Source organism: Burkholderia sp. RF4-BP95, assembly GCF_001521985.1.
Classification (GTDB): Bacteria; Pseudomonadota; Gammaproteobacteria; order Burkholderiales; family Burkholderiaceae; genus Burkholderia; species Burkholderia diffusa.
In genome coordinates this window covers 173,015-224,938 of record NZ_LOSX01000026.1, presented here as the reverse complement: position 1 = coordinate 224,938, position 51,924 = coordinate 173,015, and the positions used below count along the sequence as shown (strand labels likewise).

Annotated in this window: 44 protein-coding genes (1 of these 44 running past the window's edge); 13 read left to right on the top strand and 31 right to left on the bottom strand. The window is 63.4% G+C overall.

What is annotated here, in order from left to right; translation table 11 throughout:
• Positions 1-299 precede the first annotated feature (299 nt).
• The 3 genes from WS46_RS11085 to WS46_RS35265 all read right to left on the bottom strand — a co-directional run bounded on the left by WS46_RS11085 (position 300) and on the right by WS46_RS35265 (position 2,195).
• A complete protein-coding gene (locus WS46_RS11085; RefSeq protein WP_059536367.1) occupies positions 300-1,298 on the bottom strand; it encodes an ABC transporter substrate-binding protein in 999 nt (332 codons plus the stop codon).
• A 67-nt stretch (positions 1,299-1,365) separates the two neighbouring features.
• Positions 1,366-1,710, bottom strand: a complete 345-nt coding sequence (locus tag WS46_RS11080; protein ID WP_059536364.1) for a DUF3088 domain-containing protein — start codon at positions 1,708-1,710, stop codon at positions 1,366-1,368.
• 95 nt (positions 1,711-1,805) lie between these two features.
• Positions 1,806-2,195, bottom strand: a complete 390-nt coding sequence (locus WS46_RS35265) for a hypothetical protein (protein ID WP_156437207.1) — start codon at positions 2,193-2,195, stop codon at positions 1,806-1,808.
• On the opposite strand from WS46_RS35265, the gene WS46_RS11070 reads away from it, so the two are divergent.
• From WS46_RS11070 to WS46_RS11055, 4 genes are all read left to right on the top strand, one after another.
• Positions 2,194-3,378: a porin gene (locus WS46_RS11070; protein ID WP_059690548.1), complete on the top strand. Its 1,185-nt coding sequence runs from the start codon at positions 2,194-2,196 to the stop codon at positions 3,376-3,378. The two genes, WS46_RS35265 and WS46_RS11070, sit on opposite strands and share 2 nt — an antisense overlap.
• Before the next feature lie 132 nt (positions 3,379-3,510).
• Complete coding sequence (gene soxC / locus WS46_RS11065; protein WP_059690561.1) at positions 3,511-4,770, top strand: sulfite dehydrogenase; 1,260 nt, start codon at positions 3,511-3,513, stop codon at positions 4,768-4,770.
• Entirely contained in the window at positions 4,763-5,311 is a 549-nt protein-coding gene (locus WS46_RS11060) for a c-type cytochrome (RefSeq protein WP_059690547.1), read from the top strand. The genes soxC and WS46_RS11060 overlap by 8 nt, the downstream gene beginning before the upstream one ends.
• A 97-nt stretch (positions 5,312-5,408) precedes the next feature.
• Positions 5,409-6,620, top strand: a complete 1,212-nt coding sequence (locus WS46_RS11055; RefSeq protein WP_059690560.1) for an LLM class flavin-dependent oxidoreductase — start codon at positions 5,409-5,411, stop codon at positions 6,618-6,620.
• 2 nt (positions 6,621-6,622) lie between these two features.
• On the opposite strand, the gene WS46_RS11050 is transcribed toward WS46_RS11055, so the two are convergent.
• The 10 genes from WS46_RS11050 to WS46_RS11005 form a co-directional block, all read right to left on the bottom strand.
• Positions 6,623-8,011, bottom strand: coding sequence for an LLM class flavin-dependent oxidoreductase (locus tag WS46_RS11050; RefSeq protein WP_059690546.1), 1,389 nt, complete (start codon positions 8,009-8,011; stop codon positions 6,623-6,625).
• Positions 8,012-8,050: 39 nt separating this feature from the next.
• Entirely contained in the window at positions 8,051-9,268 is a 1,218-nt protein-coding gene (locus WS46_RS11045) for an acyl-CoA dehydrogenase family protein (RefSeq protein WP_059690545.1), read from the bottom strand.
• 175 nt (positions 9,269-9,443) lie between these two features.
• The gene (locus WS46_RS11040) at positions 9,444-10,331 is read right to left on the bottom strand and encodes an ABC transporter permease (protein WP_059690544.1); all 888 of its coding nucleotides are present in this window, start codon (positions 10,329-10,331) and stop codon (positions 9,444-9,446) included.
• Positions 10,328-11,317 carry an ABC transporter ATP-binding protein gene (locus tag WS46_RS11035; protein WP_059690543.1) on the bottom strand — a complete coding sequence of 330 codons (990 nt, stop codon included), beginning with the start codon at positions 11,315-11,317 and terminating at the stop codon, positions 10,328-10,330. The genes WS46_RS11040 and WS46_RS11035 overlap by 4 nt, the downstream gene beginning before the upstream one ends.
• A 67-nt stretch (positions 11,318-11,384) precedes the next feature.
• Positions 11,385-12,416 carry an ABC transporter substrate-binding protein gene (locus tag WS46_RS11030; RefSeq protein WP_059690542.1) on the bottom strand — a complete coding sequence of 344 codons (1,032 nt, stop codon included), beginning with the start codon at positions 12,414-12,416 and terminating at the stop codon, positions 11,385-11,387.
• Between the two features lie 47 nt (positions 12,417-12,463).
• Positions 12,464-13,390, bottom strand: coding sequence for a TauD/TfdA family dioxygenase (locus tag WS46_RS11025; protein WP_059690541.1), 927 nt, complete (start codon positions 13,388-13,390; stop codon positions 12,464-12,466).
• 150 nt (positions 13,391-13,540) lie between these two features.
• Positions 13,541-14,923 carry an LLM class flavin-dependent oxidoreductase gene (locus tag WS46_RS11020; RefSeq protein WP_059690540.1) on the bottom strand — a complete coding sequence of 461 codons (1,383 nt, stop codon included), beginning with the start codon at positions 14,921-14,923 and terminating at the stop codon, positions 13,541-13,543.
• 26 nt (positions 14,924-14,949) lie between these two features.
• Entirely contained in the window at positions 14,950-15,717 is a 768-nt protein-coding gene (locus WS46_RS11015; RefSeq protein WP_059690539.1) for an ABC transporter permease subunit, read from the bottom strand.
• Entirely contained in the window at positions 15,714-16,448 is a 735-nt protein-coding gene (locus tag WS46_RS11010; RefSeq protein ID WP_059690538.1) for an ABC transporter permease, read from the bottom strand. The genes WS46_RS11015 and WS46_RS11010 overlap by 4 nt, the downstream gene beginning before the upstream one ends.
• Before the next feature lie 4 nt (positions 16,449-16,452).
• A complete protein-coding gene (locus WS46_RS11005) occupies positions 16,453-17,256 on the bottom strand; it encodes a transporter substrate-binding domain-containing protein (protein ID WP_059536313.1) in 804 nt (267 codons plus the stop codon).
• A gap of 123 nt (positions 17,257-17,379) precedes the next feature.
• Here WS46_RS11005 and WS46_RS35260 point away from each other — a divergent pair, with 123 nt between their 5' ends.
• Positions 17,380-17,826, top strand: a complete 447-nt coding sequence (locus tag WS46_RS35260) for a hypothetical protein (RefSeq protein ID WP_156443122.1) — start codon at positions 17,380-17,382, stop codon at positions 17,824-17,826.
• Between the two features lie 110 nt (positions 17,827-17,936).
• On the opposite strand, the gene WS46_RS10995 is transcribed toward WS46_RS35260, so the two are convergent.
• From WS46_RS10995 to WS46_RS10980, 5 genes are all read right to left on the bottom strand, one after another.
• Positions 17,937-20,879: a sensor histidine kinase gene (locus WS46_RS10995; protein ID WP_082725305.1), complete on the bottom strand. Its 2,943-nt coding sequence runs from the start codon at positions 20,877-20,879 to the stop codon at positions 17,937-17,939.
• Positions 20,880-20,962: 83 nt separating this feature from the next.
• Positions 20,963-21,625 carry a response regulator gene (locus tag WS46_RS10990; protein ID WP_059452495.1) on the bottom strand — a complete coding sequence of 221 codons (663 nt, stop codon included), beginning with the start codon at positions 21,623-21,625 and terminating at the stop codon, positions 20,963-20,965.
• 143 nt (positions 21,626-21,768) lie between these two features.
• Positions 21,769-22,059, bottom strand: a complete 291-nt coding sequence (locus WS46_RS36870; protein WP_179949145.1) for a FimD/PapC N-terminal domain-containing protein — start codon at positions 22,057-22,059, stop codon at positions 21,769-21,771.
• Positions 22,026-22,406: a FimD/PapC N-terminal domain-containing protein gene (locus tag WS46_RS36865; RefSeq protein ID WP_373558359.1), complete on the bottom strand. Its 381-nt coding sequence runs from the start codon at positions 22,404-22,406 to the stop codon at positions 22,026-22,028. The genes WS46_RS36870 and WS46_RS36865 overlap by 34 nt, the downstream gene beginning before the upstream one ends.
• A 34-nt stretch (positions 22,407-22,440) precedes the next feature.
• On the bottom strand, positions 22,441-23,118 hold the full coding sequence (locus WS46_RS10980) for a response regulator transcription factor (protein ID WP_059536295.1): 678 nt from the start codon (positions 23,116-23,118) through the stop codon (positions 22,441-22,443).
• 546 nt (positions 23,119-23,664) lie between these two features.
• On the opposite strand from WS46_RS10980, the gene WS46_RS10975 reads away from it, so the two are divergent.
• Positions 23,665-25,035, top strand: a complete 1,371-nt coding sequence (locus WS46_RS10975) for an MFS transporter (protein ID WP_059690534.1) — start codon at positions 23,665-23,667, stop codon at positions 25,033-25,035.
• A gap of 12 nt (positions 25,036-25,047) precedes the next feature.
• Here WS46_RS10975 and WS46_RS10970 read toward each other — a convergent pair whose 3' ends face one another.
• On the bottom strand, positions 25,048-27,807 hold the full coding sequence (locus WS46_RS10970) for a UPF0182 family protein (protein WP_059690559.1): 2,760 nt from the start codon (positions 27,805-27,807) through the stop codon (positions 25,048-25,050).
• A 324-nt stretch (positions 27,808-28,131) separates the two neighbouring features.
• Between WS46_RS10970 and WS46_RS10965 the strand changes: the two genes are divergently transcribed.
• Positions 28,132-28,551 carry a DUF1810 domain-containing protein gene (locus WS46_RS10965; RefSeq protein ID WP_059690558.1) on the top strand — a complete coding sequence of 140 codons (420 nt, stop codon included), beginning with the start codon at positions 28,132-28,134 and terminating at the stop codon, positions 28,549-28,551.
• A 55-nt stretch (positions 28,552-28,606) separates the two neighbouring features.
• Entirely contained in the window at positions 28,607-28,921 is a 315-nt protein-coding gene (locus WS46_RS10960; RefSeq protein WP_059690533.1) for a hypothetical protein, read from the top strand.
• Positions 28,922-29,441: 520 nt separating this feature from the next.
• On the opposite strand, the gene WS46_RS10955 is transcribed toward WS46_RS10960, so the two are convergent.
• Together WS46_RS10955 and WS46_RS10950 are read right to left on the bottom strand one after the other, a co-directional pair.
• A complete protein-coding gene (locus WS46_RS10955; RefSeq protein WP_059690532.1) occupies positions 29,442-29,735 on the bottom strand; it encodes an H-NS histone family protein in 294 nt (97 codons plus the stop codon).
• A 394-nt stretch (positions 29,736-30,129) separates the two neighbouring features.
• On the bottom strand, positions 30,130-30,807 hold the full coding sequence (locus tag WS46_RS10950) for a response regulator transcription factor (protein WP_306453744.1): 678 nt from the start codon (positions 30,805-30,807) through the stop codon (positions 30,130-30,132).
• Between the two features lie 350 nt (positions 30,808-31,157).
• Here WS46_RS10950 and WS46_RS10945 point away from each other — a divergent pair, with 350 nt between their 5' ends.
• Positions 31,158-33,581, top strand: a complete 2,424-nt coding sequence (locus WS46_RS10945) for an ATP-binding protein (RefSeq protein ID WP_059690530.1) — start codon at positions 31,158-31,160, stop codon at positions 33,579-33,581.
• Between the two features lie 2 nt (positions 33,582-33,583).
• Here WS46_RS10945 and WS46_RS10940 read toward each other — a convergent pair whose 3' ends face one another.
• The 6 genes from WS46_RS10940 to WS46_RS35250 all read right to left on the bottom strand — a co-directional run bounded on the left by WS46_RS10940 (position 33,584) and on the right by WS46_RS35250 (position 42,315).
• A complete protein-coding gene (locus WS46_RS10940; protein ID WP_059690529.1) occupies positions 33,584-35,740 on the bottom strand; it encodes an ATP-binding protein in 2,157 nt (718 codons plus the stop codon).
• Between the two features lie 862 nt (positions 35,741-36,602).
• Entirely contained in the window at positions 36,603-37,340 is a 738-nt protein-coding gene (locus tag WS46_RS10935; RefSeq protein WP_059690528.1) for a hypothetical protein, read from the bottom strand.
• Positions 37,341-37,518: 178 nt separating this feature from the next.
• A complete protein-coding gene (locus WS46_RS10930) occupies positions 37,519-40,194 on the bottom strand; it encodes a TcfC E-set like domain-containing protein (RefSeq protein ID WP_082725299.1) in 2,676 nt (891 codons plus the stop codon).
• 52 nt (positions 40,195-40,246) lie between these two features.
• Positions 40,247-40,954, bottom strand: coding sequence for a fimbria/pilus periplasmic chaperone (locus WS46_RS10925; RefSeq protein WP_059536256.1), 708 nt, complete (start codon positions 40,952-40,954; stop codon positions 40,247-40,249).
• Positions 40,955-41,066: 112 nt separating this feature from the next.
• Positions 41,067-41,720: a common pilus major fimbrillin subunit EcpA gene (locus WS46_RS10920; protein WP_059536252.1), complete on the bottom strand. Its 654-nt coding sequence runs from the start codon at positions 41,718-41,720 to the stop codon at positions 41,067-41,069.
• A gap of 142 nt (positions 41,721-41,862) precedes the next feature.
• Entirely contained in the window at positions 41,863-42,315 is a 453-nt protein-coding gene (locus WS46_RS35250; RefSeq protein WP_156443120.1) for a hypothetical protein, read from the bottom strand.
• A gap of 503 nt (positions 42,316-42,818) precedes the next feature.
• Between WS46_RS35250 and WS46_RS10915 the strand changes: the two genes are divergently transcribed.
• Positions 42,819-44,447, top strand: a complete 1,629-nt coding sequence (locus tag WS46_RS10915; protein ID WP_156443119.1) for a hypothetical protein — start codon at positions 42,819-42,821, stop codon at positions 44,445-44,447.
• A 471-nt stretch (positions 44,448-44,918) separates the two neighbouring features.
• Entirely contained in the window at positions 44,919-45,212 is a 294-nt protein-coding gene (locus WS46_RS10910) for a hypothetical protein (RefSeq protein WP_156443118.1), read from the top strand.
• 204 nt (positions 45,213-45,416) lie between these two features.
• On the opposite strand, the gene WS46_RS10905 is transcribed toward WS46_RS10910, so the two are convergent.
• On the bottom strand, positions 45,417-45,593 hold the full coding sequence (locus WS46_RS10905; RefSeq protein ID WP_059536240.1) for a CsbD family protein: 177 nt from the start codon (positions 45,591-45,593) through the stop codon (positions 45,417-45,419).
• A gap of 230 nt (positions 45,594-45,823) precedes the next feature.
• On the opposite strand from WS46_RS10905, the gene WS46_RS33710 reads away from it, so the two are divergent.
• Positions 45,824-45,970: a DUF3096 domain-containing protein gene (locus tag WS46_RS33710; protein ID WP_081053095.1), complete on the top strand. Its 147-nt coding sequence runs from the start codon at positions 45,824-45,826 to the stop codon at positions 45,968-45,970.
• An 813-nt stretch (positions 45,971-46,783) separates the two neighbouring features.
• Positions 46,784-46,936, top strand: a complete 153-nt coding sequence (locus WS46_RS36860) for a hypothetical protein (RefSeq protein WP_373557212.1) — start codon at positions 46,784-46,786, stop codon at positions 46,934-46,936.
• 103 nt (positions 46,937-47,039) lie between these two features.
• On the opposite strand, the gene WS46_RS10895 is transcribed toward WS46_RS36860, so the two are convergent.
• The 3 genes from WS46_RS10895 to WS46_RS10885 all read right to left on the bottom strand — a co-directional run.
• Complete coding sequence (locus WS46_RS10895) at positions 47,040-48,278, bottom strand: S53 family peptidase (RefSeq protein WP_059690525.1); 1,239 nt, start codon at positions 48,276-48,278, stop codon at positions 47,040-47,042.
• Positions 48,279-48,312: 34 nt separating this feature from the next.
• Positions 48,313-50,445: a polysaccharide deacetylase family protein gene (locus WS46_RS10890; RefSeq protein ID WP_059690524.1), complete on the bottom strand. Its 2,133-nt coding sequence runs from the start codon at positions 50,443-50,445 to the stop codon at positions 48,313-48,315.
• A 685-nt stretch (positions 50,446-51,130) separates the two neighbouring features.
• Positions 51,131-51,924 carry the 3' portion of a hypothetical protein gene (locus WS46_RS10885; protein WP_059690523.1) on the bottom strand. It continues 1,288 nt past the right edge of the window, so only the last 794 of its 2,082 coding nucleotides appear in the window; its start codon lies beyond the right edge, outside the window — the gene reads right to left on this strand; the stop codon is at positions 51,131-51,133.

Genomic DNA, 51,924 nt, shown 5'->3' with positions numbered 1-51,924 from the left:
GAGTCCGGATATAAGTCCGCAACCACCCTCCTCGCCACGATCAAAATTGCCTTGCAAATGGGAGGCGACCATATAAGAAATGTCGCATTTGGACCTCGGTAAGCCTATTCAGGCCGTGGCGGATTTGGGCCTGAAGCCTGACCGCACGGCAGAACGGCTAGGCGTGACGGTCCGGCATCGCACTCGGCCTGGTGTTCGGCATCATGGTCGCGACGACGTTTTCCAGATACGAACTTCGGCGCACGCGCCTGGCCGTCGTGTCATGCATCGCGCATGACGCCCATCCACCTTCCACCGCTTCACGCCGACGCCACCAACGCATTGAACGACGTATCCCAGAACGGCGCGACATTCGCCGGACCATCCAGCACGCCGATCCGCGCGAACACGTCCGCGACCTGCTGATGCTGCGCGACCACGTCGGACGTCACGGGCAGCAGCGCGTAGTCGTCGCTGCGCTGGGCGAACATCGCGGAGAGATCGGCGACCGGCACACGCGTCTCGCCGTTCTGCACGCGCGCATACGCATCGAAGTGCCCGTTCGCCCATGCATAAGCACGCTGGAACCGCAGCAACAGATCGCCGGTCGCCGCGCGCCGGCGCGGATCGTCGAGCGTGCGCGGATTCGCATAGACCGGGAAATTGCCGGACAGATAGCCCTTGCCCGTCTTCAGCACGCGGGCGCCATACCGATTGCGCGCGAGCTGGCCGTTGTAGCCGTAGATGGCCCACGCATCGAGATCGCCGCGATCGTACGCGGACAGCCCGTCGGTCGGCGACAGGTTGATCGGATGGATGTCGTCGAACCCGAGACCGGCCTCCGCGAGCTGCCGGTACAGGAAATAGTGCGACGTCGTCGCGCGCACGTACCCGACGCGCTTGCCCTTCAAGTCCGCGATGCTGCGGATCGGCGTTTCCTTGCGCGCGAGCGTGACCTGGTTGTTCAGGTCTTCGCGCGTGCGCGAGATGAACCGGACGCTGGCCTTCTGCCGCGCGGCGAATACCGCAGGAATCTCGCTGCCCGAGCCGATGTCGAGCGCATCCGCGTTCAGCGCCTCGATGTGCAGCACGCCGTTGTTGAGCTCGCGCCACTCGATCCGGTACGGCGTGTCGCTTAGCCCGGCCGCTTGCAGCAACGCACGCCAGCCGCCCTTGTAGGTCGCGACACGCAACGTGGTGCCGGCCAGATCGGTGCTGGCGGCCGGCGCGGCAAGCGCGGCCCGCGCGATTACAGGTGACGTCGCGAGCGCGGCGCCGGCGAACAGCAGGCGGCGGCGCGCCGCCGAAGTTGGCGCCATTCGAATGCTCCTGTCGATTCAAGGAAAATGGAAAAAGGAAGCCGCCGCGCGCGACGGCCGACGTGCGTCAATGCACCGCCGGGAAGCCGTGGCGCTCGGCCAGCAGGTCGAGAATCCGGCGCGGATCGGTGACGAAGCGCACCGCGCCGAGCGTTTGCGCATCGTCCGGGGCCGGTTGCGCGCTGCCGAGCACGAGCACCGGCAGGCCCTGATGCGCGTCGTCGAGCGCGTCGATCACCGCGTGCCGCGGCCGTTCGAAACCGACGCGGCGCACGTCGACACGGTCGGCCCGATCGGGTGCGCTCGCGAGCAGCCCTTCGATCGCCAGCCCATGCGGACAGACGAAGTGTCGCCCCGGATACTTCGGATCGGCAAAGCCCGGTTCCAGCAGAAACAGCACATCCCGACTCATTTCACACGGCTCCCTTGTTCACGGTTCGGCCGGCATGCACGCACACTGCATGCATGGCGCCCGGCGCAGGCCGGATCACGGCCGGATGCCCGACTCTACCGCCTCGCATCGTGCGGCCCTACGAACATTTTGCGGAATCGATATGCCGGCGCGCATACCGCATCTGCCGTGCGCCTCACAGTGCCGCGTTGCGTAAACACATCGTCAGCGAGACGAACTTCGGCGCGGCATCGAACGATTTCATCGATCGATATGGGCGCGAGCGCACGTTGCGGTCGCCCGGCGTTTGCCATCGATACCAATGCGTTCGCCGCAGCAAGCGAGCCGGACGCGATCGTGGCGCGTGCGCCGGGCGGGCATCGACGCGCATTGCAATCCGTTCGCGCAGCGAATTGCAAAGTACGGAACGAGTGTTCGCCGACCACGCCGAAGTCAATAGCATCGTGATCCTCGCAGACGTACCCATAAAAACAGAGGATATTCATGATCAAGAAATCGGTAGTCCTGGGTTTGGTTTCGATCGGTTCCATCGGCGCGCATGCGCAGAGTTCCGTCACGCTGTACGGCGTCGTCGACGCCGGGCTCGCTTATACGAACAACCAGGGCGGCGCAAGCAACATCCAGCAGACGAGCGGCAAGCTGAGCGGCAGCCGCTGGGGCCTCAAAGGCAGCGAGGATCTCGGCGGCGGCCTGCAGGCGGTGTTCACGCTTGAAGGCGGATTCCGGCCGAGCGACGGCGGGCTCGGTCAGGGCGGCCGCCTGTTCGGCCGCTCCGCGTACGTCGGCCTGAACCAGGCCGGCCTCGGCACGCTGACGTTCGGCCGCCAGTACGAGCCGATCACCGACCTCGTCGCGCCGTACTCGGGTTCCGGCTTCTGGTCGCCGGCAACCCACGTCGGCGACAACGACAACCTGAACCAGAGCTTCCGCATCAACAACGCGGTGAAGTTCCGCAGCGCTACGATCGCCGGCTTCACGACCGATGTGCTCTATGCCTTCAGCAACCAGGCGAACGGCGGCGCGGGCACCGGCTTCTCGAACAACAACGCATGGGGCGTGTCGGCGAACTACGTGAACGGCCCGTTCTCGGCCGGCGCGGGCTACGTGCGGCTGAATCACCCGAACGCGACGTCGAACACGAGTGGCGCGGTGGGCGGCGCGACCACGACGACCGGCAACGACTACAGCGGCGCATTCTTCTACGGGCTGAACGGCGGCGTGCGCAAGCAACAGATCGGCGTCGCGGGCGCGAACTACGCGCTGGGCCGCGCGACGCTCGGCTTCGCGTGGAGCCACACGCAACTCGACTATGTCGACGGCTCGTCGCGCAAGTTCAACAACTACGATGTAAACGGGCGCTACCAGATCACGCCGGCGGCGACGCTCATCGGCGTCTACACGTTCACCGACGGACGTGCGAGCGGCTTGCCGGGCACCGGCGGCCAGACGCTGAAGCCGCGCTGGCACCAATTCACGCTCGGGTTCGACTATGCGCTGTCGAAGCGCACCGACATCTATCTGTCCGGCATCTACCAGCTCGCGGCTGGCGATGCGAGCACCGCGACGTCGGGCGGCTATCGCAAGATCGCGGCGATCTCGAACATCGGCAGCGCGTCGTCGACGAACCGTCAGGTCGCGGTCGTCAGCGGGTTGCGCGTGAAGTTCTGAACGTGCGTGCAACGTGACACGCGCGCGGCGCGATAAGCAAAGCGGGAATCGTTGTTTGTCGCGCCGCGCCCGGTTGCCGACAATGTCCGTTTTTCCGGATGCTGCCGCGCCACGCGCGGCATGGCTTCGCCGATGACCGATAACGCTTCCCGCCCACACCGCACCGGGCGCCGCACGGCACTGCGCCAGCTCGCCGGCGGCTGGGCCGCCGCGCTGCTGCCGGCAGGCGGCGCGCTCGCGAGCCAGACGCTCGCGCCGCTCGACATCCCGCCGTGGACGCGCACGCCGGGCGCACCATTGCTGTCGCCACCGTACGGCGTGCCGGGCGAGCACGAACGCGACGTGATTCGCCGCAGCGCGCGCTCGCCTGCCCTGCCCGGCTCCGGCTCGTCGATGACGCCGCTCGCCGACCTGTTCGGCGACATCACGCCGAACGGCCTCGTGTACGAACGCCATCATGCGGGCGTGCCCGATATCGACGCGCAGCGCCATCGCGTGGTCGTGCACGGGCTCGTGCGCGAGCCGCGCGTCTTTACGGTCGACGACCTGCTGCGCTTTCCGTCCGAATCGCGCATCCACTTCCTCGAATGCTCGGGCAACACCGGCAGCGAATGGAACGGCCCGAGCGGGCTGCCGGTCCAGTTCACGCACGGGCTGCTGTCATGCTGCGAATGGACCGGCGTGCGGCTGTCGACGTTGCTCGACGAAACCGGCATCGACCCGGCCGCGCAATGGCTGCTCGCGGAAGGCGCGGACGGCGCGGCGATGACGCGCAGCCTGCCGCTCGACCGCATTCTCGAGCGCGCGCTCGTCGTCTATGCGCAGAACGGCGAGCGGCTGCGCCCCGAGAACGGTTATCCGGTGCGGCTGATCGTGCCGGGCTTCGAAGGCAACACGAACATCAAGTGGCTGCGGCGGCTGAAGTTGGTACGCGCGCCGGAGATGACCCGCGAGGAAACGTCGAAGTACACGAGCCTGCTGCCAAACGGATGCGCGCGCCAGTTCGTGTTCGAGATGGACGCGAAATCGGTGATCACGCGGCCGTCCGCCGGCCACCGGCTCGCGTCGCGAGGCTACTACCCGATCAGCGGCTATGCATGGTCAGGGCGTGGCCGGATTCGCGCGGTCGACGTGTCGATCGACGGCGGCCGCACGTGGCGCGCCGCGCGGCTCGCCGGCGACGTGCGCGATCGCGCGCTGACGCGCTTCGAGGCCGACTGGGTCTGGAACGGCGAGCCGGCCGACCTGCAAAGCCGCGCAATCGACGAAACGGGCTACGTGCAACCGACCCGCGATGCGCTCGTCGCCGCACGCGGCGTCAATTCGCAATACCACTACAACGGCATCCAGAACTGGCGTGTCGGCGCGGACGGCGAGGTGCGCAATGCGTAGGCCGCTTGCACGTCTGCTCGCGTCGTACGCCGTCGTGTCGGCCGCGATCGCCACGATCGCGTTGCCGGCCCTCGGCGCTGGCTTCGGTCTCGGTCAGCCGATCGACCGCGCGGCGATCGCGGCCTGGGACATCGACGTCGCGCCCGACGGCAGCGGCCTGCCGCGCGGCGCGGGCACCGTCGCGCGCGGCGCGCACGTGTTCGCGGACAAATGCGCGATGTGTCACGGCGCCGGCGGCCAGGGCGGCGTGGGTGATCCGCTCGTCGGCGGCAGCGGTTCGCTCGCCGGCGCCAAGCCGAAGAAAACGGTCGGCAGCTATTGGCCTTATGCGACGACGCTGTTCGATTACGTCCGCCGCGCGATGCCGTACAACGCGCCGCAATCGCTGAGCGCAGACGACGTCTATGCGGTCACCGCATACGTGCTGCACCTGAACGGCATCGTGCCCGACGACGCGACGCTCGACGCGCGCACGCTGCCGCGCATCCAGATGCCGAACCGCGACGGCTTCGTGCCCGACCCGCGGCCGGGGCGGCTGTGACGCGACACGACGTATGTGCCGGCATGCCGGAAACCAGTGCGTGCCGACTGCCGACACGGTACGCGCAATGCTTTCGCTCGACGCCGGCGCGCGTCGCATGGAGCCCATCTTGACCGACACTTCCGACCTCGCCCGGGCCGACGCCGGGTTCACGCCGACGCCGTTCGTCGACGTCCGCTCACCGGCCGATTTCCCCGATAGCCCCGCGTCGCGCGTGCTCGCGCAGCCGCTGATGCTCGGCCTGTTCCTGCCGATCCAGGCCGGCGGCTGGAGCGCATCGACGCTGCCGCGCACGACCGACTGGACGTTCGATTACAACGCCGCGCTCGTCGCACGCGCCGAGGCGCTGGGCTTCGATCTCGTGTTCGCGCTGTCGCAGTGGCTGCCGAAAGGCGGCTACGGCGGCGTATTCGACGGCCACGCACTCGACTCGTTCATGACGCTGGCGGCGCTCACCGCGCGCACCGAGCGGATCATCCTCGTCGCGACGAGCCACGTGCTGTACGGTCCGTGGCATCCGCTGCATTTCGCGAAGTTCACGGCGACGCTCGACCACATCTCGCGCGGACGCTGGGGCATCAACGTCGTGACCGGCCACCGGGCGATCGAACACGAGATGTTCGGCTGGAACCGGATCGAGCACGACCGACGCTACGAAATGGCCGCCGAATTCGTCGATGCGGTCAGTCAGTTGTGGGCGCAACCGGACAATTTCAGCTACGCGCCCGCGCTGTCGAGCTGGCGGCTCTCCGGCGCGTTCGTCACGCCGAAGCCGCAATACGGTCGCCCGCTGCTGATCAACGCGACGGGCTCCGATGCCGGCATCGATTTCGCGGCCCGCTATTCGGACATCGTGTTCGTCACGAGCCCCGCCGGCCCGGACGTCGATCTCGCGCTCGACGCACTGCCCGCGCATACGGCCCGCGTGAAGGCGGCCGCGGCCGCGCGCGGCCGGACGATCCGCACGCTGCTCAACCCGCTCGTGATCTGCCGCGAAACGGCGGCGGAAGCGCGCGCGTATCGCGATGCGATCGTCGCGCATGCGGACGAAGGGAGTTTTCACCGCTTCGACAGCGATGCCCATGCGTGGCGCGGCGGCTTCAAGCACCGCTCGCAGGCGGCCGCGCGCGCGATCGGCGGCAACATCTCGATCACGGGCTCGCCCGACGAAGTCGCCGATTACATCGTGCGGCTGCATCGGGCCGGCATCGACGGCATTCAGCTGAGCTTCTACGACTTCAAGCCGGATCTCGATTTCTTCGGCGCGCGCGTGCTGCCGCTGCTGCGCGAAGCGGGCCTGAGGCGCTGAGTTCAGGCAACCGGGGCCCTCGAATCCGCAGACGCCGCCACCGCCGGGGAAGTGACAAATGCGCGCCGCGCGGGCCGCCGCAGCCCGAGATGATCGCGCAGCGTGCGGCCCGCGTAGTCGCTGCGAAACAGCCCGCGCCGACGCAGCTCCGGCAGCACGAGTTCGATGAAATCGTCGAGGCCGCCGGGCAACGTCGGCGCCATCACGTTGTAACCGTCCGCGCCGTACTGCACGAAGCGCTCCTCGAGCGCATCGACGATCTGCTCCGGTGTGCCGACGAGTTGCCAATGACCGCGCGCACCCGCGACCCGCAGATAGAGTTCGCGTATCGTCAGGTTCTCGCGGCGCGCGAGGTCCAGCGTCAGCGTCTGCCGGCTCTTGCTCGCATTGGTTTCCGGCAACGGCGGGATCGGGCCGTCGAGCGGATAGCCGGACAGATCGACGCCGCCCGTCAGCCCCGACACGAGCGCGAGCCCGACCTTCGGGTCGATCAGTGCCTGCAGCGCGTCGAATTTTTCCTTCGCTTCGCTTTCGGTGCGGCCAACCACTGGAAAGACGCCGGGCATGATCTTCAGCGAGTCGGGGTCGCGCCCGAACGCGGCAAGTTGCCCTTTCACGTCCGCGTAGAACGCGATCGCGTCGTCGAGCGTCTGCTGCGCGGTGAAGATCACCTCGGCCGTGCGCGCGGCCAGCCGCGTGCCGGCCGACGACGACCCGGCCTGCACGACGACCGGATGGCCCTGCGGCGCGCGCGCAACGTTCAGCGGCCCACGTACCTGGAAGAACCGGCCGCGATGATCGAGCACGTGGCGTTTGTCGGGATCGAAGAAACGGCCACGCGCGCGATCGCGCACGAATGCGTCGTCGTCCCAGCTGTCCCACAGCCCGCGCACGACGTCGGCGAATTCCTCCGCGCGCGCATAGCGTTCGCCATGCTCGAAATGCGCGTCGCGGTTGAAGTTGCGCGCCTCGTGCACGCTCGACGACGTGACGAGGTTCCAGCCCGCACGGCCGCCGCTGATATGGTCGAGTGACGCGAACTTGCGCGCGATATGGAACGGCTCGTTGAAGCTCGTCGACGCGGTGCCGACGAGGCCGATCCGTTCGGTGACGGCCGCGAGCGCCGACAGCAGCGTCAGCGGCTCAAACTGCGCGACGTAGCTGTGCGCGGTGCGGCTCAGGAACTCGACGTCGTCGCCGCGCGTGCCGACGCCGTCCGCGAGGAACACGAGATCGAACTTCGCGGCCTCCGCCGCCTGCGCAAGCCTGACGTAGTGACGAAAATCGACGCCGGCGTCCGCGTGCGAATCCGGATGGCGCCATGCGGCGATGTGATGGCCTGTCGGATACAGGAACGCGCCGAGGTGCAGATGGCCGGTGCGGGTCGTCATCGTGAGGTTTCCCGAAAGTGGGCCGCGGATGCGGCGGAATCAGAACACGCGCCCTTCGGTCAGATGCGTGGTCACGCCGTTCAGGTCGTAGTCGCCGATCACGCGCGCCTTGTGCAGCAGCGGGTTGTGGCTGAAGATCGTGCGCAGGTTGCGCCAGTGGCGATCGAGGTTGTGCACGCGTGCGGTCGCCGATGCGCCGCCGACCTCGAACAGCCGCTCGGCCGCATGCAGCGCGAGCTTGCCGACGATCAGCTGCGTGCGCGCGGTCGCCAGCGCGCTGTCGAGCACGCGTTCGTGCGCATCGGCGTCGCCGGCCTCGATCGCATCGGCGGAGCGGTCGAGCGCCGCCGCGTTGTCGCGCACGAGCGCATCGATCGCGTGGCTGTGCGCGGACAGTTCGCCGACGATCTGCTGAATGAAGTGATCGTCGCGCGCGCTCGGCGCCGGGCTGTGCAGCACCGGCCGGCCGTGCGTCAGCACGTAGCTGCGTGCATCGGCCACCACGTTGCGCACGATGCCCGCGGCCGTCGCGACGAGATGCAGCTGCCGCAGCGCGCCGCAATGGCGGCCGACGAGCGTCGAGCCGTCCCGCGCCGCGACTTCATTCGCGAACACTTGTACGTCGTGCAGCAGCAGGCTGCCGCTCGCGGTCATGCGCTGGCCCATGCCGTCCCAGTCGTCGAGCACCTGCACGCCGTCGCGCGCGACCGGGATGATCACGGCGAGCGCGTCGCCCTGCTCGTTCTCGACGTTGATGCGCGCGAAATCGGCAAACGCGGTGCCCGTCGAATAGTATTTGCGGCCCGTTAGGCGGTAGTGATCTCCGTCACGCCGCAGCACGGTCGTGTTCTCGCCCGGGCGCGACGTGCCGCGCTCGGTCGACGCGCCGCCGAAGATCGCGCCACCGAGCACGCGCTCGAGCTGCACGTCGTTGAACGCCGTGCGCGGCGACAACCGCAGCGTCTCGGTCTGGTCGTAGTGGATGCGCAGCGCGTGCGCGAGATTTGAATCGGCGGCCGCCAGCGTCGCGATCGTATCGAACAGGTCGACCAGCGTGCCGCCCAGCCCGCCGCGCTCGACCGGAATCCGCAGCGCGCCCAGCGCCGAGCGCCGGAAGATCGCGAAGCCTTCGAACGGCAGTTCGCGGCGCGCCTCGCGCTGTGCGGCATCCTGCCCGATCGCGGTCGCAAGATCGGGCAGCGCGGCGAGCGCGTCGCGCAATGCGTCGCGCGGATCGACGGCGTCACGGGCAGTCATTCGGCAGGTCCTTGTTCGGGTCGTTCGGGGAACGTCGCGGCAGCGCGCGACGCGGCATCCGTTACACGGCGTACGTTACGCGCCGTCCGCAAGTATAGGGACCCACCCGCTGCGCGTGAAAAGCCGATTTCAGCTTACGTTATGCACGCGCCGGGATTGATCGCGTCCGGACGTCTCAGTGCTGAATGCCCCAGCGCCGCACGGTCGCGCGTTCGAGCGTATCGAACACCAGATTCTCGACCAGCAGCCCGATCACGATGACGGCAGCGAGGCCCGCGAACACGCGATCCGTATACAGCTCGTTGCGGTTCTGGAAGATGTACCAGCCGAGCCCGCCCTGCCCCGCGCTCGCGCCGAACACGAGCTCGGCCGCGATCAGCGTGCGCCACGCGAAAGCCCAGCCGACACGCAGCCCCGCCAGGATCGACGGCAGGGCGGCCGGCACGAGGATCAGCGCGATCTGGCGCAGACCCGTGAGCCCGTAGTTGCGCCCCGCCATTTTCAGCGTGGCGGGCACGCCGGCGAAGCCGGTGTACATGCTGAGCGCGAGCGGCCACAACACCGCATGCACGAGCACGAACAGCAGACTGCCGGTGCCGAGCCCGAACCACAGCAGCGCGATCGGCAGCAATGCGATCGACGGCAACGGATTGAACATCGACGTGAGCATCGTCAGCAGATCGCGACCGATGCGCGTGGACACCGCGAGCGACGTCAGCGCGAACGCCAGCAGCACGCCCAGCGCATAGCCGCGCAGCAGCACCGACATCGAGATGCCGGTCTTGACCAGCAGTTCGCCCGACTCGATGCCTTGCACGAATGCGGCCAGCGTCGCGCCGAAGGTCGGCACGAGCAGGTCGTTCGCGACGATGCGCGCGACGATCTCCCATACGGCGATCAGCAAGAGCGCGATGACGCCGCGGCGAAACCACGCGGCACCGGCGATGCGGTGCAGCAGCGGCGCCGGCGCCGCGCGCTCGGCGTCGGGCAGCGTGTCGAGCGAGCGCGTGTATTCGTCGCGCACGGGCGGCAGCGGCGGCAGGGCCGGATCGATCGTACTCATGATGCAGCGTCCTCCGTCGTCGGTACGTGCGGTGCGGCGGTGTCGAACAGCAGGCGATGAATTCGCGCGACGTTGTCGCGGAAGTCGCCGGTGTCGACGTTCTCGAGCGAATGTTCGTGACTGTTGAGCTCCGCGCGCACGCGGCCCGGATGCGGCGACAGCAGCAGAATCCGGTTGCCGACCACGAGCGCCTCCTCGATCGAGTGCGTGACGAACAGCAGCGTGAAGCGGAATTCGTCCCACAGCCGCAGCAGTTCCTCCTGCATCTTGCGGCGCGTGAGCGCGTCGAGCGCGGCGAACGGTTCATCCATCAGCAGCACGCGCGGCTGCATCGCCAGCGCCCGCGCAATCGCGACGCGCTGTTTCATGCCGCCCGACAGCGTATGCGGATACGCATCGGCAAACGTGCTCAGCCCGACCTTGTCGAGATAGTGCAGCGCGCGCTCGCGTGCTTCGGCACGCGACAGCTTCGCGGCAACGCGCAACGGAAACGCGACGTTCTCGACCACCGTCTTCCACGGCGGCAACTGGTCGAATTCCTGGAACACGACGACGCGGTCGGGGCCCGGCCCGCGCACGGGCCGGCCGTCGAGCGCGATCGACCCCGCGACGGGCTCGATGAAGCCGGCGATCGCCTTCAGCAGCGTCGACTTCCCGCACCCCGACGGGCCGAGCAGCACGAAGCGGTCGCTGCCGTACACGTCGAAACTCACTTGATGCGTCGCGCGAACGATCCGCGCGCCGCTGCGGTATTCGAGGCTGACCTGGTCGATGGCCAGCAGGCGTTCGCTGTGCGCGCCGGCCGGCGCGGAGTGCGCGGCCGAGCGATCCTCCGCGCGTGTATCGGGCACGGCGGACGCGGCCGGCGACGCGCCGCCACGTGCCGCATACGGCGGCAACCAGGTTCGGGGAGAAGTGGCGTTCACGATCGAATCTCTTGCGGGAAAAGCATCAACATACGGCCGCGTATCGTGCGGACCAACCATCGATTGCGCATATCGAAACCGCGCCGACGCATAAGCGTCGATCGCGACGTCGCAACATCGGCGCCGCTCAACTGCCGCCGGCCGTCGCGGGATCGTCGAAGAAATAGTCGCGCCACGACTTCGGTTCGTTGCGGATCGCGCCGGTGCGATGCATGAACTGCGCGAGCGGCAACGTGTTCTGCGGCGAGGTCTTGAACTGCACCTGCGGATTACGCAGGATCTTCAGCAGCAGCGCGCGATCGATCTTCGATCCGTTCACGCGAATATAGGTATCGGCCGCGCGCTCCGGATCGGCCGCGATCTGCCGTGCGGCGTCGGCCAGCGCGGCGACGAACGCGCGATAGGTCTTCGGATTGTCGTTGCGGAATTTCTCGGTCGCGTACAGCACGGTCGCGGAGCTCGGGCCGCCCAGCACGTCATACGAATTCAGCACGATATGCGCGTTCGGATTGCCGGCGAGTTCCTGCTCCTGGAACGGCGGATTGCCGAAGTGGCCGGTGATCACGTTGCTGTTCGCGAGAATCGCGGCCGTCGCGTCGGGATGCGGAATCGCCTGCGTGAGCGCGTCGAGCTTGTCGAACTGCTTGTCGCCCCACTGCTTCGCAGCGGCATACTGCAGCACGCGCGACTGCACCGACACGCCGACCGCCGGCACCGCGATGCGGTCCTTCGCGCTCAGGTCGGCGATCGTCTTCACGTTCGGGTTGCTGCTCACGAGGTAGTACGGAAAATTGCCGAGCGACGCGACGCCCTTCACGTTCTGCCGGCCGCGCGTGCGGTCCCACACGGTCAAGAGCGGCCCGACGCCCGCGCCCGCGATGTCGACCGCGCCGGACAGCAGCGCGTCGTTCACGGCCGCGCCGCCGGACAGTCGCACCCAGTCAACCTTGATGTCGAGGCCGGCCTTGCGCCCTTCCTTCTCGATCAGTTGCTGGTCGCGCGCGACGTTCAGCATCAGGTAGACGACGCCGAATTGCTCGGCGATGCGGATGCGGCCCTCCGCGTGCGCGGCTTGCGGGATCACCGCACCCGCGAAGGCGAGCGCGGCGGTGAGCGTGGCCGCCAGCGCGCGGCGCGCCGGCAAAAACGAAAACGACATCGGAACTCCAGTCGGGAAGGGGCTGATATGAAGGACGCGCGCGCAACTCAGAAAGGCGCGTCGCCTTCGATCGTCGTGCGGTACAGCTTGCGGCGCAGGTGGTCGGGCGTGCCGGCGGCCAGATGCATCAGCGAGCGGTTGTCCCAGAACACGAGATCGTGGTCGCGCCATGCGTGTCGATACAGGTGCTCGGCGCGCACGCTGTGCGCGAACAACTCGTCGAGCAGTGCGCGGCTTTCGTCGTCGGGCAGCCCGACGATCCGCGTCGTGAAATGCTCGCTGACGAACAGCGCCTTGCGGCCGGTTTCCGGATGCGTGCGCACGACTGGGTGAACGACCGCCGCGACCTGCGCGATCTGCTCGGGCGACAGGTTCGGCCGCCACGGGCTGCGCGCCTGCAGTTCCGCATAGCGCGCGAGATACGTATGCTCGGCGCGCCGCCCTTCGACCGCACGGCGCAAGTGGGCCGGCAGCGTGTCCCACGCGAGATGCATGTTGGCGAACAACGTGTCGCCGCCTTCCGCCGGCAGTTCCTGCGCGTGCAGCAGCGAGCCGAGGCTCGGTTTTTCCTTGTAGGACAGGTCGGAATGCCAGAAATGGCCGGCATCGCCGAGCCCGGCCGGTTTGCCGTTCTCGACGATGTTCGACACGATCAGCACTTCCGGGTGGCCGGCAAGCGCGAACTGGTGCAGCACGTGAATCTGCAGCGGGCCGAAGCGGCGGCTGAACGCGATGTGCTCGTCCGGCGTGATGATCTGGTCGCGAAACACCAGCACGTGGTGATCGAGATGGGCACGATGGATGCGCGCGAAATCGTCGGCGTCGAGCGGTCGCGACAGGTCGAGGCCGATCACTTCGGCGCCGAGCGGCGCGTCGAACGGCACGATGTCGAAGTGCTGGGCCGCGCCGCCCGGCCGCAAGGCGGGATGCCCGGCGGAAAGCGTTGCGGCGTCGCGGATGGCGGTAGTCGTCACGGCACGGGCCCCTGGTAAGGTCAAAACGCGAATCTACGAGGGCGTGCCGGACTGCGTCAACGAAGCGATTCGGATACGTTTATCTGCTGCGGTGATAAGGATCGCTGCTCGTGCATACGGCGCTGGCCGGCGGCGGCATCGCCCGGCTCGTCACCGCCCGTCGGATACGGATTGCCGAAACGACGCGCCATGCGCGGTGTCCGGCAGGCGGTCGCGGCCGCTCAGCCGCGAACGGAAGGTACCGCCCGGTGACGTCGTCCGATACAGGCCGCGTTTTCTCAGTTCCGGCACGATCAGCTCGGCGAAATCGTCGAGCGTGCCCGGGCTGATCAGCGGATTGAGCATGTAGCCGCTCGTCGTCGACTGCCGCGCATGCTCGGCGAGCTGATCGGCGACCTCGTCGGGCGAGCCCACGAGGATCAGATCGGTGCCGCGCGTGACGCTCGCAAACTTGCGCCGCACGTCCCCAGCGGTGAGCGGCTTGCCGCTGCCGTCGGGCCGCACGACGTAGGACGTCAACCCTTCCGTCTGCGTCGTTAACGGTTCGTCGTCCGCATAGCGGTCGATGTCGATGCCGGTGTCGCCCGCATAGCTGACGAGTTGCGCGTGCTGGTGGTAGTGCTGCTGCAGCGTGTGGTATTTCTCCTTCGCGTCGCTCGACGAGCGCGCGGTCACGATCCGCAGCACGGTCAGCGACTTCACGTCGTCCGCCGCGCGGCCGCGCTCCGTCGCGAGCCGGCGAATCTCGTCGAGGCCCGCACGAATCTCGTGCGGATTCGACTTCGCGACGAACACCACCTCCGCGTGCTTCGCCGCGAATTCGCGCCCGCGCCCGGACCAGCCGGCCTGGATCAGCACGGGCGAGCGCTGCGGCGACGGCGCACAGACGTGCGGCCCCTGCACGCGGTAGTGCGTGCCTTCGTGCGCGATCGGCCGCACGCGGTCGCCGCGCGCATAGCGCGGCACGTGCTTGTCGGCGACCACCGCATCGTCCGCCCAGCTCCCTTCCCACAGTTTGTACACGACGTCGAGAAACTCCTCGGCGCGCGCGTAGCGTTCGTCGTGGCCGATCATCCGGTCGAGCCCGAAGTTGCGCGCCGCGCTCGTCAGGTAGGACGTCACGATGTTCCAGCCGATCCGGCCGTTGCTCAGGTGATCGAGCGTGCTGAAGCGGCGCGCGAGCGCGAACGGATGCTCGTAGGTCGTGCTCGCGGTCACGCCGAATGCGAGCCGCTCGGTCTGCGCGACAAGTGCCGGAATCAGCATCATCGGATCGTTCGCGGGCGCCTCGACCGCCCACTGGACCGCTGCGTCGGCCGATCCGCCATAGACGTCGTACAGGCCGAGCACGTCCGCGAAGAACAGCATGTCGAGATCGGCCTGCTCGGCCGTGCGCGCGAGGTTCGACCAGAACGGGAGCGTATTCGCGTGCAGCCGTTCGTCGGCGGGATGGGTCCACAGGCTCGGCGCGCCGCCGCAGCCGACGCTGGCTTGTTCATACAGGGAAAACAGCAAGGGGCGAGGATCGGACATCGTCAGGTTCGTTACCAGGGCAGGAATCAGTTGGGGGCCGCCCACGCGCCCGGCGACGCGCGGCGGCGGCGTACAGGCACGCGAGCGTCGGGGGCGCGCGTCAGATGGCGATTGACACGCTGCTCGAAGCGAGCGGCCGGGATGGTGAGCAGCGCGACCAGCACGACATAGACGACAGCCGCGCCGGCCAGCGGTTCGTACACGCGCAACGTCTCGAAGCGCAGCGTATTGGCCGTTCCCATCACGTCGAACACCGTCACGGTCGACGCGAGGACGGTCGATTTCAGCAGCAGGATCGCCTCGCCGGTGAGCGCGGGCAGCGCGAGCCGCCACGCGCGCGGGCCGACGATGCGGCGCAGCACCTGAATGCGCGTCATTCCGTATGCGTGCCCGGCTTCGACCTCGCCGGCCGGCACGCCGGCGATCGCGCCGCGCAGGATCGTCGCGACATACGCGCTCTCGTTCACGCTCAACGCGACGGTTGCGTACCAGAACGCGTCGCGCAGCAGCGGCGATGCCCAGCTGTCGCGCATCCATTCGCGCGGCACGATCTGACCGAATCCGTAGTACAGCAAATAAAGCTGAACGAGCAGCGGCGTGCCGCGAATCAACATGATCCAGCCGCGCGCGGACCAGCGCAGCGGCGCATGGCGCGCGCCGGCGGCGAGCGCGAGCGGCACGCCCAGCAGCACGCTGGCCGCACCCGACAAAAACGTCAGCGCGAGCGTCGTCGGCACTGCGGCGAGCAGCTTCGGCATCACCGTATCGAACAGGAACGGCAGCGAGAACATCATGCGGTTGCGCGCCTCGTGCCACGGTTCGCGTGCCGCTCGAGCGCCGCGAAAATACCCGTCGACGCGATGCTCAGCAGCAGGAACAGCGCAGCCGTGACCAGATAGAAGAATACGTAGTGCCGCGTCGCGCCGGCCGCGAGCTGGCTTGCCTTCAGCAGATCCGTGAACGAGCCGAGCACGCTGACGAACGAGGCATCCTTGGTCGCGTTCAGCCACACGTTGCCGACGCCCGGCAATGCAAGCCGCGCGGCGGCCGGAAGCCGGATGCGTGTGAACGTCTGCCACGGCGTCATACCGTATGCGTGCGCGGCTTCGACCTGGCCGGTCGGCACGTTGACGAGCGCCGCGCGAAAGATGTCGGTCAGATACGCTCCCTGGATGAAACCGAGCGACAGCGCAGCGACCAGGAACGGCGGGAACGCGAAGCCGTCGGGCACCAGACCGCCGCGGTGCAGCGCGACCTCGACGGCAGGTGCAAGGGCATAGAACGCGAGCAGCAGGCACAACAGCTCGGGCAGCGCGCGCACCAGCGTCGTGTAGAGCCGCGCCAGCCACGCGAGCGGCACGTGGCGCGACAGCTTGCCGAGCGCGCCGGCGATGCCCAGCAGCACGCCGGTGCAGAACGACGCTGCCGCGACGCCGAACGTCAGCGCGAATGCGCCCGCGAACACGCGGCCGTACCCGCCGTCGCCGAATGCGAGCAACGCGAGCAGCGAATCGTCAGCGGCCATCGCGTCAGCGGCCCTTCTCGATCGTGCCCTTCAGGTTCGGATAGCGGGCGGTGATCGCATCCCACGTGCCATCCTGCTGCAGTTGCGCGATCGCGGTCGACAGCTTGCCGCGCAGCGCATCGCCTTGGCGCACGCCCGCGCCGATGCCGAGGCCCAGCACCGGGTTGTCCGCGCACGTCGCCTTGACCTCGAAGTCCTTGCCGTCGCGCGACGCGAGGAATGCCGTGAACAGCCCCTTGCCTTCCTGCACGTAGTCGACACGGCCGGACACCAGATCCGCGAGCGCGTTGTCGAACTTGTCGAACGCCTTGATCTGCGCATCCGGCTTGAAGCGGGAATCGAGGAACGCCGAGAAGTTCGTACCGGCCTCGACGCCGATCACGCGACCCTTGAAGCTCGCAGGCACCGCGCAGTCGACGCGGCGCCGGTCGCTTTTCGCGCCGACGAACACCGTCGGCGATTCGTAATACGCGCGACTGAAATCGATCGCCTTCTGCCGTTCGCCGGTGATCGTCATCGACGACCAGATCACGTCGATCTTGCGGTTCTGCAACGCCGGAATCAGGCCGTCCCATGCAATGTCGGTGAGTTCGCACCGCACGTTCAGCTTGCCGCACGCGGCATCGAGCACGTCGATTTCCCAGCCCTTCCACTTGCCGGCCGCGTCCTTCGAAAAGAACGGCGGATACGACTCGGCGTCGATGCCGACGCGCAACGTCGGCTGGGCCGCATGGGAAGCCGGCACGAGGCCGAGCACGAACAGCGCGGCCGCGGCACGGCGGACCCTGGAACGCATCAAACGATTCATGTGGCGAAATTCTGAAATAACGTCGGAACGACCGGCTTCGCAGCCGGCATGAGGCGAAACTGTAAAGCGCGCCGAAGCGTGTACCAAATGGTTATTTTTTCGATGGATATCTGATCGCGCGATATGGCGGAACGGCGCACCGTCGAACGTGAAGCACGGTGCATCGTTCGACCGCTCACGCCTGCGCAGTTGCGCGCCGCACCGACGGCAGTTCCAGATTTCGGGCCGACATTGGCTTGCGATAAGCTCTGGGACCGGCTGGCCGAGGTCGATCAAGGCGCAATCGTGGACCACAAGCGCCTGAGTCACACGCTGCAAGTGGCGCAAGCGTTTCAAGCGCAGCGCGACAGCCGGCGGATCGGGATCGCGCCGTCGCGAACGCATCGAGGGCTTCCGGTGCGGATGACCGAAGCGCAACCCGGCACCAGGAAACCGCGCCGATTCACGGCGGCTGACATGGAGACGGCGATTCTGGAGATCGCATCAGAGCAGGAACTGAGCGGCGGTCCACGAAGGCCCGCGGGTGAGCGTAAGCGCCCTGCTGCTTCAGGCTTGTTCCTTCAACGCTGAATGACGGGAAACCGATGAAACATGCGACATCGGTATGTAGCCGGCACTACGACATCCGAATCCGGGAGAAGTTGAAATCTGCGGTATCGCGTTTCGGAAATGCGATGAAATCAGGGCGCCGGTATGTCGTGGCTCCTCAGCGCATCGAGCGCGTCGGTCAGTTCGCCGCGCAACGCGGGCCACAATTCAACGAAAACGCCGAGACCTTCGTCATGCACGACTTGTTGCAGCCCACCGCACAGCTCCGCCAGCACGCCATGCCCGACCGACAGGAAACCACCGCTCAGCGCATGTAGCTCACGTACGACCGTATCGGTATCGCGTCCTGCCAGCGCGCGCTCGATCGATTCGAACGAAGCCAGCGTGACCTGGCGCATCGCGGCCATCACGGTTTTCGGCATTGCCGGGCGGTCCTCCGCCGAGTGCACGAATCCGACGCGACCTTGCGCGCGAAGCGCCCGCGCCAGCGCACGCAACGAGACGGGCTTCGGCAGCAGTACACGAATCGCGACAGCCGCACAGCGCTGCTCTTCCCGCGGACCGGCGTGTGCCGTCATCGCAACGATGCGAACTTGCACATCGCGCTCACGAATCGCGGCCGCAAGCGTCCAGCCGTCCATGTCAGGCAGGCCGAGATCGGTCAGCACGACGTCGAAGCGGCCGCGCTCGAGCGCCGCCAGCGCCTGTCCGCCGCTTTCGACGATCGTCGCATCGGCGCCGAGCTCACGGAACTGGTCCGCCAGCAGCAGCCGGCTCGCCGGATGATCCTCGACGGCGAGCACGCGCAGCGGCATGTCCCCGTCTCCCGCGAGCGAGACCGCATCGGGAGAATCGCCGACCGTATCGTCGTAGAGATCGCCGGCCGGCACGTCATCGGCCATCGGCAGCGGGATGCGAACGCTAAACGCGCTGCCCTCGCCCGGCGCGCTGCGCACCACGATCTCGCCCCCCATCGCATTGACGAGCCGCCGGCATAGCGCAAGACCCAGGCCCGTGCCGCCGTACTGGCGATGGATCGAATCGTCGGCCTGCTGGTACAGCTCGAAGATCGTCGATTGCGCCGGCAGCGCAATGCCTATCCCCGTATCGACGACACGTATCTCGACGTCGTCGTGCCCGCCCGCGAACAGCATGACGCTGCCCGCCTCCGTAAACTTGATTGCATTGCCGAGCAGATTCGCGACGACCTGGCGGATCCGGATTGGATCGCCGACCCGGTATCGCGCCATGTCTGCCGCGATGTCGAAACCGAGGTGCAACCCCTTCGCCGTCGCAAGCGGCCGGAACGATTCCACGACGTCGCGCAGCAACGCCGCGCAGTCGAACGGCACGGCATCGACCCGCAGTTGCCCGGCCTCGACCTTCGACAGGTCGAGCACGTCGTTGAGGATGTGCATCAGCGCGGACGATGACGAATCGACGATCTCGAGCCGGCGGCGCTGCGTATCGGCGAGCGGCCCGCGCTTCATTAGCTCGAGATTGCCCATCACCGCATTGAGCGGCGTGCGGATTTCGTGGCTCATCGTCGCAAGAAACACCGACTTCGCGCGATTCGCCTGGTCGGCTGCGTGCCGGGCCTCGACGAGCGACTGCTCGGCCAGCTTGCGCGCGGTGATGTCGTTGACGGTCGCGAGCAGCGCTTGCGCGCCGCGATATCGGACGCGTGCGCTGTTGACGAGCAGATGCGTGTCTTCCGTGCCGTCGCCCGCCCCCGCGAGCGCGATCTCTCGGCCGACGATGGCGCGTCGTCGCCCCGACGCGCGCGGATCGGGCGATTGTGCGAACGTCCGCCAGATCTGCCGCGACAGCGGTTCGCCTGCCGCGGCGGTCTCGTAGCGCGCCATCGCTGCGTTTCTCAGCAGCACCGTGCCGTTCGCTTCGCCGATCAGCGCGAGGCCGATCGGCGCCGTGCGGATCAGCGTGCGGTTGAGTTGCTCGCTTTCCTTCAGACGCGACGCACTGCGGTAGGACGGCGCGAGAATGCGCCGGTTGATCAGCGCGATCCCGCACCACAGGAACGCCAAACCGAATAGCGCGACGCCGGCAATCTCCAACATACGAGCCGCGACGCCGCGCATCACGGTTCGTATCGAATAGACGTAGACCAATGTCCAATCGGTACCGGGAATCGCATCGCGAATCTCGAAGCGCCCGTCGCGAAACAGTTGTTCGATGTCGTTCACACGGTCGCCGGCCAGTGCGTGCGCAACGTTCGCCGCATCGGCGTGCCGTGCCGCCGACAGCAGGATGTTCCCGGCATGATCGACCACCGCGAACGCGCCACCACGCGATTCGTCGTCGAGTTCGTTCAAAAGGCGCTCGGGACGTATCGTCTGAACGATCAGCACAATCGGTCGGTCACGGCCATCGAACGCCCAGGATGCAACGCGCACCCGCTGCTCCCCCGTAATGACACCCGCGCGCGGCGGCAGCCAGATCACGCCATCGGGCACATGCTCCGGGTCGGACGCCGCGGCATGCACCATCGCCGCGACATCCGGCCACGCCTGTGGCAGCAGCAACGGCAGTTGTGCGGCCTGCGCCTGCGGCAGCGCCGAGGGGGACGTAACGTAGAGTGACAGCGTGACGAAACGGCCGTCGACGCCGATCATGTAGACCGCGTTCGACAGCGGCTGCGCCCTCTTCACCCACCGGCCGCTCTCGAAGACCCGTTCGCTCAAAGCGAGCAGCGGCCCATAAACGCTCGCCGGATGAGCGGAATCGATGATGGCCTTCAGCGCGTATGCCCGGTCCAATTCATAGGCGTCGTGCATCATCAACCCATCCTGATCGACAAACGCCTGCTCGGTCAGCCGGGTCGGACGCGCTCGCTCATTCCATCCGCCTTGTACCGTCGCCACTTGTTGCTTCAGCAGCGCGCTGTTTTCCGACATGCGAACCAGCAGTTGCGACTTCACGGTGAGGAAGTGCGTACGCAACGCAGCCTGGTAGTCGCTGAACTCGCCTCGCGCGACAGCGGCTGCGCACACCAGCATGAAGATGCCGAGCGCCGCGCCACCGCCGTACAGCAACCGGCGCTGATACGCGCGCATCCAGTCCGGATCGAATTGCCTGCGGCTCGCAGGACGACTCAGGCGGGACAGCCATCCGCGGAACCTGTACATGCCGGCACGGATCAGTCGTTCGACCGAAGGTCGATGTTTTCAGACGGCTCGAGCTCTCCCTCATACTTGATCAGATCGGCGTCGCGTGTGATGCCGAGCTTGCGCATTGCGGCCAGCTTTTGCGCGCTGATGGTTTTCTTGCTTCGATTCAGTCGATCGGCGATTTCGGTCACCTTGTAGCCTTCACGGAACAGCCGGACGATTTCCGACTCCCGTTTTGACAGTGCGGTGCTGACGCCGGTATCCGCCTGTGCGAGGAGCGACGCAATCGTGGGCGACAGATAGTGGCCGTTCGAGTAAGCCGCGTGCACGGCGGCGACCATGTGCGAGATTGCATCGGATTTGCTTGCGATGCAGTGCACGCCAAGTTGCTGCAGCGCGCGAAAAACCGCCGGGGAATTGAGCATGGTCACCGTCACGATGCGCAATTGCGGATAGCGCCGAGTCAGGAATGAAACCAGCGTCTGGCCGTCGCCGTATTGCCCGGCCGGCATCACGTAGTCGAGCACGAGGACGTCGCACGATGTCGTGTCCAGCCGGTCGATCAGTGCGGCCGTGTCCGACACGACCGCGACGACCTCGATCGTAGGCATGCTGCCCAAACCCTGCGCGATGCCGTACCCCGACACCGGATGGTCGTCCGCGACAATCACTCGCACCGAAAATTCGTCCATCATGCACCCGCGCTCTGGAATGAGGCGCGCACTAGCGCCATGTTGTACTTATTCGAAACCCATTTCGTGCGGATTATATCTCGATAAGTTGGCTTGACCTGGAATTGCCGGTCGTCGAATAGCGGTACGCGGCAAGCGTCACGTCAGTCTGCGTCTTGGCGATCGATTTCGCGCAGCTGATCCGCGCGCTGGTGCCGCTGAAGCGCTTCACACCGCCACTTCCGCACGTTCACACCCGCGCTCAGGCCGACGTACCGCTGCGTGATCGGTGGTCCGCCGCTGGTACGGTTCGTATAGAGGTTCGTGTTGTAGTTCAGCATACCGACCGTCACGCCGGAATCGCAACGCTCCTGGCCCACATACCCGCGAGGACTGCGTCGCAATGCGGTTTGCGGGATGCTCAGTCGCAGGTGCTGTTCGTCGAACGCGAACATGGAGTGGCATCGGCAATCGCGTCGGGTAGCTCGATGCATGCGTGCGGGTCGCAGAGTTGGGCGTTCACGTCCGCGGTTAGGCGTTCCACGTCGACGCCAACGTCCTGCAACAGCTTGTCGTCAAAACTCGGCTGCGCGTCGGTGGATCGGGCCGACGCGCGGAACCGGATCTGCACGCTCGTGGCAAGATTCTCGTTGACGTACACATCGACGCCGTACAGTCCCGGCAGAACGACGTTGCCATTCTCGAACCGGGACAAGTCCGTCTGGGGCCTCCGCTGCTTATTCGACCTGCATGCCGCTGGCGCTCGCGTGCCAGCCCGCAACGGCCGACAGTCCCCTCGCATTAAGCCGCCAAGCGCCTCGTGCTTGACGACGGCATCACTGAACTTCGAACCGACTCGCACTCTCCTCGTCGATCAAATCGAGACACGTCGCACAACGGACCAGTTCAATGTCATTCTTTACCCCCAACTTCTTCATCGCGTTGGTCTTCTGGGCGCTGATTGTCTGTTTGCCTTTCTTCATGTATTCCGCGATCTGGGTAATCGTCATTCCTGACAGGTAACACCGGATCACCTCGATTTCACGCGGAGACAGCTTCGATACACGCTGATTACTACTGCACTCGACCAGCTCGAGCGAACGCTTGATCAGCGGCGACAGATAACTGCCGCTCCCAAAGCATGAATGGATCGCGGTGACGATATGGCCGACGTCGTCGAACTTGCTGACGACGCTCGCGACATCCCGATCGAGAATCGATCGGAGGATCACGGGATTCTCATGCGTGACCAGTGCGACAATCCCGACCTTCGGATAGGTGCGTCTCAGATATCCGAGCAGAGCGAGTCCTTCAATTTGCCCGTTGCCCCGCATCGCAAAATCGATGACCACGACATCGCAATGCATGCGAGACATCGACTCGATCAAATTCTGTGGTGTCCTGCATATGGCAATCAAATCGATCGCGTTGGTATTCCTCGCGACATATTCCATTCCGGCAAGCGTCAACGGCCTATCGTTCGCGAAGATGGTTTTTACGCCAAATTTTCTCATTTGAAATTCCGACCTGGACTCAAACTGTCGTCACACATTGAAAATATGGAATCCCACCGGCATCTCGAGCTCAAGGTCGCCATGCGAAATCTCTTGATCGGTATCTTATAAAATCCTTACAAAGCGAGATATGGGACCAACGCCTGATCCGAGGCCCGCCACATCAGACAAGTCCTATGGATGACATGTTTTTACTTTGTGGCGACGTGCGCATCCTGCCTGTCACACCTTGTAGGCGAAGCGATGCGATTTCCGGGAAGGCGTCGCTGTCCAGAATTTCGTCCGTGTCATGCGCACCACCCCGACTTCGCTCAAGAGATACCGTGAATCCGATTGATGATAGCCGTGCGTTCTACGACGATTCCCTCACGAACCCGCGCTTTCATCGACATGCGCGCCCGCGTCTTAAGTTGGTCGATCGCTATATCAGGACTTCTTATTGAAAGGATTGAACGCGCCGTAATCCATTCATGACTTGCACTTGCCGGAACCCATCGCCGGGCGTATGGTTAATTTCTGAGTCGCCCTTTTTCGGGAGATATCAAAATGGCTGCCATGCAATCCGCGGCCACGCCCCTCTCCGACGAGGAAGCCCGGCGCCAGTTGCGCCGCGCCGTCATCGCCAGCACGATTGGCACCACGATCGAATGGTATGACTTTTTCCTCTACAGCACGGTCACCGGCCTGGTCTTCGCAAAACTGTATTTCCCCCAGTCCCACCCGCTCGTCGGCACGCTGCAGGCGTTCCTGATCTATGCCGTCGGCTTTGTCGCGCGGCCGGTCGGCGCGGCGATCTTCGGCCACTACGGCGACCGCATCGGACGCAAGGCCACGCTGATCGTGACCCTGTTGCTGATGGGGCTCGCCACGTTCGCCGTGGCCTTCGTTCCGATCTATGCAACGATCGGCATCTGGGGCGCCGTTTTTCTCACGGTGCTGCGCTTCATCCAGGGCGTCGGCGTCGGCGGTGAATGGGGCGGCTCGGTCCTGATGTCGATGGAGTGGGCGCGCACCAATGCGCATCGCGGCTTCGTCGCGTCGTGGCCGCAGTTCGGCGTGCCGGCGGGATTGTTCCTCGCCAACCTCGCCGTGCTGGCCATGAGCTGGCTTTCCGGCAGCAGTTTCCTCACGTGGGGCTGGCGCGTTCCGTTTTTCCTCAGCATCGTACTGGTCGCAATCGGGCTTTACATCCGCCTGAATATCCTCGAGACGCCGATCTTCGCGAAACTGCTGGCCGAGCGCCGGATCGAGAAAACGCCGATGCTCGAAGTGCTGCGCAAGCAGCCGAGGGATATCGTGCTGTCGGCGTTTGCGCGAATGGCCGAACAGGCGCCGTTCTATATCTTTACCGCGTTCGTGTTCACTTACGGGATTACGGCGTTGGGCGCCACGCGCGAGCTGCTGCTGACGGCGGTGCTGGTGGCGTCCGTGGTCGAATTCTTCACCATTCCGCTGTTCGGACACGTGTCGGATCTGATCGGGCGGCGGCGGATGTACATGATCGGCGCGGCCACCGTCGGCGTGTTCGGATTTCTCTACTTCGCGATGGTCGATAGCCGGAATCCGATATGGATCTTCGCGGCCATCGTGCTGTCGCTGGTCCCGCATTCGATGATGTATGGGCCGCAAGCGGCATTGATTGCCGAGTCGTTTACCGGGCGGTTGCGGTATAGCGGTGCGTCGATGGGTTATCAGCTCGCTTCGGTCATTGCAGGCGGTCCGGCACCGCTGATCGCGACGGCGCTGTTTGCCTACTACCATTCGGGGTATGCGATCGCGGTGTATGTGCTGGCGTGCGCGGTGCTGAGCCTGGTTGCCGCATCGAAGCTCGGGGACTACACGAACAAGGATATTTCGCGGGAATACGACGACGCGCGAAATCTGGAGGATCATGGGCACGCGCCACCGCTGACCTGACCGGCGTCACCCTCACTGCTTGTTGTCCGCTCGAACGGCGCCGAGCGCTTCGAGCAACGGTCGGAGCGCATCGAGTTCCGCGCCGAAGCCGGCCCAATCCCCCGCCTTCAGCCGCTCGATCGCACGATCGTAATGGGCGAGCGCGTCACGGGCGCGCACATCCGCTGCGCCGCCCGCCGGCGCCGCCGCCGGTCCCGGCCTCGTCTCCTTGAAGAGCGCCGCGAGCGCCTCGCCCAGGTTTTCCTCCATCACGACGCGATCGCCATAGGCGGCGATCACCCGTTTCAGTTCGGGCAATTGGCCCGACGCCGCGCGCAGATAGAGCGGCGACACGTAGAGGATCGAGTGCTCGATCGGAACGACCACGAGATGTCCGCGGATTACGCGTGAGCCCATCTGGTTCCACAGCGAGATCTGCTGCGAGATTTCCGTGCTCTGCTGGATGCGCGCCTCGATCTGGTATGGCCCGTAGATCAGCTTTTCCTTGGGGAACGCGTAGACGATCAGCTTGCCGTACCCGGGCGGATCGCAACGCGCGGCCAGCCACGCGATCATGTTCTCGCGCTGGCTCGGCACCATCGGCAGCATGAGCACGAAGCCGGCCTGCGCGTCGCCGGGCAGCCTCATGATCGTGTAGTACGGCGCCATCTGCCGGTTCGCGGCGTCGCCCCCGTCGATATCGCCCAGCGCGCGAGGAAACTGCCAGAGGTCCTCGCGGTTATAGAACACTTCCGGCGCATCCATGTGATAAGCGCGGTAGAGATTCGCCTGGATCAGGAACAGATCCTCGGGGTAGCGGATGTGCCGTTGAAGATCCTGCGGCATCGCGTCGAACGGCTTGAACACGCCGGGGAAGATGCGCGCGTAAGTCCGCACCAGCGGATCGGAAGGATCGCTGACGTAGAAGTCGACCGTGCCGTTGTACGCGTCAACCACCACCTTGACCGCGTTGCGAATGTAGTTGGCGCCATCGCCGACGCCGGGCGGCGCATACGGAAACCAGCGGCTGGTCGTATAGGCGTCCTGCATCCAGAACAGGCGTCCGTTGCTCGCCACGACATAGGGGTCGTGGTCGAGCGCGAGAAACGGTGCAATCGTGCGTATCCGGTCCCGGATGTTGCGGTGAAGGAGGATCCTGCTCTCGTTCGTGATGTAGTGCGTCAGCAGGATGTTGGGATCGCCGAACTGCCATGCGAACAGGCTCCGTCGTATCGCTCCGCCGATCGCGACACCGTCGCGCCCGCTGTAGGACGTGTAGACGTTGCTGTCACCCTTCGGGTAGTCGAATTCGGGCACACTGCCCTTCACGATCACATAGCCCTGCCCGCCTTCACCGAAGTAGATGCGCGGTTCGTTGATCGCCGGTCCGCCATCGGAGACAGGCGGAATGTCGCGCAGATAGAGCGACGGCAAGCCTTCCGTGGATTTCTCCGTGACCGGCGACATCACGATGCCGTTGCCGTGGGTGAACAGAAGATGCAGGTTCACCCAGGTTCGGGCGTTCTCCGGCAGCATCGTATGCTCCAGTTCGCGCGCCGACAGCATGACCTGCCGGTAGCCGGAGTCGAGACGGTAGCGATCGATATCCACGGAAAAGAACTTGTAGTAGGTCCTGATTTCCTGCAACTGCGCATAGGTATCCATCAGCGGCTGCACATCCCACAGGCGGATGTTGTCGACGGTCGCGCGATTGGCCTGCAGCGACGCAAGATTCAGGCCTTGCTCGGCCGCGAACGGTTTGACCTCGATCTGCGCGAGACCGTAAGCCTGCCTCGTCAACGCGATGTTGTGCCGGATATAGGGCGTCTCGAGCTGCAGTTCGCTCGGCTTGACGTAGAAACGCTGGAACAGCGCGGGATAGACGATGCCGAGCGCAAACGAAGTGCCGAACACGAGCAGCATCGCAGCGGCCGGCAACTGATAGCCGGGCCGGCGCATGTTGACCACCATCGCAACGGCCGCCCCAATGGCCAGGCCGACGAGCAGCCACAACACCGGCAGCATCACGTGGACATCCGTATAGCCGGCACCGACCACGACACCGTTGTTGTCGTATAGCAGCAGGAAGCGTTCGAGCCACCAGGACCAGGCTTTCACCAGGAAGAAGAGTGCCAGCAGCGCCGACCCGTGAACCGCGGCGGCCGACGAAAACCCCTTCGGCGGGCGCAGCATGATGTCGCCGCGCAGCCAGTAGACGCCGCCTGCGACGATCGCGCAGCAGACGACCACTTGCAGCAGCAGGTTCTTCAGCACGATCCAGACGGGGAGCGCGAACAGATAGAAACCGATGTCCTTGCCGAAGATCGGATCGTGCGCGCCGAACGGCACCCGATGCAGAAAACGAAGCGCAACATCCCAGCTCGACATCGCACCGGCGGCGATCGCAAGCCCGAGAATGACGGCGGCCGCAGCGATGACCGCGCGCCAGGGAATGCGCGACGCGACCTCCCCTGCCAACGCCCGCAGGACATCCTCCGCCCGCGTCGACGAAGTGTCCGCTACCTGCCAGACATCGACGGGCCTGGCATAACGATGCGCGAGCCACCCCGACGCGCCGATCGCGACCGCCGACACGGCGAACACGGAGACGAACAGCAGCACTCTTGCGGACAGGATCGTCCAGAAGACGCCGGCATAGCCGATCGACGAAAACCAGAGCCAATCGACCAGGAGACCGGTGATGCGCCCGACAACGATCAGGCAGGCGATGACGATCGCAGCCGCGATCCCATAGCGTCTCAGGCGTGGGACGGACGTTGCTTGCGAGCGCATCGAAGCTTCCTTTGCCGGGCCGTCATGCATGGCCGGCCGCGACCGGACGGGGGTGTGCCGCCGATCCGTCAGCGAGAATCGCGGCCGGCCGCATGTCTGAATGCTACGCCCGTTGCCGACGCATCGCCATCCGGCGGCATGCGCGACGTCGCCGGCAACGATCGAACGCGGTGCAGTGCACTGCAGCAAATTCGATCTCGCCGCCGCGGGACGCGATGCGCAGCCAACGGAGCGCACGGTCAAGGCGGCGTTTGCACACCATCCGGGTCGCGCTCACAATAGATGTTCCGGCGGCTTTCCGCGCCGGAACGGACGGAGGGCGAAATGGACGATCCCCATGATCTTCAGCGCTTTGTCGACGCACAGGATTCGGTGTATGCGCAGGTCTGCGACGAGCTCAGGCACGGACACAAGCGAAGTCACTGGATGTGGTTCGTGTTTCCGCAGATCGAAGGGCTTGGCGAAAGCGCGATGGCGCAACGATACGCGATCTCGACACTGGCCGAAGCCGTCGCGTATCTTCAGCATCCGCTGCTTGGCGAAAGGCTGCGGGAATGCACACGACTGGTCAATCAGGTCGAAGGCAAGTCGATCCAGACGATCTTCGGGTATCCGGATTACCTCAAATTCCGGTCGTCGGTCACGTTGTTCGCGCATGCGACTCCCGACAACGCGGTGTTCGTGGAGGCGCTCGAGAAATATTTCGGCGGCGAGGCCGATCACGACACGCTTGCACGACTCTAGGCGATGTCGGCGTCGCGCCGCGTTAGAATAGCGCCCCTTCTCATGGGAGACGACAATGTCCTGGTTCGTTTATGAAGTGCCCGAATACCACGAAGACGCTCCGCGCATCGAACCGTACAGCGACCTGCGCAGCCGTGTACTGAAAGTCGGTGGCCTGGCCATGGCTGACGAACTGGAAAGCGTTCGCGAAAACGCCGCGGCGACAGTGGACACGCCCGAGCGCCCCCTGCGGACGCCGGAAAATCCGCAGGTCTTTCCGATTCCCTACGCCGAGTCCATGATCCTGGTCGGGTTCATCTTCGATTTGAAGCGAGACTTCCGGCAACTGGTCGTGTCACCGGTAGAAATGCCCTGGTTGAACGACGCGTAAACAGTAGTCGGACCGGAAACGGACGGGGGCGTTTCGCCTGTTCTGAAGCCGGGCCCGACTGGCAAGGTGCCCGTCATCCACGGTGTTCTACAACAACGATAACTGGGCCGGTGTGCTGGTGCAAACTGCTTGATCGCCCTCTCGTAGCGTCAGGCTCGGCCTGTCCGTGGTCTGAGAACGCCCGTCGTCCGGTCGATACCTTCGCACCCAATCGGCACCAAGCACATCGGATGAGAACACAACGCCGGGCGCAATCTGAACAAGTTCGCTCATCCGCGGATTTTCCTAAGCGGGCCGAACGTCGAAGTGAGCTGCGGCGTATCGCGCGCTGCAGTTCCACACTTCGACGCCGTCACGGGTGAAGGAAGCCCAACCATCCTTGACGATCACGTCTGCACCGGGAAATACGTCGCCGTATCCGTTTGCCGTGGCAGCGAAGACCGTCCGCTCGCGACACGTCGCCCAGTATTTCCCATCGGCAAGCGTTAGCGGTTTTGTGCTCAACCGGCAACTCGACTCACTATTTGATCAAGAACCGGTCGCGATTCTTTGCTCCCGCAATCCATTGAGGGGCCCGGCCACGACCGCTCCATGTTGCGCCAGTCTTCGGGTCGCGATACTTCGGAGCAACCGGCGCACTCACGTTCGTCGCAACCGCACGGCGCCGCCCGAAAAGCTGCTCCGGCGTGATGCCATATTCGGCGATCTGTTCACGGATCGTCGTGATGATGCTGTCCAGTTCAGCAAGTCGAACTTCTTCCGCTTGCTGTGCCAGCGCTTCGGCTTGGGCTTTCAACTCGAGATAGGTAGCCATGTATGTGCAGGGACTCCGATTTAGAAGATTGACCAGTGGTTGAAATGGCCTTGGGCTTGAGCGAAGACCCGTCGACCTCGACAGACACATTATATTCATGGTTTAGCAAGAACCAAATGGCTCGACACCGCATGACACTATCGTCGTGGTCATATTCGTGAATCTCGCAAACGCTGCTGACGCTCAGCGAATGGTACTCCGCATGTAGAGTTCACGCTTCGGATTACCGATTTAAATTCACACAAATACAAATGTCCGGTTCTCGCCAAGTTCAGATGTCCGATTTCCGACCGATCGCAAGCTGACCGGACGCTGGCAATCCCGCGCAGGAAGCTGCGATGGCTGCAATGGAGCGGATCGCGATGGCGATGCGTGAAATGTGACCGGAGTTGATTCAGTTCTTCTCGATCAAGTTGCGGACAGCGAACAATTCGGCATCGTTGCGGATACCGAGTTTACGATAGGCGGATTGCTTTTGCGCGCTGATCGTCTTGGGACTTCGGAAGAATTTCGACGCGATCTCGGACACGGACATACCGGCAAGAAAGCACCGCAACACTTCATGCTCGCGCGGGCTGAGCAGAAAATCCGCCGCCGGCCCAGAATCGGACGACGGTGAATCGTCGCCGCTAGCGGTCCTCGGTTCGGCCCCACGTGAATCTGTCGTCGTGCCCCACGTGATCCGGTGCGAGAGTTCGGCGCTTATGAATGATTGACCACTTGCCACGAGGCGGATCGCGCGGGCGAGTTCGCCGAGATCCTCGCTCTTGCCGAAGAAACCGAGCGCACCTGCGCGCATCGTCATGTTGACGGTCGCTGACGAATCGCTGCTCGACATCATCAGCATCCGACAATCGGGGAAGCGCGTATTGATGAGCTTGACGAGATCGAGGCCATCGATCTCGTCGGGACCGAGCGTGTAGTCGAGCAGCACCACATCGGCGCGGTTCGATTCGAGCCAGCGAATCAGGTCGCGCGACTTCGCGAAGCTCGCTACCAGCTCGATGGAGTTCTTCTCGGTCAGGTAACTTGCAATCCCGAGTTGGACGATGGCATGGTCGTCCAGAATCACGACGCGGATCGGCTGGTGCCCAGGCCCCATAGTTACACCTATCGTTGTTGTATACGGCGCGAAACGGCTAGCCCCGTTATTGTCGCGGGATGCCATCCATGATTATTTCGACTAGCTTACCGGCTTTTGGGGCAATTTTTAACCCTGGCGACCAAATCTGAAGGTGATGTGGCCGCAGTGCCGCATTGCGTTTCCGCAACGCGCGACCTATGATGTCGGTCTCGTTTTACGGTTTTTACCTGCGGCCATCTCAGCGCCCGATACTCGTCTGAGGACCGTCCATGGCAAACCGGCCAACAATCTGGTTGAACAACGTGAGCAAGCTGAGTTTGAAACGATGTGCCGTATTAATGAGCGCACTCGTCTGGCTGACGCCCACGTTCGGATGGGCAAGCAATTCGCCGCAGTTCACAACTGAAGAGAAGGCGTGGATTGCCGCGCATCCGGTGGTGCGCACCACAATCGATCCACACTGGCGCCCATTCGAATTTCGCGACCACGGGAAGGTAGTCGGCATCGTGCCGTCGTACCTCGATGCGATTTCGCGCGTGAGCGGATTGCGCTTCGAGTATGTCGATGGCCTGTCATGGGCGGACTCGCACGACGCCTTGATCTCCGGCAAGATCGATGTGGTGCCCGACGTATCGAAAAGCGCGGATGTGTCGATGTATCGCGACGGCATCATTGTCGGCCGACCGTACTTCGTCGGCACGATGGTCGTGGTCGCGCCTGAGCACCTGAACCTGTTCGTCGATTCCCGCAATCTGGCCGGCAAACGGATCGCGATCAAGGGCAACGGGGGGCTGGAGTATGCGATTCGCCAGAGCGGCCTGCCCGTGACGCTGCTGACCTATGACGACGAACAGGACGCGCTCGCGGCCGTCCTCGACGGCACAGCAGATGTGGCCGTCGGCCCAGACAAGTCAATCCTGCCGTTGCTACGCCGGCAGTTCCTGGGTCAGCTGTTCCTGGCGGGCGGCCTGCCGGAGCGGCCATATGCGCTGGCCCTGGCAACCCGCAGCGACATGCCCGTGCTCGCGTCCATTCTCGATAAGTCGTTGGCCGCGATTCCCGCTCGCACGGGCGAGGAGATTGTGCGCCAATGGATGGAATTGACCGACTACGGCGAACCGACGCTGCGCTCAATCCTTTACTACCGACGCTGGCAGGTCGTTGCGGCCGGCGCCACCGTGTTCGCGCTGGCGGCCATCGCGTTCCTTTCGTGGCGCGCACGCACCGCTGCGGTTCGCAGCGAGCGCGAAAAGGCAATGTTCCTCGCGTTCATCAGCCACGAGATCCGCACGCCGATGCACACGATCCTTTCGTCGCTCGAGCTGCTGCAGCAGTCGCAGCTCACGCCGAAACAGGCGGGCCGAGCGGATGCAGCCGTTGCCGCCTCGGAATCGCTGCTGACGCTGCTCGATGACGTGCTCGAATACTCGCGACTCGAATCGCACAACGTCACACTCACGCCCGAACCAACGCAAATTGACGCGTGGTTGCGGCGCAGCGCCGACATGGTGCGCTGGAGGGTCGACGAGAAAGGACTGAACCTTGCGATTGAACTCGCCTGTCCTGCCGATTTGACCTTGCTGATCGATCAGGTCCGCACGCGGCAGATCGTGCTGAACCTGCTCGTCAATGCAATCAAGTTTACGTCGGAGGGGTCGATCTGGCTGCGTGTCGACTACCTTGAAGGCAAGCCGAACACTGCCGGTTCACTTGTGATCGAGGTCCGCGATACCGGGATCGGCATCCCGCCCGCGCGTCAGAGCCGCATCTTCGAGCCCTATCAGCGCGTCGAGGAGCCGGGCAGCCGTCGCGTGAACGGCAGCGGCCTGGGTCTGTCGATCTGCCGCGAACTGGTTGGGCTCATGAACGGCGTGATTACCGTCAGCAGCAGCCCCGACAAGGGCACGATCTTTACCGTGATCCTGCCTGCGCAACGTACCCCCTGGGTAGCCGGCCGGGATGCGGCCGCGCCGGAGGCCCCGTCACGCGAAGTCGACACGACCGATACCCGGGCTTCCCAGCGAGTCGACGAAGGTCCGATGATTCTGGTCGTCGACGATCACGAAGCCGTTCAACATGCGATCCAGCATCAACTTGATGCGCTCGCGTGCCGTTCGGCCATCGCCGGCAACGGCGCGCAAGCGCTCGATCGGTTCGAGCGTGCTCAGTACGACATGGTGCTGCTCGATTGCGACCTGCCGGACTTCGACGGCTACACGGTCGCACAGCGCATGCGCGCCAGCGAGCAGCAACGCGGGCAGGCGCGCACACCGATTATCGCGATTTCGGCGTCGACGGAAGATGCGCATCGTGAGCGCTGCTTCGACAGCGGCATGGATGGTGTGCTCGGCAAGCCGCTTCGGCTCGAAGCGTTTCGGCAGATGATCGATCTTTGGTGCCCGGCAAGCAAGCTTGGCAGGCATCAGCCGTCTGTCGAACCAACACCCATAGCAGGTCGGGAATTCTCCGAGATCTACCGTCGAAGTATCGACGCGGATCTGGCATCTCTGAGCACCGCGCTCTCGGCCGGCGATGCTGAGAAGGCGCGCTATATGGCGCACAGAATCAAAGGGGCGGCCGCGATTGCCGGGCATGCCGGGACGAGTAACCTGGCAGCCGAACTCGAGCGGATGCTGGAAGCGGTATCCGACGGGATTCCGAGCAATGTCGGCCCGCTTCATGATGATTTGTTGCGCCAGCATCGCGCCGAAACGGCGACACCGGATTCAGGCGAATCGAAGCCCTGCAGCACGCGCGCATAAGCCTATGAGGCTGCCGCCTGATCCAGTGCAATACCCGCATACGCAGGACACCACATGGCGATCATCTGCCGCAATGCTTCGAGCCGCAGCGGCTTGCCGAGCACACCATCCATGCCGCTCTCGAAGCAGCGCACTTTGTGCGCGTCGCCGGTGATTGCCGATATGGCGATGATCGGAACGTGTCGCCCCTTTCCTGCAGACTCGCGTTGACGGATCGCACGTGCGAGCGCGTAGCCATCTACGTCCGGGAGATTGCAATCCAGCAGCACCATGTCGACATGCGTGCGCGCGAGTTGCTGCAACGCGGTCTCCCCCGTGTCAGCGATGATGCCGACGCAGCCAAGCGCTTCACATTGATCCTGCAGCGAGGCCCGGACGGCCTCGTGATCATCGACGATCAGGATGTACGGCACTTCCCGGCATGGTTGGGCGGCGGACGCTGGTGTGCGCACAGGCGTCCAGGCGGTTAACCGGGCCGACGACGTGCGATCCGTGACTGCGACCGGCAGCTTGACCGAGAAGACGGTCTCGACACGCGGTGTACTGCTGACCGTGATCGTTCCCCCCATTAACTCGACGAGTTCACGGCAGATCGCGAGGCCGAGCCCGCTGCCGGCGCCGTCGGAACGTGCGGCGCGATCATTTTGCCAAAACCCATCGAACAGATGCTTGAATTGATCGGCAGCAATGCCGACCCCGGTGTCGCGAACGTCCAGTAGCAGCGTGCTGCTTCGCCCTCGGCGGGTCGTGGCAATTCGAACGCGCAACGTCACGCTGCCGCCGTCCGTGAAGTGAATTGCGTTGACCAGTAGGTTCAGCACGATCTGGCGCACGCGGACCGGATCAATCTCGACATGCAGCGCCGGCGGGATCTCGATGTCCAGCGCCATCGCGATTCCCTTGGGTTCGGCACGCCAGCGCACCATATCGACAGTTTCCCGGGCCCACGACTCGAGTTCGACTACCTGCACGTCGAACGTCACCTTGCTCGACTCGAGGCGGGAGTATTCCAGTATGTCGTCCAGCAGCGTCAACAGCGTTTCCGACGCGGACACGGCCGCATCCACGCGATCGGCCTGTCGTGGCGGCAACCGCGAGCGCCGCAGAAAATCCAGCGACGACAGAACAGTCTGCATCGGCGTTCGGATTTCGTGGCTCACGAACGCGAGGAACATCGCCTTGTCCCGCTTGCTGCGAATCGCCGCCGCGCGGGATTTCCAGGAGAGATAGGCGAACACCGCGAATATCAGCAACGTCGCGGCAATCGCGACCACCTGCGGCGCGCGATAATGCAGGATTGAGCGTAGTGTCGGCTTGCCGTAGTCGCCGAGTTCAACCCAGTCCCGCGTGATCGCAGCGGCTTCGCTCGCCGGAATCGCCGCGAGCGACTTGTCGATGATCGACGCCAGAATCGGCAGATCGGCGCGCGTGAGCATGGCCAGCGACACGGAGCGATCCGCCAGCATGCCGGACATGTAAAGCTGCCCCGGAAATTGCCGGCGAACGAGCGGCAGGATCGTGACGTCGATGCCAAGCGCGGCATCGGCTTCGCCGTTGGCCACCGCGGCAAGTGCGAGTTCCTCGGTGTCGAACGTCAGTACGTCGAGCGCAACACCGCTATGACGAGCAAAGTATTCGACCGCGCCGCGCCCCTTGATCGCGAGGCGTCGGCCTTCGAGCCGCTTCAGACTGAAAACCATCGCGGAATTGTCACGTGTCACGGCAGTCAGCCGACCGACCAGATAAGGCGAACTGACGAGCGCGCCGCTGCCGACACGGTCGGATACCAACTCTCGCCAGACGCCTGGCAGCAAATCCACCTTGCCGGTAGCGAGCGCGTCGTACGCGCGCCCCCATTCCGTCCCGGGCACCGTGTCGAACGTGAGTCCGGTCATTTTCGAAATCGCGTTCAGGTAACCGGCGACAAGACCAGCATGCTGTCCGTTGTGGAGATATTCGAGTGGACTCCAGTTCGCCTCGACTGCTATATGAACGACCGGGTGTGCGTCGATCCATCGCAGCTCTTCATCGGTGAAGACCGGTTTCTGCCAAAGCGTCGACGCAACCGCGCCCGGCAGCGAGACCACGCAGACGGCCAGAAGCAATGCACGACAGAGCGAACACCATTGGGTCCAGCGCGAAGCGTGTATATTTTTCATGATGGATGCAGCTTAGAAATGTGACGACGCTGACGGAATGAATCGCGAGGCGCCGCCGCGTCGCGAACAGAACCTCGACTCATTCGATGCATCACACAAAGCCCGACAATTCGCCTCTCGTTCAAGTGTCGCCGTCGGAATCCCGCAGGATGTCCGTCGGGTCACCACGCTGCTGCCGGTCTCAGGTGTTACGTATGGAAGGCCCTGAGAATGCAACACCTGCATAAAGAAGGCATGAGAGGTGTGTCGCGCACGAACTTGTCAGCGGTCGATCGCGTTGTTGCGCACGTTGTTTGGTCGGAATTCTGTATTACAAATTGATGCTGCAATATAAGACTTGTCCTAAAAATGAAAAGCGCCGTCATCGGCGCCATGACTTCACGAAGGACTGTTAGCAATCAATGAATAACTCTGATCTGCTTTAATAAGTCTGGGCACAAGTGAGGGTTAGTGTTTCGCAGACTGAACCGCTTGGATTTCTTTTGCAGTGCCGAGAATTGGTGTTCGGTTTTTGGCCTTCCCTGTTCTACTGGACACAAGCTCGGAGGCCCCGGCCGCCCACGGCATCGCGCCAGATCATCTACGATGTCAATTGGAAACCGATACACCGAATCAGAAATGCGTCGCGGACCTTACCTACATCTGGGCCGCCGAAGGCTGGCCGTTCGTCGCCGCGGTCATGGTTTTTCACCCTGCCGTATCGTCGATTGGTCGATGAGTGACAGGACGCACGCGAAGACGGCTCCAGACACTTTGCTGATGGCACCCTGGCGACTCGGCCCGCCGAACTTATACAACGTCGCTTTTCACCGCGGCATTGTCCTCAGGAGTCGCCTCGATGGCTGATGTCAAAGGCCGGCGCTCACTGCTCGACTTCGTTAGGTTTAGCTCGAGCATCGTATTGCGGGCCAGTGAACCCGTCCGGGAGAACAGTGGAAGGCCGATTTGCGAATGAGACGACACGGTCAAATTGATTCACCGGCACCACTTTTACTTCATGCGTGTCCGTCCCGTTTGCCAAGACGACCCTGACTGGGCTGCCAACTGGACTCAGCCCGACCAGATCGAGCGATTCGCCAGGCGACAAATAGCGGTCCCGCATGCAAACGGTCGAAAGCGTACATTCGCCATGCGCGGTTGCTAGCATGACCGTGTTTCCTGTATTAACGAATGCCGTCCCGTCGACCCGATAAGCCTGCCTTGGCGACCTGGGCTGCACGACTAGAATTGTCTGCAACTCCAGACGCGGTTTCACCTTGACTGCATCCGTATCGATCGAAACAGCGCGCTCCTCCCGGAACGTTACGCGAAAATAGCGTGGCGAGTCGTCACTGACACCTTTGAAATAGAGACGCAACCAGCCACTCATGTTCGGGCGCAACACGAGTTGCTTCGGCGCGTACATCAAGTCGCCGCCTTTGGGCTTCCAGGTCGCGACGTCGCCATACGGTGGAGCGCTTTCCTCCACTGACACGCCGTACACGCGCGTCTGGTCGCTGTCGTTCACGACCTCGCGAACGAGATAGTCTTTCCCGGACCCCATGAAATAGGTCATGTCGCCAACGGACAATGCCTGCGCGGTGCAGGACCAGGCCAACATCACGAACGCTGCGAATTGCCTCAATCGATTCCTCACTGGTTACTGGTCCGCGCATGCGCATCTCACCCGCTTCAATTCAGCCAGTCGGCCCGGCATCGCGCGTTACCCGACAAAAATGGATGCGCGACCGACTACGTCGGCCGCGCACATGAACATACCTCCTTCTTTTGCTTCGGCATCAGCCTTCGCGGCGCCGAACTGGACCCGCATCGGCCACGCTTTTTGGTTTGCATTCGACCTGATCAACCCAGAGCGCGCCTTGCGCCTTGCTGAGGTCAACGTCGATCTCACACGTTCCGCCGGCATCGGTCTCGTATTGAATGACCGGATAGGCGGTATCGACGTCGATCACGAAACCGCCGTCGGCCGCGGTCGTAGCCTTGCCGATGTGGTTGCGAATTTCCGTGTTCGGCTTCACCAAGCCGTTTTCGGTCAGCACGCCGAACACCGTTACCAGCCGGCGGACCTTCGGCGTCATCGACGCGACGTTGCCGGGATACAGCACGAGCTTAGCGTCGCCTTCCTGGATATCGAAATTTTCCGGCGTGTCACGACGCGTGCGAATCTTCACGCGGTGTTCGCGGTATCCCGTCAGAGGAACGAACGTGGAACGCGAATCGAGCGCCAATGCCCCGTTCGTGGACACCATCTCGAGGTTGCCGCGTGCCGACTTGTCCACACCGACGATCACACCGCTTTCGCCCTTCTTGCTGTTGAACCCGATGCCGCGCATGTTCCACCCGACACTGCCCTGCATCGCGGCCGTGCCGCTGGCGTCGCCTGTGTCGTCGATGTTCACGTTGCCCTGCCAGCCGAACCAGCGGTTGTGGCCCTGCGCGCCCAGATGCGCCTGGGTGCTCGTCGGGTTGCCATAATCGCTCGACAGTGAACGCGAGCGGTTGACCCCTGCCGACAGATAGTCGACGCCAGCAATACGCTCCGGCCGCCAGCCGACGTGCGCACCGATCTGCTCGGTATCGAGCGAGCGCGAATAGTCGATGCCCGCGTCGCCGAACGAGAACGTCGCATTCAGGCCGACGTAGAACGCGTTGTTCCATTTACGGCCCATGCCGCCGGTATTCCTGCTGAACATCTGGCCGCCATTGAGCATCACGCGCATCCATTTGTTCGCGTAAATGTCCTGGCTCCAGTCGATTCGATAGTCCTGACCGCCGCCTTGGTATACGCTACCGCTCACGTTGAGCGTCGCGTTGTTGGCCCAACCGAACATTCGCGAAACACTAACGTTCGAGCCGAAACTCAGTGTGCGCTGATTGTATACGCCGTTCTTCGCGGTGCTGCCGGTCGTCAACATGTAGTTCGCCCATGCGCCGACCGGCCCAATGTTAGCCGCGGCATTCGCATTCAGGCGCAATCCGCCGTCGCTCGTCGCTCCCGTGTCGATGCCGACGTTACCGTACTTGAAACTCCGCTGATAACGCAGTTCGGCGGCGGCCAGGCCGTCAAAATAATAGGCACTACCGTGAAACGTACCGAGCCGAGTCGCCATCTTGCCGCTCGCGCCGACTAGCTGCCGGCTGATCGAACCACGTCCCCCGACGTTGTTCGCAACATACTGGCCGACATAGAACTGATACTGCGTGTCCGCACCCGTACCGCCGTTACTCGGCTTGTAAACCTGCTCATTCCGGGACGACACCACGCGACCGTTGACAACGACGTCCACGCGAATCGGATAACTCCCGACTGGCAACTGACGCGTATCGATTTCCTGGTTGCCGAGGGGAAGATGCTGAACGTTGATCAGCTTGCCGTCGCGGTGGATCTGCACTTCGCCCGATGCGGGCATGAACGCGAAGATCGGCGTGCGCGCCAGCGAGCCGTCGTTCAACTCCGAGCGGCTCGCGGTGCCCGCGCTGACGCCAAGGAAGCGCCCGCCCGGAAGGAACGTCGTCTGTCCCAGCGCGTTCATCGACCAAGTGCTCAGATAGCCGGCCGTGATCGCTACACCGCGGTAGTCACGTTCCAGCCGCGCTTCATACAGGTTGAAATCGTCGCCGCTGCGAATGTCGCCTTCAACATACGCGTGATTGACACCAATAGCACTGACCGACTGCACGTGGAGGTAGCCGTTCGCATCGGCACTGGCGTTCTTCACGACCGACATGTCGTAGTTCAGCACACCACTCGGATGCTTCTCGGTACTGTCGGGCAGCATATGCAGGCGCGGCGCGCCTTCGCTTGCATAGGCATCCCTCGGCAGTTCCGCGACCAGTTCGAACGTCCGCAGATTGAATTCCAGCTCGACGTCCGATGCGTCCTCGCGTGCGGTCGACGTTTCCGCGACCACGCGCAGCGGCTTACCGTAGTGATCCGCAACCCTCTGCTTCGCGGCATCCGTGATGGCGATCTTCGCGAGGTTGAAGTCGACCAGCGTCAGCGTGCGACCATCGTACTTGACGGTCGCACGGCCCGCTTCCTCCGAACCGCTGTCGGTCTTGAGCCGCACGGGCACTTCGACACCCTGCTCGAGTGCGCCGAGCAGGTTGTCAGGGAAAGTGTACTGACCGGCAGCCAATGTGCCATCGGCATGTGTACCATCCGCAGGATCAGGCGCGTACTCGGCATTCTCCGGATGCAACAAGCGAGCGTCGCTGCCCGGTTCCGTGTTCGACTCAGGCACGGACGCCGATGCGTGTTCCGAGGCCGTGATCGCGTCGACGTTGACGGCGTGTGCAGACGCGTAGCGACGCCGGTCAGCGTCGGGATTCTCGACTTCCCGCGCGCCCCGATCGAACATCACCGAATGATCCGCCGCAAGCACAGCCGACGACACCCATCCTCCCGCTAGGGATATGGCGACGTTAAGCGCTGTCATTGTCGACTTTTTCATTCGCAGTCCAAATTGAATCTCTGTTGAGTCACGTAACGAAACCGTGATTTGCTTACTTTGCTACGACCTTCGACGGCGCAGCATTCATCGGAAAATACTGGTATTCGCTGCCTTTCCAGACGCCAATACCTTGAAGGGATACGAGGCCCTTTTCCTTGCGCATGTCTCCCGACTCACCCGGAAGCAGGAAAGTGGATCGGCTGCACGCCTTCGGTTCAGTCGCTCCCTTTTCTTCGCACTTCCCCGTGGCCGTGACATGGACGAAGGTATTTCCGATGTTCTTCACGCGCCCATTGCCGTCGTTTTCGAATTTGAAGTGGATCGTGCGTGGGCGAACGACGAGGATCGAGCTCAACCGAATGCGCTGCTTTGCGGATAAGCTGACACCATCACTGATGTTCGCTTGCGACGACACGGCTTGTTCAACGAACGACAACTGGTAGTAACGCTCCTTGTCGTCACGCTTGCCCTGGTAGTAGATTTTGACGTCCGCCGTTCGATGCGGCGGTAGAAACACCGTCGCGGGCGAGATGAGTACATCTTTTTTCTGCTCCTGCAGCACCGTCAATTGCCGCGGATTGGTAATCTCCTGGACTTCCGTCGACACGAATTTGGCTATCGAGTCGTCGTTCTTGATCTGCTTGACGACGTAGAACTCGTTTTCCTGCATTTCGGTCGTCAACGATCCGATGCCGATCGCCGATGCGTGCTGCGCGCCCATCAGCGCGGCCGCCAGCGCCAAAAGTTTGAGTGGCTTCATCGTGTCCTCCGAAAGAAAAGAAAAAGAAAATGCCGGACCCCTGGACCCCGAGATCCGGCATTGCCGGAGTCAAGCCTGCTTCGACCGAATCTATGCAGGCATTCGGCGAAACTTACGCGCTCGGCGTTTCCCAGCTCGCGACGAAACGCACTTCGACGTCGCCGTTGTATCGGCCATCGGAGACGCCCGACAGACCCGCGCCAGTCAGAGGGTTGCCGTCCTTGTCGGTGCCTTCCGCGATCGAGAATTTCACCGGCACGCCATTCGCCTGGTGGTACGAACCGTTCGGCGTCTTGTTCGGGCCGACCTTTGCCAGATTCATGTTCTGCAGGCCATTTGCCGCGATCGACGGCGCCGCGTCACCGCCCGTGCCCGACAGGATGTCGGTGAGGTTTTGGCTCAGCTCGATGCCGCCGAGATCGACGCCGACCTTCAGCGAATCCTTCACACCACCAGCAACGGCATTCAACGTGTTCTGCGTGAGTTGCGCCTGGATCTTGTAGCCCGTGCCGCCTTCATAACCCGCCGCGAGAACGGTCAGCGTGCGGTCCTGCGTCGAGAATGCTTCGCTCGACGGGTTCCACTCGAAATCGAGCGTCGTGCTACCTTCCGCGAAGACGCTCAGCGTCACGTCGGACTTCTTAACAACCGATGCCGTCCACTTCACCCGGGCTTCTTCCGGGCCCACGGTCGCGGCGATGGCCGGAACCGCGAACGCGACTGCGAGTGCGGATGCCACTGCGAGGCGGATTGCAGTTTTCTTCATATCGATCTCTCAAAGGGTTTCATCAATTGACTTGGAATGACCGGACGACAGCCCCATACCCGGGGATATGCTTCTGGACCACCTGTCCTACCAACCGCCGATTCAATGGATTTGCCAGATCACGGCGGCGAAACAAATTATTTCAAATGAAAGGTAAATGAAATATAAGAATCGGCCTAAAAAGTCCTTGATCCGCTTCGAGCGGGCACGGGTTCACTCCGTAGAGCGCCCGTGCTGATGAGTGACGGTCGCGCCCAAGCGCATTGATCTGCGCGAGGAGAAGATCAGCGCAAGAAGGTTTGCCGAGGACGAGATGGGTTGGACGCGCAGGTCCGGTGGGCGCGCCGAAACCGAAGACAACGCGCATCACGACCACAATTGCCGGTGCGTTTCGCGGCGCACCTGCGATGCACTGCCCAATCACGTCTGCTTGAGTTCTCACATGCGCTGAATGGGCCATACCGCGATTGGTTCGATACATCTTGACCGGTCCAACCATGCGTCGCGCGAGCGCAGACAAGATGCCGGCATGCAGCGTGAGGTCCGCGGCGTGTCCGCCGTTTCGGCGGATCGTTAAGCGAGCAGAGATGCCCATCGCCGACTATCGCCGGCGCGGGGCATTAAACAACGGCCGGCCAGCTCACTTCCGGGCGCGAACGAACGCGACGCGGCAGTCCGCGCGAGAACATCCACACCGCCCTCGCGCTCGATCGCGGACGGATACATCTTGACAGGCGCCCCAGCAGAGTGACCGCAGTAGGTATACACCTCGTGCATTCCCTGTCAAAGAGACATCGGCGATCGCAGAGACCTCCCGAGCCTCCACCGGCAAGCCGTGTGGGAATTGCCCGGATATCTGCGCTGCGGGATGCATTTAGGACGGTTCTCATATTCTGATCGCGCGGCCCTCCATTAGCATACGAAAGCCATCTTGCGTGTGACTAACGGAACGACTCGGTTATCCGGTCCTCATTGCAGCCCCCTCCGCTCCATCGCTCAATGTCGAGCATGCGTTGCGCGTCGACCTGAATCCGGAATGGCGGCCGAAAAGTCATATGCACCCCACCGACTGCGTCTATTCCTCGCCTCACCATTGAAATGTCAAATCTCAAACCACTTTTTCTACGCGCCGGGATTCGCCTTTGCCTGAGCGGCGTGCTGGCGCTCGGCCATGCTGTCACTGCCCATGCTGCGGCCGATGACCCGCTTGCCATTACGTGCAGCCGTGCTCCCACGACTTCCAGTCATTCCTATGCGCCAATAGTGATTGAGATGGGCGATTATCTTTATTTGCCCGACATTCCCGCTGGCACCACGGGCGCACTCGTTGGGCGCATTCACAAGTCGAATCCCCAACTGACGCAGTTGGCCATCATCTTCAAGGAGGCTACCACTTGGGACTATTTCCCGGACGTCGCCGTCAGCGCATGGGTGTCGGCGGGCGGTGCATCGCGCTCGATCGTTGTTCCGGATAGCCAGGATGTGCGCTTCCCCAACCTTCCCTTTTCCGCCAAGAGCGCACAGAATCGTGTCGGCGCGGACTACATCGTCAACGGCATGCAAATCGCGTCAATTTTTATGTTTACGCAGCAAACCGCGAACTCGCTGGGGCAGTTCGTTCGCGGGCCGGGTACTCAAGTGCAGGATCCGGTCGCCAGAAAGATGGTAGCGGACGCCTTTCTAAACCAGTCACCGATGACGTTCGGTGCGCGTATGTTCTACTCCCCCCTTCTCGATGGAGATCGTGGTAAGCAGCTTGCTGATTGGTGGGTAAAAGGAGATTCCTGGAGCCTTTGTGGATACGCCAACGAGTACGTTTATGGAACGACGGTGACGCCGAGCGCCAGCAATATGTTCAAGCTGTCACCGATCAGCGGCACCATCAGCGTGTCGAATGGCAAAATGCTCGTATCGGTTCCACCCGTCTGCCGTATCACGGACGGCAACATGGAGTGCCCGATATCCACCAACGCCACGGCCACGATGGAGAACGTATCATTCGTCGTTCCACCTTCTCAGCAGTCCGACATATGGTTCATGACGGCAAGCGGGCAGAAGGTATCAAAGGTCACTGCGACTGCCTTGGGCACATCGAAGTTGGTGGTATCGGCGAATCTGCTGGATTCGCTGCTGGGCGACGCCGAGACGAAACCGCTCGACGATGCCATCGGCGCGATCGTGCAGACTACCGGTGGAACGGCCGTCGACATGCAAGTGTCCTTTTTCGATAACACGGAACTGAAACGTCTTACATTCGGCGTCGCGATCGACGAGCGCGACCCCGCTGCGATGGGCAAATATTCCGGTTCGATCGGCCAGGATCCCGAGATCGTCGTGCCGCTCACGATCCGGCAGTACGGCGCGTCGAAGGCGACGAAAGTGTCGGTAGACGTGCTCGCGCCCAGTGTGCAAACCGCAGACGGGCCACGTTGCAAATTCGTCGACCAAAGCGGGGCAACCGTGGTTGCAGTGCCGTCAATCGTCCGCTTTTATGACGGCACCGGGCTCGACGATCGCCCGGACAATTGCGCCGGTACGGTGTATGACGTCGCCACGCTAAAGTGGCGCGAGACCCTCGGCGGCGCATTCGCGTACGAGGGGGCCCTCGATATGGACCTGCGCTTCCCGCTCGATCCAAAGCAACTGGCGACCGACACGACAGGTACGCCCTGGTTTGGTACCGTTTCGGCCAGCGGCGAAGTGCGTGTCCGTGCTGATTGGCTCTGAGCGACTGCGGCCTTGGCAGTGCTCCGCACGCTAATGTTTGACATTGCGCAAGTAAATCCTTCGATTCCGCACCGCTTCGCCAGCACGGTGAGTGACGGTTTCGTCTGCGACTGTCTCAGGCCCCCAACGGCGATCGATATGCGGCGCTGCAACCGCATGACCGGCTTCCGATCCTGACGCCCGATCGCCGTCTGGAGCACCTCGCAATTTGATTCTGCCAAGTTAAATCTTTCGTAGATGTGCTAATTTTTCACCACACGTCAAGATCCTGTCAGATTTGAAGCCGTCTAATCGAATAGCAGTCGTCCCTTTCTTGAAAAATCCGGACGCGTCGCGCGGTTTGCACCAGCGCTCGAGCCTGTCATTGTCCATCTTTAACTTTTTTTCAGACATATCTGATTGTTCCGATCAGTCGATTCCACGACGATAGGTTCGCGTGGGAGGCGTCGGTCCGGTAACCCGACTTCTTCCGTGCGAACCATTCACTCAGATTTTTTGGGACCGTTCAGAACAATGAAAAAAATAACCCTGTCTCTTCTCTTGATGGCGCTCACCGCGCCCGCCTTCGCAGGCCAATGCAATAGCTACGGCTATCAAAAGAAGCTGCACAGACTTGAAGTCAAAGCCGAAATCGCGAGCAGATACGGCGACAGGATCAAGGCGCAGAAGCTCCGGGAAAAGCGCCAGTATTTGATGTCCCGTTGTCAGCTGACGCACACCCTTGGCGGAGCGGCCGCGAACTACGCGCCGTACCAATATCATTAATTTTCCGTAAGCGAGGGCGCGCAGTGTCCGGATAAATTCGCCGTCCCCGCTGGGAAGTACGCAGGCCCTCGATCACGAGGGCCTAGCGCTTACAAAACACAACGCCGGTCGCAATCAGAGCAAATTCGCTCATCTGCGGATTTCCCCACGAAGTCTGAACGTCGACGTGCGCGGCCGCCAGTTCGGTGTCTTCCACGTCGGGCTCTACTGCCGCTTCTTGAATCGCTCCTTTGCATCGCCGAATGATGCTTGTGTCTTGCCGACGATCTGTTCGGCCTTGCCCGTCAGTCTGCTTGTTCGATTTCCCACGACCCTGCCAACCATCTCCTTCAGTTTTCCCTTTGCTTCCGTGATGCGACCTCTTATCTGATCCTTGTTCATGACATTGCTCCTTGAAACCGACGAATGCTCGAGCTGCGGCCCGGCACGCCAAGTGGAATCGCAATGAAGTCGGTCCAGGCACGGCGATTGCGCGGGTCGAAGCGTTCGCGCTTGTGGACAACAGCGAGTTGATGGCCGAAAGCTTGACGCTCGCCAGGCTCGCGTCTCTGTAACGGGTGCCGGAGGCAAAGCAGGCTGCGGCCACTCGTTTTCAATCTTGCGGAGGAAGCATGAACACGCTCACTAGCGCCGGCCCGCTGGTTTCACTGATCGCCGGCATTCTCATCCTCGTGGTGCCCCGCCTCCTGAATTACATCGTTGCGCTCTACCTGATCGTCATCGGGCTGCTCGGCCTGTTCGGAGGACGTCTCCATTGAATGGATATGACCACGAGATAGCCGTTCACGAACGCGCATCAGTTACGTCGTGGTGCCATGCGTGGGTCCGGTGGTGGCGAACACCGCCAGTGCAATGAGCAATACATATACCGGCTGCATGTGGGTGAGTGAATGATCGATCAACGACATCGCGCGTCTTCCTTGATGAGATGACTCTCCTCCCCTGCGCCGGCCGCATGATGCGGGGGCCGTGATACCGCAGGGCCGATCCTCTCGCAATGCGGTGAAGGGGCCTCCCCTTCGGATGCGAAGCGATATTCGACCCGACATCGGCGGAAGGGGATGGGTAATTTTCACTCTCTTGGTCACACATCGAGTCCCGCTACGTCAGACTTTTACCGCTTTTCCTCCGTTTTCATTTCAATTCAATGTAAGTGTTGCTTTGTCGGACCTGAACGCACATCCCGATGGCATTGTGAATCGCGTCCGCGTGCACTTTCGCTTCCGCCTCTCGCCATCATGATATGCATTCCTTCACATTATTAGACATGTCGTGCCGTGCAGCGATGATGACATCGCGCGTTCGATCATCGGATCGGCACGGCTGACAAGAGACGCGGACCGCGTGATCGCAATAGCGATCGAAGCATCCGCCGCTCCGTATGGGAACGAATCGTGCTCGTTGTCAGGCACTGAATGGAGGACAGCACGATGAAGCCCATGACACTCTCAAACCGCCGAATTCTGGCGACACTCGTGGCAGGCAGCGCACTCGTCGCGGCCAGCGCGGCCTTCGCGCAAGTCTACGTTGAACCGCCACCGCGGTACGAAGAGCCCGCCCCGGCGCCGGGTGTGTCGATCACAATCGGCATGCACGGCGACCGCTACTGGGACGGCCATCGCTACTGGGAGCACGACGCGTGGATGCATCGTCATCCGCGTGAACACGACCCGTGGCGGGAGCACGAGCGCGAGCGCATGCGCGAACACGACTATCGTGAATAGTGCAGACTCGCCGCGAGATACCAGGAGAACCGCTCCTGCTCAACAGTCTCGTACGTGGCGCACGGGCCGTGCCATATTTATTCGGAGCACGAACATATATACGTCAAGGCGCAGCCATAAGCGCCTGGATCAGATTGGCGGCGATCGGGCGCCCGAGGCCGGTCACGTAGTCGTACCCGACCGCCGTGGTACAAAGCGTGCCGCATGTGCCGTTCGATCCGCTGACGATATCGCGGAAGTTCGCCACGTAGGCACTCGACGCGAGTCCGTAAAGCACGCTCTGAATCGCGCTCACCGCGTTCAGCGTCGTCTTGCCGCGCGCGATGCGCAAGCTGTTTGCGATCGCGACCAAAGCGGACCATTGCGGTGCGCCCGCGCTCGTTCCGCCGACGACGAACCAGCCGCGTTGCCCCGCATAGCCGTACGAATCGTAGACCGCGAAGCCTGACGCCGGGTCGCTGTCGTAAGCGACGTCGGGCACGCCGCGCAGCCCGAGGGTGTCCGATGGCATCCCGAAGTTCGACTGATACGTCGGCTCCGGCTCGACGGCGCTCTGTCCGCCGCCGCTTCCGGCCCACGCCGTTTCGCCGGCGTAGGCACCGCTTGCATCGATCGCGATCGACGTGCCGCCGACGCTCAACACGTACGGCGACGCGGCCGGGTAGTCGACGCCATTGCCGCCGTCGCCGGACGCGGCGACGAACGACACGCCGTTCGCGCTGGCGAGCTGCCCGTCGTATTGCGTCTCGGCCAGAAATTCGGCGGTCCCCCAGCTGATCGACACGACCTTCGCGCCGACGCCGCCCGGCGCAGGACGCGTCGCGAGCGCGATTGCGCTCATCAGGTCGTCCAGCGAACTCGATGCGGCTTCGACCAGCACGATCCGCGCATTCGGTGCGATCGCGTGCGCCCACTGCACATCCAGCGAACTCTCGAGCGCCCACAGCGCATCGGGCGGAGGCGGCCGCTTGTCCGGCGTCGCGTATACCTTCGTGAAACAGCGCGGTGACGCGCACGGCGACAACCCGAACGTACTGCTAAATAATCGCAGATCCGCTTCGACATTCGGATTGTCGTATGCATCGACGATCGCGATGACCTGATCGTCGCCACCATAGCCGCGCGCCGGCAATTGATCGAACCCGTAGAAACGGCGGATCTGCTGCGGCGACAGGCCGACCGGGTTCCGCTTCGCGGATCCGTGCAGATGGAGCGGCGGTCGTGCAAACGCGCGCGGCGCTCGCGACGCGGACTGCGCGAACGACACACCGAGCGTGAGCGCGACGCTCGCCGATACGACGACGAGCGTGCGCAACACACGCGTGAACGAAGCTCGCTTCATGATGCTCCCCCGTTGGCAGACGAGCTGACGTGCGTCAGTGCACCTTTGCGCTCGTGAACGACAGCGATTTGCCCGTGCCCGCGATGACCAACCAGTTGTTCGGATCGGTGGTGACGATCGTCGCGCTCCCGCTTTTCACGCTCGGCAACTGATACGTGCTTTTCGGCAGCAGCCAGGTCATGTCCTGCAGGCTCGTCGGCTGCGTCGCGCTGAATGTCCAGCTGGTTCCCGTATCGGTCGCCGTCCAGTTCACCAGAAGACGGCGCCGGTCGAACTGCGTGAGCTGGTCCATCGTGAACCACTTGAACTGGCCGGTCGTCGCGAGCGACGCCGCGTAGCTGAGAAACGTCGTCACGACGTTCGGATACCATGACGCGCCCAGCGGGTGCATGTAGACCAGCCGGCTCGTTCGGTTCGCGACGACGAAGTCCATCAGCGACAGATACCAGTTCTGGACATCCGTCGTCGGCACCGCGAACTCCTGGAACTCCTCGAACGTCGCATACTTGCCGAACGGCATCACCGGAAACGCCCAGATGCCCGGATTCAGCAGCGAACCATTGCGATACGCCCGCGTTTGCGCGTTGCCGGTATGGCCGGTGAAGTAGTAACCGGAATAGCCGTTCGATTCGAGCCAGTTCACCGCCCACGTCGGCGTGTTGCCTTCCGGCGCCGCCCACTCGACGTCCGGCCTGCCCGTCACCGACTGGACCGCATTGTGGTTCAGCACCAGATATTGCGTGAACGTGCTCGCGTTCGTTTCACTGGCGTTCGCCCCCCAGTAGTCATGCGCCCACCCGCCGTGGCTGCCGATCTTGTGCCCGCGCTTGAGCAGGAACGCGACCAGTTGCTTCGCCTGCGTATTGTTCGTCAGGTTGATCCCGAGACCGTCGCCGATCGTCACGTCGTCCGGGCCAGCCGTCATCACGATCGAGTACGGGCCGCTGTTCCAGATACCGAAGTTCTTCAGGTACTGCGCCGGCTGGATCTGATCTTCCGCGCAGAAGTGCCAGTTCAGGACCATCCCGGCCTGCGCGCGCGGCTGCAGCGACAGGTGCGGCATCGACAGGATGTTCGTCGTGAAGTAACGCAGGAAGCCGTGAATCGGCATGCTGTCGGTTTGTCCGTCGAGATACGCGAGCGGCAGGTTGACGAACATCACGCCGCCGTTTCCATACGCCTGATAGCCGGCGACGAGACCGAAGTTCGGCGACGTCAGCAGCGTCGTGCCGGTATACGTGCCCTGCGTGACGTAGCTCGGATACGTGAGGAAGCCGTATACGTAGCCGGAAATGCCTTCGAGCACGTCCGTCGTCGCCGACGGCGTCGCAGTCGCGAGCGACGCCGCGCCACTCACCGCGGTCGATACCGACGACAGCATCGTCGATGTCGGCGCATACGATCCGGATCTGACCTTGCGCCCCGTCGACACGCGCCCAAGATTCAGCGGCACGCCGGTCATGCGCCGGTTTTCCATCTTGTACGTGAAGTACGTCTGATGGTTGTACCCGGCAAGCCCGCCCGGGTTCGATGTGCTCGGCTGCAGGAACAGCAGCTGATTCGTCGTCGAGCCGGTCGAGGAAGTCGACGTGGTGGCAGCCAACGTCGTCGCGGCCGTCGTCGAACCGGACCATGTCATGGACTTCCCGGGCGGAACCTGCAGCGCGCGCAGCGTGCTGCCCATCCCGGTCACGGGGCCGAGGCCGATCATGCTTCCGCCGAGCGTATCGTAGAGCACGTAGTTGACGCCGGCCATCGAGCTGAATCGCGATTGCCCGGCCGGATAAAAGCCAGTCGCATTCAGCACACCGAAATCATAGACGAGCATCACGCGCCCGCCATTCAGTGCGTAGTTCTGGATAGCGGTCACGAGCGTATCGTCGGCGACCGTATGCACCTGGTCCGGCAGGATGAGCCCCTGATACTGCTGCAGCGACGTGCCGCCCTGCTTGAATTGCGTGTCGCTGATGAGCGAGATTTGCAACCCCTCCTCCGCCGCCGAATCGAGCCACGCCGACACACGCGGATCCGGCAGCGTAAAGTTGTCCGGCAGCAGCAACAGCAACTGGTTCGACAGCGCATTCGCCGGCCCGGCTGCGAACGTCATCAGGCAAACGGAAAAGACGATCAGAAGGGCCCGTAGGGTCCGAATTGACTTGGCCAACATTGTTCTCTCCCGACGGAGGTGGGATGACTGCCGATGCCCGACACGTCGCTGCCGCCGCGCTCCACCCATCGCGATCGGGCGAGCGGTGGCCGGGCCGTGTGGCGCCATCGGCTGAAGGGGAGAGCGAACGTGCCGCGTTTCGGACACGTCTCGGCAACGCAAGTACATCGATTCGTCGGACGATCGCAAACGCGCGGCAGCTGTCGTTCCCACCACAACCGATGAAGCTAACAACGTGCCAGTCTCGCAATCACGCTGCCGCAACGGCCCCCGGCCATGGAAAGCGCACGGAACGGGAAAATCGCGCCAAAAACGTTACAGCGTCGATACGGTGTACGTGGCGGCGCAATGTGACGAAGCAGACGGGAAGCGTCGCGATGGACGATTTGAGGCATCTGGCGCGGCGTCGCGTGGGAATCGCAGTCGCTATCGCCCTGGTTGGCCATCAGCACGCGCCCGAAATCAACGGAAAATGATTCTGTCGAGTAACACCGGCGCTGCACGCGTGCACTGCGTGACCTTTTCCGAGTCATGCCTGATGCAGTGACAAGAAAGATTTCACGCAAGAAAGTCGTTCAGGAAGTGGCGCACGCCGACTCGCCACGCCATGACGCAAAAGGGGCTGGCGGGATCAAAATTCACCCCGCCAGCCTCATTCTCAACGGGCGTATCTGCCCGACCTCCGTCACTTGTCGTATTCGAAGGACTCGGTAAAGACCGTGTCGATCGTGTCGGACCAGCCCAGGTTCACGAACGAGAAATCGGTGCCGCCCGTCCAGCCGACCACCGACGGGAACGCGACGCCCTGATCGCCCGTCACGTTGAGCGTCACCGCCGCTCCCGGCAGGACCGGCGACGCCTGTGCCGAACCGTTGACGAACGTCGGCACCGTCTGCCCCGACGCGGTTGCGCGAATCTGCACGTTGCCGCGCTTGACGAACGGCAGCCCCGCCTTCGACGTCCAGCTCAGCGGGAACGTCGCGCCGCCCGCGAACGTGCTGGCGGTGCCGGGCGTCAGGCTGTCGCGCGTGGACTGCGCCAGATCGTGCCACGCATACTGGCGCAGCGCGTCGGGCAACGGCGACGGCGTACGCAGCCGGACCGTATAGTGCCGGGCCGGCGCCGACGTGTCGCCGTTCTGGTAGACGTCGATCGTATAGGCGCTGAACGGCTTGATGTCGGCCAGCTCGGCGGCGCTCAATTGCGGCTTCGCCCATGCGGTATTGTTGCGCGGCGCATCGCCGGGCCACGTGAACAGGCCCTGGCTGGCAGGGTCCTGCGCGACGCCGGCCAGACGGAAATTGTTGCGGCACAGCGCATTCTTCGTCAGCGCGGCGAGCTGGGCCGGCGTCTGCCCGCTCGCGATTTGCGCGCGGATGTTCAGCGTGTCGCACGTACCGCTCGACGGCTGGAGGAACACGCCGTTGCGCAATCCCGGGCCGGTGACGATCGCGAAATCCACCGCGGTGCCCGATGCAT

Coding starts and splice junctions, on each gene's coding strand:
- WS46_RS11085 (WP_059536367.1), bottom strand. CDS start 1,298: ATGGCGCCAACTTCGGCGGCGCGCCGCCGCCTGCTGTTCGCCGGCGCC.
- WS46_RS11080 (WP_059536364.1), bottom strand. CDS start 1,710: ATGAGTCGGGATGTGCTGTTTCTGCTGGAACCGGGCTTTGCCGATCCG.
- WS46_RS11070 (WP_059690548.1), top strand. CDS start 2,194: ATGATCAAGAAATCGGTAGTCCTGGGTTTGGTTTCGATCGGTTCCATC.
- WS46_RS35265 (WP_156437207.1), bottom strand. CDS start 2,195: ATGAATATCCTCTGTTTTTATGGGTACGTCTGCGAGGATCACGATGCT.
- soxC (WP_059690561.1), top strand. CDS start 3,511: ATGACCGATAACGCTTCCCGCCCACACCGCACCGGGCGCCGCACGGCA.
- WS46_RS11060 (WP_059690547.1), top strand. CDS start 4,763: ATGCGTAGGCCGCTTGCACGTCTGCTCGCGTCGTACGCCGTCGTGTCG.
- WS46_RS11055 (WP_059690560.1), top strand. CDS start 5,409: ATGGAGCCCATCTTGACCGACACTTCCGACCTCGCCCGGGCCGACGCC.
- WS46_RS11050 (WP_059690546.1), bottom strand. CDS start 8,011: ATGACGACCCGCACCGGCCATCTGCACCTCGGCGCGTTCCTGTATCCG.
- WS46_RS11045 (WP_059690545.1), bottom strand. CDS start 9,268: ATGACTGCCCGTGACGCCGTCGATCCGCGCGACGCATTGCGCGACGCG.
- WS46_RS11040 (WP_059690544.1), bottom strand. CDS start 10,331: ATGAGTACGATCGATCCGGCCCTGCCGCCGCTGCCGCCCGTGCGCGAC.
- WS46_RS11035 (WP_059690543.1), bottom strand. CDS start 11,317: ATGGTTGGTCCGCACGATACGCGGCCGTATGTTGATGCTTTTCCCGCA.
- WS46_RS11030 (WP_059690542.1), bottom strand. CDS start 12,416: ATGTCGTTTTCGTTTTTGCCGGCGCGCCGCGCGCTGGCGGCCACGCTC.
- WS46_RS11020 (WP_059690540.1), bottom strand. CDS start 14,923: ATGTCCGATCCTCGCCCCTTGCTGTTTTCCCTGTATGAACAAGCCAGC.
- WS46_RS11015 (WP_059690539.1), bottom strand. CDS start 15,717: ATGATGTTCTCGCTGCCGTTCCTGTTCGATACGGTGATGCCGAAGCTG.
- WS46_RS11010 (WP_059690538.1), bottom strand. CDS start 16,448: ATGGCCGCTGACGATTCGCTGCTCGCGTTGCTCGCATTCGGCGACGGC.
- WS46_RS11005 (WP_059536313.1), bottom strand. CDS start 17,256: ATGAATCGTTTGATGCGTTCCAGGGTCCGCCGTGCCGCGGCCGCGCTG.
- WS46_RS35260 (WP_156443122.1), top strand. CDS start 17,380: ATGGCGGAACGGCGCACCGTCGAACGTGAAGCACGGTGCATCGTTCGA.
- WS46_RS10995 (WP_082725305.1), bottom strand. CDS start 20,879: ATGCGCGCGTATCAGCGCCGGTTGCTGTACGGCGGTGGCGCGGCGCTC.
- WS46_RS10990 (WP_059452495.1), bottom strand. CDS start 21,625: ATGGACGAATTTTCGGTGCGAGTGATTGTCGCGGACGACCATCCGGTG.
- WS46_RS36870 (WP_179949145.1), bottom strand. CDS start 22,059: ATGTTCGCGTTCGACGAACAGCACCTGCGACTGAGCATCCCGCAAACC.
- WS46_RS36865 (WP_373558359.1), bottom strand. CDS start 22,406: ATGCGAGGGGACTGTCGGCCGTTGCGGGCTGGCACGCGAGCGCCAGCG.
- WS46_RS10980 (WP_059536295.1), bottom strand. CDS start 23,118: ATGAGAAAATTTGGCGTAAAAACCATCTTCGCGAACGATAGGCCGTTG.
- WS46_RS10975 (WP_059690534.1), top strand. CDS start 23,665: ATGGCTGCCATGCAATCCGCGGCCACGCCCCTCTCCGACGAGGAAGCC.
- WS46_RS10970 (WP_059690559.1), bottom strand. CDS start 27,807: ATGCGCTCGCAAGCAACGTCCGTCCCACGCCTGAGACGCTATGGGATC.
- WS46_RS10965 (WP_059690558.1), top strand. CDS start 28,132: ATGGACGATCCCCATGATCTTCAGCGCTTTGTCGACGCACAGGATTCG.
- WS46_RS10960 (WP_059690533.1), top strand. CDS start 28,607: ATGTCCTGGTTCGTTTATGAAGTGCCCGAATACCACGAAGACGCTCCG.
- WS46_RS10955 (WP_059690532.1), bottom strand. CDS start 29,735: ATGGCTACCTATCTCGAGTTGAAAGCCCAAGCCGAAGCGCTGGCACAG.
- WS46_RS10945 (WP_059690530.1), top strand. CDS start 31,158: ATGAGCGCACTCGTCTGGCTGACGCCCACGTTCGGATGGGCAAGCAAT.
- WS46_RS10940 (WP_059690529.1), bottom strand. CDS start 35,740: ATGAAAAATATACACGCTTCGCGCTGGACCCAATGGTGTTCGCTCTGT.
- WS46_RS10935 (WP_059690528.1), bottom strand. CDS start 37,340: ATGTTGGCCTGGTCCTGCACCGCGCAGGCATTGTCCGTTGGCGACATG.
- WS46_RS10930 (WP_082725299.1), bottom strand. CDS start 40,194: ATGAAAAAGTCGACAATGACAGCGCTTAACGTCGCCATATCCCTAGCG.
- WS46_RS10925 (WP_059536256.1), bottom strand. CDS start 40,954: ATGAAGCCACTCAAACTTTTGGCGCTGGCGGCCGCGCTGATGGGCGCG.
- WS46_RS10920 (WP_059536252.1), bottom strand. CDS start 41,720: ATGAAGAAAACTGCAATCCGCCTCGCAGTGGCATCCGCACTCGCAGTC.
- WS46_RS35250 (WP_156443120.1), bottom strand. CDS start 42,315: ATGGGCATCTCTGCTCGCTTAACGATCCGCCGAAACGGCGGACACGCC.
- WS46_RS10915 (WP_156443119.1), top strand. CDS start 42,819: ATGTCAAATCTCAAACCACTTTTTCTACGCGCCGGGATTCGCCTTTGC.
- WS46_RS10905 (WP_059536240.1), bottom strand. CDS start 45,593: ATGAACAAGGATCAGATAAGAGGTCGCATCACGGAAGCAAAGGGAAAA.
- WS46_RS33710 (WP_081053095.1), top strand. CDS start 45,824: ATGAACACGCTCACTAGCGCCGGCCCGCTGGTTTCACTGATCGCCGGC.
- WS46_RS10895 (WP_059690525.1), bottom strand. CDS start 48,278: ATGAAGCGAGCTTCGTTCACGCGTGTGTTGCGCACGCTCGTCGTCGTA.
- WS46_RS10890 (WP_059690524.1), bottom strand. CDS start 50,445: ATGTTGGCCAAGTCAATTCGGACCCTACGGGCCCTTCTGATCGTCTTT.